Genomic DNA, 56969 nt, shown 5'->3' with positions numbered 1-56969 from the left:
ACGACGGATACCCGTACATCCTCATCGATCTGGACCGGGTGGCACCGGACCAACTGCGCGAATTGCTCGACGCGGCCTGGTGGCTCGCCGCCCCCGCGAGGGTGCGTAAGCAGCGCGAACAGCAATCCCGCTGAACCGCACCGGGTCCCGGCTCAGTCGCGCTGCGACAATTCCCGCAGCCGGGCCAGCGTCTTCGCGAGAATGCGCGAGACGTGCATCTGGGAGATGCCCATCTGCTGCGCGATCTGGGTCTGCGTCATGGACTCGAAGAATCGCATGGTGAGGATGCGCCGTTCCCGTTCCGGCAGCCCGGCCAGGAGGGGCCGGATCGCGACGTATTCCTCGACCCGGTCGAATTGCGACTCCTCCTCGCCGAGGGTGTCCAGCAGTGAGGCCTCGGTATCGCGGCCGAGTGAGGCGGCGTCGATCGAGCTGGGCTGATACGCATTACCCGCGATGACGGCCTGGGTCACTTCGTCCGGGTCGACCTCGAGTTCGGCGGCGATTTCCTTGGCCGTCGGCGATCGGCCCAGCGTCTGGGAGAGTGAATCGATGGCGGCGCCGATGCGCAGGTGAGTCTCCTTGACACGCCGCGGGACTCGCATGGCCCAGGTGTTGTCGCGGAAATACCGGCGCACCTCGCCCATGATGGTCGGCACCGCGAAGGACAGGAAGTTGGAGCCGCGGCTCACATCGAACCGATCGACCGCGTGCACCAGCCCCACCCGGGCGACCTGGGTGAGATCGTCGAAGGGCTCACCGCGTCCGCTGAACTTGCGGGCGATGTGGTCCGCGAGCGGAATGCAGCGGCTGATCAGTTCGGCGCGCAACGCGTTGTGTGCGGCGCTGCCGGGTTTGCTGTCGGCGAGCTGCTCGAATAGGGCGCCGACATCGTCGTAGCCCGTGGCCGCACTGGCCTCCTCGACGGCCTCGGCGTCCTCCGCCTCGTCGGTGGTCTCGGTCTCGGCCTTCTGCTCCCGCTCGGCATCCTCGGATTCCGGTTGGAACACGGTCTCTTCGTCCGCCACTACGCCTTCCCCCGGACCCGACGGAACTCGACCGTCGTCGGATATCCGGAAGCCGCTGAATCATAGGGTGCCTGTGTCGCCTCGATAGCGTCGGTGAGGGTGCGCAGTACATGCCACCCGAAGCTGCGCTGGTCCGGTAACCCTTCGATTGCCGCAATGCCGCTGACGTGTACGTGCAGCTCGCTCTCGCCGATGCTGAACCGGCAGTGCAGGCTGGTCCCCGCTGCCGAGATCGCGATCAGCGTCGAGCACACCTCGTCCACCGCCAGCCGGATGTCGGCCACCTCGTCCAGGGTGAAATCGCTGAGTAGGACGAGAGTTTCGGCGAGCCCGCGCACGATGGGCAGCTGTGTGACCGATGCGGCCACCCGAATCTCCACCGGGGTGCTGTAGAGCCCCTGTTCCGCCGAAATATTGATCACTCTGTGAAGGCTACCCATTCGCGGGCGTGGGCAATCAGTGTTTGTGGCCACGCGCCTGTGTATCGGGGCACATCCGGTCCTCGGTACACTCCCGCGATGTGACGTTCTATCGCCCGGCCGAGCCGATGATCGCCCCCTCCATCCTGTCCGCTGATTTCGCGCATCTCGCGGACGAGGCCCGGGCGGTATCCGGTGCCGACTGGCTGCATGTCGATGTGATGGATGCGCACTTCGTGCCGAATCTGACGCTCGGCCTCCCGGTGGTGCAGAGTCTGTTGAAGGCCACCGATATTCCGCTCGACTGCCACCTGATGATCGAGGATCCGGCTCGTTGGGCGCCGCCCTATGCCGAGGCGGGCGCGTACAACGTGACCTTCCACGCCGAGGCGACCGACGATCCGGTCGCGGTGGCTCGCGATATCCGGGCGGCCGGGGCGAAGGCGGGCCTGTCGGTCAAGCCGAATACGCCCATCGAGCCGTATCTGGAAATCCTGCGGGACTTCGACACGCTGCTGGTGATGAGCGTGGAGCCCGGTTTCGGTGGCCAGTCGTTCATCCCGCATGTGCTGGAGAAGGCACGGGTTGTGCGCAATCTGGTGGACGCGGGGGAGCTACGCCTGATCGTGGAGATCGACGGCGGCATCAACGCCGACACCATCGAGCAGGCCGCCGAGGCGGGGATCGACTGTTTCGTCGCCGGATCCGCGGTCTACAACACGGCCGACCCCGGGGTCACCGTCGAGGACTTGCGTCGCTCGGCTGCCGCGCATCGCGGTTGAGTTCGGTCGAATTCGGTTACAGCGCGCGGGGTTCGAGCTTTCCGAGGGCGCGAGTCGCCTCGATCACCGCGTTGAGCGGTGGCAGCGTCGTCGCGTTCTCCGGCGGTTGGATCCAGGTGCGATAGCCGGTGCGTTCATCGTCCGGTGACGGCAGCACGACCTGGCTGCCGGTGCACGCCACGGTCGCGTACAGCCGGAACAGTTCGGCCGAGATGGCCGTGCTCAGGGTGTCGGGCCGTGCCGGTCCGGTAATGAAGGTCCAGCGTCTGGCCCGAGGATGATGAACGACCGGCGCGGCGATTTGCGCCTGGGTGAGCCGTTGTTGTACCCGTTCGCCGAGTTCGGCGGGCATCGTTATAGCGCCGTAATGGGTACCGATATGGAGGAGGATGCGACGCGACGTCGGATCGATCGAGGCCGGCATATGGAATTCGCGTCGGTACTGGACGCAGCGAACTTCCAGTGTCGAATCGACAAGTGCGGTCACGCAGCACCCCCAGCTGTATCGAACTTGATTTGACCCACTGTGCTGTTCTGACTTCCTCGAGTGGTGGATTTCCCTGGGTCGAACTCCTGGGGCGTGCCCGGCCCCGGGTCGGAGAGTTCCGCACTGAACTGCTCGGATCAGAAGTTGAACGATAGGAATCAGCTACGTAACAATATTGCGTCCGCTCCGGCTGCTGCGCAAGCAATTGGTATATCCGTGTTCCGGATGGGTACTACCAGGGGTTCCATGTTGGTCGCCGCGAGTGAAATTCACCTGCGCGGTATCGAAAATATGGTTGAACAATTATCGCCGGAAGGTAAACGGCGAAAATTCTTCATGTCCGCATGGAATTTCTAGCTGAATCGGTATCGGGCGTTTGTCGAGCCGCCGGTTTCCCGCGCTGTGGTCCGCTTCGGGCTCGCATTGCCGAGCGGCGGTTTCGACCGACCGCTGGACGGAACCGCCGTGGTCACCTACGACTCGGCGTCGTTACGCTGGTGGGGGGGCACCGAGCGCCGCACCCGCCGGGAATAGCGGGCGGGGTGTCAACTGTTCCGCAACCGTACGTACGACGCGACAGGGAGAGTCAGGCATGTTCACAGGCATCGTCGAGGAGCTGGGCGAGATCGTCGCCACCGAACGGTTGGCCGACGCCGCCCGCCTGACGATCAGGGGCAAGCTGGTGACCTCCGATGCCGGACACGGCGATTCGATCGCGGTGAACGGGGTCTGCTTGACCGTCGTCGACGTGCTCGACGGCGCCTTCACCGTCGACGTGATGCAGGAGACGCTCAACCGTTCCAGCATCGGCGGCCTCGACATCGGCTCTCGGGTGAACCTGGAACGCGCCGCAGCGCTCAACAGCCGCCTCGGTGGGCATCTGGTGCAGGGCCACGTCGACGGCACCGGCACCGTACTCTCGCGCACCCCTTCGGAGAACTGGGAGGTGGTGCGGATCTCGCTGCCCGAGACCATTGCCCGCTACGTGGTCGAGAAGGGCTCCATCACCGTCGACGGAATCTCGCTGACCGTCTCCGGACTCGGCCTCGCGGACGACCCCGCGGCGGACGGCAATCGGGACTGGTTCGAGGTTTCGCTGATCCCGACCACATTGTCGATGACCAATCTGGGCACCGCCGTGGTCGGCACCAAGGTCAACCTCGAAGTAGACGTCATCGCCAAGTACGTCGAGCGGTTGCAACAGCGCGGCTGACCCGCCGGGCGCCGGGTGCGCCGCCGGGGGCGCACGGCCTAGGCCTTACTGTAGTGAGGCACCTATTTCGAGATGGAGCACAACAGACGTGACCAGGTTCGACACCATCGAGCGCGCAGTCGCCGACATCGCCGCCGGTAAGGCTGTCGTCGTCGTCGACGACGAGGACCGCGAGAACGAGGGCGACCTCATCTTCGCGGCCGAGAAGGCCACCCCCGAGCTGGTGGCATTCATGATTCGCTACACCTCCGGTTACATCTGTGTGCCACTGACCGGCGACGACTGCGATCGCCTCGGTCTGCCACCGATGTACGCCCAGAATCAGGACAAGCACGGCACCGCCTACACCGTGTCGGTCGACGCCCGCGAAGGCATCACCACCGGCATCTCGGGCGCGGACCGGGCCACCACTATGCGCCTGCTCGCCGATCCGAACGCCAAGGCCGACGATCTGACCCGCCCGGGCCACGTGGTCCCGTTGCGCGCGAAGGACGGTGGCGTGCTGCGCCGCCCCGGCCACACCGAGGCCGCGGTCGACCTGTCCCGAATGGCGGGTCTGCGCCCGGCGGGGGTGATCTGCGAGATCGTCAGCCAGAAGGATGAGGGCCATATGGCCCGCACCGAGGAACTGCGTATCTTCGCCGACGAGCACGACCTGGCGCTGATCTCCATCGCGGATATGATCGCCTGGCGGCGCAAGCACGAAAAGCAGGTCGTCCGTGTCGCCGAGGCCCGGATCCCCACCGCGCACGGCGAGTTCATGGCCGTCGGCTATCAGAGCATCTACGACGAGGTCGAACACGTCGCACTGGTGCGCGGCGATATCACCGACGGCGAGGACGTACTGGTGCGGGTGCACTCGGAATGCCTGACCGGCGATGTGTTCGGCTCGCTGCGCTGCGACTGCGGCCCGCAGCTGGACGCCGCGCTGGAAATGGTGGCGAACGAGGGCCGCGGCGTCGTGCTGTACATGCGCGGGCACGAAGGTCGCGGCATCGGCCTGATGCATAAGCTCCAGGCCTACCAGCTGCAGGATTCCGGTCACGACACCGTCGACGCGAATCTCGAGCTCGGGCTGCCCGCCGACGCGCGCGATTACGGCACCGGCGCCCAGATCCTGGTCGATCTCGGCATCCGCTCGATGCGGTTGCTCACCAACAACCCGGCCAAGCGGGTCGGTCTGGACGGCTACGGCCTGCGCATTACCGAGCGGGTGCCGATGCCGTTGCGCGCCAACGCCGAGAACCTCCGGTACCTGCGGACCAAGCGGGACCGGATGGGCCACGACCTGATCGGGCTGGACGAGCTCGATCTCGGCGAGACCGCACAGTAATGCTGACCGTGGACCGAAAGGGCGGAAACCGATGAGCGGCACCGGCGTACCCAGCTTCGAGCTGTCGGATGCCAAGGACCTCAAGCTCGGCATCGTGGCCTCGCGCTGGCACACGAAGATCTGCGACACCCTGGTGGCGAATGCCGAGCGGGTGGCCAAGGAGGCCGGGGTCGAGAATGTCACCGTCGTGCGCTGCGCGGGTGCGATGGAGCTGCCCGTGGTCGCGCAGGAGCTGGCCCGCACCCATGATGCCGTGGTCGCGCTCGGCGTGGTGATCCGCGGCGGCACACCGCATTTCGAATATGTCTGCGACGCGGTGACCGCCGGGCTGACCCGGGTTTCACTGGACGCTGCGACGCCCGTGGCCAACGGCGTGCTGACCACCAATACCGAGGAGCAGGCGCTGGACCGCGCCGGACTGCCCGGATCCGCCGAGGACAAGGGCGAGCAGGCCTGCGCGGCGGCATTGGATGCCGCATTGACCCTGCGAGCACTGCGACAGTCCCCTTAGCGATGAGCGCATCGGGTAGCGGTTCGATGAAGCGCGGGTTGCCTATCGTCCGTATCTGGCGAAGGGACGTCCCGCAAGGTGGAACCGGTACCTCACCGGATTCCGGTGCGGGCGAGCCGGAGTGGGAACTGGAGGTGCGGCCGCGCCGCGCGGTCAGGACCGCCTGGATCGTCGCGGCCGTACTCGTCATCACCTTCACGATCGGCGGGATCTGGCTGCGCTCCGGCTCGACCGGCGTGAACTTCCGGGTCGCGGACCAGGTCGCGATGATCGGTATCGGTGTGCTCGGCGCGGCCGCCGTGCTCACCCTGACCCGGCCCCGGTTGCGGGTCGGCGCGCGTGGTGTCTCCGTACGGAACATCCTCGGCGACAACGAATTCGCCTGGAAGAACATTCGCGGGGTTTCCTTCCCGGACCGAAAGTCCTGGGCGCGTCTGGAACTCGCCGACGACGATTACGTGCCGCTGCTCGCGATCCGCTCCAACGACAAGCAGTATGCCGCTCGAGCCATGGATCGATTCCGCGAACTCGGCGCGAAGTACACGGCCGCCGACCCTGATTCGAAGCAGGACTGAAGTCAGCGCACCCGAAGCCCTTTCCGTACCCCTACCCGATGCTGCGCGCACATTAGTCGGCCGACCGGTTTGCTAGCGAGTACCTCGACCGTTCGTAATTACCGAAATTGGGTAGTCGAGTACCTATCTGCATCGCGCCCATCGATCGGACAATCAAGAAGTCTGTACGCGGGGATGGGAGGAGACGCGGATGTCGATGTCCGGCTCCTCGCCTGTCCCGAACTCGGGCAGTCCGGGTCTTGCGCGGGCCCGGCTGCTGCGGCGGGTGTCCGAAGCCGATATCGCCGTCGTCATCGCGCCCGCGGGCTCCGGGAAGACGCATCTGTTGCAACAGCACGCCACGGACTACGGGGACGGCGTCGCCTGGTATCGGGCCGATCCGGACGATATCGACGCCACCCGGTTCATGAGACGACTGGAAGGGGTCGCGGCGGCGGCACCGCGCACCCTGATCGTGGACGATTTCCACTTCGTCGTCGGTGGGCCCGCCGAGTCGGCCTTCGAACGGTTCGCACTGCCTGGGCCGACCGGCGGGCCGGACCGGCCGCGGATCGTGCTCGGCACGCGGGTGCGTCCCACCATGAATCTGATGCGCGCCGAAATCGGGCGGGTGGCCCTGCTCTCCGGTGACGATCTGCGCTTCCGCTGCTGGGAGGTCGAGGAACTCTTCGCCGTCGTCTACGGTCGTCCACTGTCGCCCGACGATGCGGCGGCGCTGTCGCGCCACACCGACGGCTGGGCGGCCGGACTGCATCTGTTCCACCTCGGCACCCAGTCGCTAGGGGCCGGTGGGCGGCGTGCGGCAATCCACGCCCTCAGCGGGCGGTCCCGATATTTGCAGGGCTACCTGGCCAAGACGGTGCTCGGCGAATTGCCGCCCGAGCTGTGTGAGTTCCTGCGCCGTACCTATGTTTTCGAGACGGTGACGGCGTCGCGCTGCGACCGGCTGCTCGGTCGCACCGATTCGGCGGTACTGCTGGCCGAACTGGAGAGACGTCAGGCGCTGACGAGTTCCGACGACGACGGGCACAGCTACCGCTATCACGAGGTGCTGCGCCAGCATCTCGCGTCCGCACTGCGCACGGAGCTGGGCGCGGTCGCGGCGGCGCGCTGGTGCGAGCGGGCAGCGGCACAGCTCGAGGCGGAGCAGGCGCATGCGGAGGCGGCCCGGTTGTACGCGCGCGCGGAACGCTGGGGCGAGGTTACCAGGCTGCTGCGCAGCCACGGCGCGCGGGTGGTCGGCGACCCCCAGAGTTCGGTGTGGTGCGAGGGGCTGCCCACCACGGTGGTCGATCAGGATCCGTGGCTGTCCGTCGCCACCGCCCGGCGCGCGGTGGCGGCGGGCGATCCGCGGCGCGGATCCCAGCACTACCGGCATGCCGAGCAGCTGTTCACCGAACCGGACCACCGGGATTCGGTCGCCAGGGAGCGGCGGCTCGTCGATATCTGGCTCGATGCCCCGCCCCGGCCCGAACTCCACTGGCTGGATCGGCTGCGGGCCATGACGATGCGCCGTCCGCTGGACTATGTCGAGGTCGATATCGGCGGTGCCGGAGACTATTTCGTGCGCACCTGTGCGCTGTTGCTGGCCGGCCGGATACGCGACGCCAACCATCCGACCCGATGGCCGGTCGGGGCACCGCCGTCTCCGCTACTCGATCTCTGGGAGCAGTTCGCCGGGGTGCTCGCGGCCCTGGTGTGCGGGGAGGATGTGGGCACCCGGATCGAGCATCTGGCCTGCGATGCGGAGCAGGCGGGAGTGGGCATCCTGGTGCGGCAATGCCGCGCGCTGACGATGCTCGGCACCGTATGCGGCCCCACCGAGGTCGTCGGCGAATCCGACGCGATCGGCGACCGGTGGGGCGCCACCTTCGCGGCCGGGGTCGCGGCATTGCAAGCGTTGCTCGCGGGCGAGCGATCGGCGCCGCTCTGGCGGTCGGTTGTCGAACGGTGCGTCGCACTGCGCGCCGACACCCTCGAGGCGTGGGCGCTGGCTTTCGCGGCGCTCGCGGCGCTGGCCGATGCCGATGCCGGTGCCGACTCCCTGCCCGCCCCGGCGGAAGCCTTCGCCCGGAAGGTAGGTGTGCCGGGAGCTCGCGTCATCGCATTGCTGGCCGGTGCGGGCCGATCCGACTCAGCGGCGGCGGGGCGGCTCGCCGCGGCCCGCGCGCTCGCGGCCGAGATCGGCATGCCATTGCCGCAGCCACTGGTCGACCGGGTTTGCGGTGCGGAACCGTCGGCGACGACGGTGGTTATGGAGATCCCGTCCGGCGACGCCGAATTGCGGGTGCGCTGCCTCGGCGCGTTCTCGGTAGCGGTCGACGGTGCCGCGCTGGACTGGCGCACGCTGCGGCCGCGGGCGGGCATGACCCTGCGGTATCTGTCGATGCGAGCTGGTCGCTGGGTGCACCGGGACGATCTGGTCGCCGCGCTGTGGCCGGATCTGTCGACGGCCCAGGCGCGGCAGAATCTGCAGGTGACGGTGTCGTCGGTGCGGCGATTCCTGCAACCCGGAATCGAACGGGGCAAGTCGACCCTGCTGGTGCGGCAGGGCGAAACGTACTCGATCGTACTGGCCGGCGACAGCGTGGCCGATGTGGTGACCTTCGGCGCCGCGGTCGAGGCGGCCCGGGTCGCCCTGCAGGCCGGGGACGAGGACGGCGTGTATCGGGCCGTCACCGATGCTCTCGCCGAATATCGCGGCGATCTGCTGCCATCGGACGGCCCCGCGGAATGGGTGGTGGCCGAACGGGATCGGCTCCGGATACAGGCGGCGCTGGCCGCGACGACATTGGCCGAACTCGAGTTGCGACGGGGTAACGCCGTCTCCGCGATCGAGGCGCTGCAACGCGGCCTGACGCTCGACCCGTACCTGGATCGCGCATGGCGGCTGCTGATCTCGGCGTATCAGCGGGTCGGTGACCTGGCCGCGGCCGAACACACCCGGCGCGACTACGCGGGCATGCTGCGGGACCTGGGGGTACAACCCGAGCAGCCGGTCACCGTTGCGCCTGGACCAGTTCGAACGGAACGTGGGCCGGGCACATCGCCTCGACCGCGCGCGCGATCCGCGACCGGGTGACCTCATCCCAGCGGTCGGCCGGAACCCGCACCGTCAGTTGCGGGTTCGGATTTCCCGGGGGTGGGGTATCGGGAGTGCGTGACCAGCGTGCGGCGCCGCTTTCGATGACCTCGACCTCGCAGCCGCAGACCCGCCGGATATGTTCGCGCAGCGCGGCGACACCGCCTCGGCGCGCGTGCAACCCCACGGCGGCCGCGACCACCGCGCGCAGCCGCGGCAACGGCCACTGCTCGTCGGTCTCGGCGTCGACCCAACCCGCCAGCCAGCTGAGGAAATCCGCCGGTGCCAGTGCCGGATCGATGTAGGCGTCGAGCGCGTCCAGGGTCAGGAATACCGGGGCCAGGATCTCGTCCATTCCCGCGGTCCAGCGCTGGACGAACGGGTCATCCAGGTAGATGCCCGGCAGCAATTCGCCGAGCGGATGCGCCGACGGCAGGCCGGGGACGGTGCCTCTGGTCATGACGTGACCTTGATCTGATGTTCGAACGAGTACACCAAACCGTTGGGCGGCACGGTAATTCGTTGTGCCGCTTCGCCGCGCGTGCCATTGATCGGATCGGCCGGGAACAGAATCAGGTCATCGATCTGCTCGACACCGTCGACGCCCTGTAGTACTGCGAACAACTCACCCGCCTGCACCGGCCTGCCGAACGGCCACCCGGCACCGCCCGGTCCGTCCGTCACCGGATGCAGGTAGCTGTTGAGCGCGTGGAGCGCGCGGGCGTGCACCCGAGACGGATCACTCGTCGAACGCGCCCGCACGGCGGCGACCACGGTCACGCCGCGATAGCGCGGCGGTTCGACGATCAGCCGGGAACCGATCATGCGCCGCTCGTCCAGGTAGCTCGTAATAGTGTGCAGCAGTTCGTCGGTCGGCTGCAGGCGTTCGAACGGCATCATCGCCGTGGCATCGCTGTCGATCTCGGGCACGATGAGGACCCGCACCACCGCGGCGTCGGGATCATTGCCGGTCAGGCAGTGGGCACGGGCCACTCGCGGTGACGCGGCCCGTGCGAGCAGTTCGTAATCCCTGGCGGTGACCGCGCGTTCGCGGGTGCGCAGCATCATCGGTGCGCGCAGCTTCGCATTCTCCACTGTTTCGCCGTCCACGCCGCCGGAGCCGGGGCGGCGATTCTCGATCCGGGCCACATAGGGCAGCGAAGTGCGCAGCGCCCGAACGGTACCGCGCGCCACATTGCCGCGTCGCCCGCCGCCGGTGCGGTACCTCGGCACCCGGATCGGCGCGCCCTTCGGCGGGACCGCGCCGTATCGGGTGATCGATCCATCCGGCTGCCGCACCGCCGGGCCGAAAGAGACGGTGCCGGAGCATGAATCGAGGGTGAAGTGCCGGTCGTCGGGATTGCTTTCACCGAAATGTTCGACCCGGGTCCAGATCTGCCAGCCGCTGCCGGCCGCGACCTCGACGACGACCTCCTCATCGGCCTCGCGGACGACCGGCCGTTGCTCGAGCATGAACTTCTGCGCCGGAACGCCTTCGGAGATTCCGATGATCTCGTCGCGGATGATTTCGGCGTAGCAGGCGTCGACGGTGCCTCCGATGGTGAAGGCGGAGGCGGCGAAGATCCGCGGTGCGGCGGTGTAGGGCGGCTGGCCCGGCTGCACGGGAATCACCCGGCAGCGCAACCATCCCGCGGTGCGTCGCTGAATCGGCGAGGCCGTATGCGTGGGCGGAATATGAAGCACGACGTCCCCGGGCCGGTTGAGTCCGCCGGTGTCGTCTCGTTCGAGTTCGCAGCCGACCCAGCGACGTCCATCCCAGGCCTCCCAGACCAGCGGCGGCTGGCGTGGATCGACGCCGATGCCCTCGACGCGGCAGTCGAACCGCAGCACCACCGCGCACGACGGCACCGGATTCGACAATCCGATATACATCGTGTCCTCGGGCCGCGGGGCCGGGGAGAAGCAGCCGAATACGGCACCCGTGTTCAGTTCGTCGGTGCGGTCGATCACCGACCGGCCCGCGGTGGCGGTCCCGATCGCGGCCAGCGAGCAGGGCACGATGGGCAGATCGGCGTTCGTCGCGAAGACGACGGGTTCGATGGCCTCGGTACGCCATTGATCGGTCCGATCGATCTCCGTGCGATCGGTGGCGGCCTGGGTGCCGGTCGAGACGAAGACCACCTCCTCACGCGGTGCGGACAGCCAGAAAGTGACCGGCACCGTGGCGGCGGTCGGCGGGAACAATTGGATACCGAGCAGTTCGAGGAATTTGAGATACAGCCGGTCCGGCACCCGATTGAGCCGGTAGAACAGCTGATCGACCACCATCGCATAGGTTTCGATGAGAGTGACACCGGGATCGGAGACGTTGTGGTCGCTCCACTCCGGACAGTGCTGTTGCACATAGCGTTTCGCGTCGTCGACCAGACCCTGGAAGGTGCGGTCGTCGAGGTTGGGCGCGGGTAGCGTCACGGCGCACCTCCTGGATCGTCGGAATCCGCGTGGGGCGGGATGACATAGAACGGGAAGACGAGATTGCGCGGGTCGTTGCGGCCGCGGATGCCGTACCGGACATCGATGTAGAGCGTGCCCGAATCGATATCGTCGAAGCGCACCTGCACGCTGTCGACCTCGATGCGCGGTTCCCACCGCTCCAGTGCGGCCCGCACCTCGTATATGATCTGCCCCGCGGTCGCGGCATCGGCCGGTGCGAAGGCGAATTCTTGGATGGCGCAGCCGAATTCGGGTCGCATCGGACGTTCTCCGGGTGCCGTGCCGAGGATCAGCCGGATGCTCTCCTTGATTTCCTGCTCTGCGCCTACCAGCGCGATCGCCCCGGTGTAATCGGTCCGCAGCGGAAAGAAGCTCCAGCCGGCACCGACGAATTGTTCGGCCATGACGCTCATCCTCCGATCAGCACGGTTGGGCAGCCGAGGATGATCGGCGCGCCGCAGGCCGACATATCGCCGACACGGGCGGCGGGCATGCCGCCGATCAGCACGGTCGGGCAGCCGGGTCCCGCGATGGCCGACGGCGGATGCCCCCCTGGGAACGAGCACACATGCGGCGTGCCCACGGTGGCCGCGGGCATGCCGCCGATCAGAACCGTGGGCACCCCGGGCGGTCCGATGACTCCCGGATGCGCGGTCGCATCCGCGACGCGAGCGGCGGGTGGCATATGCACCACTTCCCTTCTGCCTCAGTTGATCCGGACCAGCCCGGCGCGCACGGTGGCGGTCGCTCCGGCCGTCAGTTCGGCACTGGCGCTGCCGTTCACCGACACCGTCGTACCCTGGAGCTCGACCCGGCCCGTGCTGCTGACCTTCACCTCGCCCGCACCGCCGTCCACGGTCACGCCTGTCTTGGCTCCCAGCGAAATGCTGTTGCCGGTGAGCTTCAACGCGCCGGTACCCGCGTCGATCGTCACGCCATTGCGCGCCTGGACACTCACCGTTCCGTCGCTGTGCACGGTGATGGTGGTCTGCTTCTGGTCCAGATCGACGGTGAGCTTGTCGTCGCCGGTCGCGATGTGCACGCCGGTATCGCCGTTGGCCTGTTCACGGAATTCCACCCGATGTCCGGTCCGGGAAACGAAGGAGCGACGGTTCACCGCGCCGCTGGTGCGGTCGATGAGATCGCCCGCGCCGGTGGGTGGGGTGTCCACGCCGTTGAACAGCCCGCCGAGCACGTAAGGGCGGCGGAAATCGCCGTGCTCGAAGGCGACGAGTACCTCATCGCCGACCTCGGGCAGGATCAGCGTGCCACGCTCGCGGCCCGCGCCCGGCTGCACGGTGCGCGCCCACACGCTGACGAATCCGTCGGCCAGCCAGGGGAAAGTGACCCGCACCCTGGCCATATTGTTCGGATCATTGTTGTCGCTCACCTGCGCGATCACCACTCCCGCGGCACTCGCGCGCACCGGATTGCCCTGGGCCGCACCACTGATCAGCCCGGCCAGGGTGCGGTCGCGCATACCGCTGACGATGACACTGGTGGTGTAGCCGGTCACCGGGTCGAATATGTGCCGTGACGCGGTCACGGTGTACTTGCCTTCGAAGGGTTTTCCGGTGTTGGCCAGCGCCACCGCGGTGCCCGCGCGCACCTTCGGGTTACCGCGCAGCACCGCCTCGAGTTCGGTGAATCCGCCCGCGACCTGTTCGGCCAGTGCCTTGCACGCACTGTCGACCTCACCTTGGGTCCCGTACGGGATATGCGCGCCGACGAGATTCGGCGCCTTGAACAACTGCGCGAGCTCGGCCGGTTTCGCACCGTTCTCGGCCGAGGCCGTCTTCGCCGGAGCCTCGGCGACGACAGCTTTCTTTCGAGTCACATCCCAGCCGCGAACCTGCACGGCGGGCACCTGATCGGCGGAGGTGACGCAGGCCCGCAGCCGCAACACATTCCGTCCCAATTCGAGCACCAGCGGTTCCTCGGTGGCCTTGGCGTCGCTCTTCGGCGCGGTATCCGCCGCGGTCGGCTTGGCGAAATCCAGTTTGCCGTTGGTGACCGCCACCTCTGCCCCGAGATCGGCGGCCAATTGGCGCAACAGTTCCCAGTCGCTGATATTGCCCTGCGAAATCTGGTCCAGCACCGGGCCGCCCGCGTCGATCCGGCCGACGTCGATGCCCGCCGAGCCCGCGATCCGGCGCGCCACATCGGAGGCGGACATATTCTCGAAGCCGGTGACCCGCCGCCCGCGCTGCAGCCGATGCGATTTGTCCAGGCCGCGCACCGTGGTGAAGGTGCCGGTGCCGTCGAACTCCTTCTCGATCGCGGTGACCTCCGCCGACAGCAGCGGTACCGGTGCGTTGGCTTCGTTCGAGGCGACCGCGAGTTCGATCGGCGCGCCGATCGTGATGTTGGCCTTCTCGAGCACGATATTGTTCGGATCGCGAAAACGCAGCACGAAAAGGTCGGGGGCGCTGCGGTTGTCGTCGACCACACCCTGTGCGAGCAGTGCGGCGACATCGGCGGGCAACGGCGTGCCCGCGACGCGGACCAGCAGATGGTTGGTGAAATCTTGGGCGGGCATATGCGGTTACCCCAGTTCCTCGGCGGCCGGGATGAGTAGTTCGGCGCCCGGACGCAGCCGCATCGGGTCGTCGATATCGTTGGCGAGGGCGACGGCCCGCCAGAGCGCCGGATCGCCGTATTCGCGCCAAGCGATCGACGCCAGGGTGTCCCCGGCGATGACGGTGTGCACCTTGCGCGCGGTCAGGCTGCCGGAGGTCGGATTCTGTTTGGGCTGATCGCCCGCGATCTCCTCGATGGTGACCGTCGCGGTACCTCTGATCGGCAGGCCACCCGCGGTGAACAGGGTGTACTTCACCGCCACCGAACTCACGTAGGCGGTGAATCCGGTCAGTCCGCCCCAGTGGAAGATCACCCACGGCGGGCTGGCCTTCTTCTTGTCATGGCTCTCGTCGGTGGGGATGCAGCAGGCGAACAACCGCTCGACGGTGTCCACCACCTTGGTGTCCTGTTTCTCGCTGGCGTCCAGGAACATCTCCAGGGTGAGTTTGGCCGGATCGGCGCCCTTGAATTCGGGGACGCCGCTCTTCTTGCTGCCCTTCTGCGCATCGCGATTCCATTTGGCGGACTTGGTGACCGAGAGTTCCTTGGGGTTGAACTGGAAGTCGATCTGGCCGCGGCGCGGGCCGGGTTGCAGTGACCCCTTGTCCACCGGCGGGTCCCGCACCTCGAGGAAGGCGTGTTGCAGTTTGGGGCGGCTGGTGCCGGATCCGGCGCCGCCCGCGCTACTGGCGACGAAGGCGATGGGGGCGGGCATCTCAGGCCTTTCCCGGCTCGACGAAGCCGTGGTGGGTGATCTCTATGGTCTCCACCGCGACCTTCGGTGACTCGGCGTTCAGCGACGGACCGGTCCAGCGCACCGGCATCACCCCGAGCAGACCCCATTGCGCGACCACGGTGCCGTCGGCGGTCATCGCCTTGATCTGACCGGTCTTGCCGCGCACACCGGTCGCGACGCTGCCGAACCACGCGGCGACCTTCGCGGTATCCGGGGTGACCGGGCGGCTGAGTTTGATACTGGAGAACTTGATCCGGGTCGGCAGCTGCCAGACGTACCCGTTGTTGCCGCCCTCCTCACGCTGCTCCATCACGACCTCGCAGCCGAGGCCCTCACAACTGTTGAAGGCGCCGAGGCTCATATTGTCGATCGTCACGACGAAGCAGACGCTGACGGCGGGATCGAGATCGGTGGGCATGGTGGGCTCCTCGCTTCGTGATCACAGGGTGAGGTCCAGGCCGGTGCCCGCGCGTTCCCGATCGAGCCGCAGCTCGGCCTTGAGCTTGCGGACGATCGGCTCGTACAGGCGGCCGACGAGCGCGTCGACATCGGTGGGTGAGCTGCCCGTGGCGGGGTTTGCCGGGTGCCCCCCGGTCGCGGCGGTGCTCGTGGAGACGGTCGTCGGCTCCGCGGCCGGGGCGGCCTGCGGCGGGGCGGGCTCGGTTTCACGGGCGACGGTGAGCGTCGGTTCGGTGCGTTCGACGGTGATCTCCGATGAAAAGACCTGGCCCAGTGGTGTGAACGCGGCGGGCGCGTCCCCGGGGTGCGGTGTCGCCGCGGGCGGTGTGGCTCGCTGAACCCGCATCGGTGGCCACGCCGGAGCCGTAATGCCGACGGACGGTTGCCCGATCGGATCGCGGTCGGCGATAAGTGTCGCGGCGGCCGGGTTCGCGAAATCCGCAGTGCCGCCGAATGGTTCGACAGCTCGTTGGGCGACCGGCGGATTCGACGTTGCGGCCGTCAGAACCGATGACGGCCGGGGGAGTGGAAGGGCGGCGACGGCGCTCGGTGCGGATATCGTCCGGTCCGCCGGATACTGCCGCTGCACGACCGAAATGCTGTGCAATGCGTTGCGTTGCAGTGCGGTTGGCGCGGCCATGAGGCCGACCGCGCGGGTGAGCTCGACTGATCCCATGCCGGTGATATTCGGCGGTTCAGTGACCGGGGGTGTCGGCTGCGCTGGATTCGATACCCCGGCAGGTGTGGGTGCGAGCCGGTTCACTGCGATCCCCGGCGTATATGTCGAGGCGAGAGGTGAGTTCGATGCGGTGGTGGCGCGCTGCGCGGTGATCTCGCGGGCGGACGGGGGGCTCGCGGGAGCGGCGAACCGGCGTTGCACCGGGGCGGTGGCGGAGAAGGATGAGGGCGCCGGATTCGGTTGGCCGGTGGAAGCCGGTACCGCGGCGGCGATCGGAACCGAGGTGTCGATCGGCCCGAGAGTCGGCACCGACCGTTCGGATTCGGTGGGAAGCTGTCCCGGCTCGTCGAATTCGACGTCGGACACACGCGCGATCTCTTCGGTGGGGTCGGGGTGACCCGAATCCGTGGGAATCGTGACCGATGGTGCGGAATCGGCGTCCCGGCCCCCGGCTTCTCGGTGTGCGAAGTCGTCGGGATATGCGGCGGTGGGCAGGCTCGGCGCGATCGGGGCGGTGACGACATCGGTGCGCTGGACCACCGGTGCCGGAACAGGTGTCGGGATCTGTGCCGGTGTCGGCGATGTGGGGCGAACGTGGTCTGCCGTGGGGTGCACCATCGGTGCGGGTGACGGTATCGGGATCTGTGCCGGTGTCGGCGATGTGGGGCGAACGTTGTCTGCGGAGCGCTGGATCGCCGGTGCGGGTAACGGTGTCGGGAGCTGTGCTGGTGTCGACGGTGTGGAGCGATCCGCTTCGGCGGTGCGCTGGACCATCGGTGCGGGTATCGGTGTCGGGACCATTGTCGGGAGCTGTGCCGGTATCGACGGTGCCGGGCGAACGGATTCGGCGGTGCGCTGGATGAAAGGCGATGACGCAGTGGGTGATTCGGTGCCGCTGTGATCGGGCAGTGGAGCACCCAATCCATACCTGCGCGGCCGCGTCGGCGTGTCGGCGACCGCGCGCTGGACCGAACCGGGCAGGCCGATGGTCGGCGACGACAGCGTCGGTCGGACAGGTTCCTCGGCGGACGGGGCGGTGGTATGGAATTCGTGGTCGGGCCGAGTATCACTCGGAGCCGATTCCGCCGGTGCCTCGGACGCGGTCGGCGGGATGTCGGCGGGGGATTCGTCGACGATACTGCCCCCGTTCGGGTCCGCATCCGTGATATCCCCTGGATCTGTCGCCCTCTGCGCGGTCGGTGTATCGGTGCCCGGTCCCGGCCGCACGGGTTCGGCAGGGACCGGGATCGGCGACGGGTGCGGTGCCGACGCCTGTGTGGTCTGCATCGTCGGCGCGTGCGCTACCGACGCGGACAGCGGCGGCAGCGCGGGAAAGTGGCGCACTTCCGGTTCGAATACCCGTGCGGCCGAGATCATCTCGGTCGCTGCCGCCTCCTGTCGAGCGACGCTGACCAGCGATACCGATGGGGTGGGGGTGTGCGCTTGTTCGTGCGGCGCATCGCCGCCGGGTGTCTCGTCCCGAAATCGCTGCACCGGTCGGGGATCGCGATCGAGACCGGTGACGACGCCCGACGGCGCCGCGGCGCTCACCGCATGCCCGACCGGGCTATGGAACGACGGATCCCGGTGCGAGACCAACTCCTCGGCGAAGCGTGCGGGCGCGGTGACCAAGGTGGGAGCCGCGACAGCACGCTGGACCGGCGGCATCTCGCGCCAATCCTGAGACCGCGCATGAACGTTCGGCCGTGGCGCGTCGGGTGTGCCGCTGCGCCACGGCAGCAGCCGATTCCACCACCCCATTGCCGATCACCTCCCTCGGGCTCGGGTATTGATGCGGTTGATCTCCTCGGCGAAACGGCGCCGATCCGGATGCTCGAGATCGAGGATTTCGGCCAGCGGCCAATGGAAGTGGTAGGCGACGTACGAGACCTCCTCGAGCAGCGGATCGATCCCGTACGTCACGATTCCCCCACGCGGCTACCCGCGAGGTCGATGGTGAACTCGTGTGCGCACTCCGGGCAGCCGACCCTGGCCCTGCTGTGTCCCTCCGCATTGATCCGCTGATACAGATCCTGCAGAAAGGCCAGGTCGGAGGCGAACAAATCCTCGACGATGCCCGCGTGGATATCGGTGATCGTGCCCAGCCTGGTGATCACCCGCGCGATCAGCACGACCGACAGATAGGCCGGATTCTCCCGCACCCGGTCGTCGCGCAACGGCACCAATTCGTCTCGCGCGGTAGCCAATCGCATGACGCCCGCGCGGTGCACGGTGCCCGACGGGTCGAGGTAGCCGCGGGGCAGGACGAACGGGAACTCCGTCCGCATGCCCTGCTCCGGCGCCTCGACCCGGGTATCGACGGCCGCCGCAACCGCGCCGTTCCGGTCGACGGCACTGTGCACGCGGCGCATTATTCGACCTCGAGGTTCTCGTAGGTGATGACCAGCTTCTCCGTCAGCACGCTGGTATCGCCCGCCTTCAGCGAACCGATTTCGAGCGACTTCGGCCAGGCATTGGTCAACTTGTACCGCTTCATGGCCTGACCCTCGTAGTCGTAGACGATGATCGCGCCACCCTTGCGGGCCGCGCCCATCTTGCCGAATCGGCTGTCCTTGACCCACTTCTCGAAGCTGTTGTCGCCGGTGAGGCCGCGCGTGAGGGTGACCTCACCCGCCTTGTACCGGCCCGGCAGCTTCTTGATGACGTACTTGCCGTCCGCGGTGTTCTGTTTGAGCTCGATCACGTCCTGTTCCAGCTTCAAGCCGGATACTTCCGAAATCTGTTTGATGACAACGCCATCGATTTCCAGCCCGAACGAGTGGCCGACCGACGTGTCGAGGTCTGGGAGCGCCATGATGTCCTACTTTCTGTGGGTGGCGGGCGGACGTCATTCGTTGACGAGGCTGGTGCCGCCGGAGATCTGGGCCAGCCGGAAGACCACGAATTCGGCGGGTTTGACCGGTGCGACACCGATTTCGCACACCACCTGGCCCGCATCGATGCCCTCGGCCGGATTCGTCTCGCGGTCGCATTTGACGTAGAACGCCTCGTCGGGGGTCAGGCCGAACAGCGCACCCTTACGCCACTCGTTCACCAGGAAGGCGCTGATGGTGCGCCGGATCCGGGCCCACAGCGCATCGTCGTTGGGCTCGAACACCACCCACTGGGTGCCGTTGAGAATCGACTCCTCCAGATAGTTGAAGAGTCGGCGCACGTTCAGGTACCGCCAGGCCGGATCCGAGGACAGGGTACGCGCACCCCAGACCCGGATACCGCGCCCCGGGAAGGAACGAATGCAGTTGACGCCCACGGGATTCAGCAGATCGTGTTCCGGCTTGGTCAGCTGCACCCCGAGGGTCAGCGCACCACGGACCACCTCGTTGGCAGGTGCCTTGTGCACACCCCGTGACTCGTCGTTGCGCGCCCAGATCCCGGCGATGTGACCGCTGGGCGGGACGAAGCGGCCGGCGCCGACGGACGGGTCGAAAACCTTGATCCACGGGTAGTACAGGGCCGCGTATTTCGAGTCGTACCCCGCCTTTTCGAGCCGCCACTCCTTGACCTGCTGCGGGCTGAGTCCCGGCGGCGAATCCAGAATCGCCACCCGGTTACCCATCAGCTCGCAGTGCGTGATCATCGCCGACTGCACCGCTTGCACCGACTCCAGATCGATCGCGCCGCGCTCATAGGCGCTCATCAGATCCGGCACCACGACCATGGTGACCTCTTCGATCGCCTCCAGACCCGAGAAGCCGGTCCGATCGGCGACATCGCCCACATAGTCGTCACTGCTGACCCGGTCCGGGGTCGGCTTCGGTTTGGGCGGAAGCACCAGGGTGACACTGCCGAACTCCGGCCGGACCGGGGCGCCGCCGGAGGTCAGGTCGTCGATAGTGATGATCTTCGACTGCGCGCGCACCGCCGTGACCACATTGTCCCGACCGCGTTTCACGGTGACCGGGCCGATGGTCTCTTCGACCTTGGAGCCGCGTTTGACCAGGACCCGGAACTGATCCTCGGGCACCGGGTCGCCCTCCGCGGCGGCGATCTCGACGCTGATCTCCGGTTTGCTGTCGCCCGGCTCCAGCGCGGCCACCCGATAGCTACCGAGCATCGCCTGCCGGACCCCGGTCAGCACATCCGTCGGGCCCTTGCCGTTCCCGCTGCCGTCGACGCCGACCCGGATCACGAAGCAGGCCCCGCCGCCATTGGCGAAATACCCGTAGACCGCGTGCGCCAGATAGCTGCCCTCGACGAAATCGCCGAACTGCTGGCTGTACTGGCTCCAATTGGTGATGAGGACCGGCTCGTCGAACGGCCCGCATTCGGCGAACCCGACAAAGGCCGCAACCGCCGTACCGACGCCCTCGATCGGTCGTGAACCGGCCTCCACCTCCTCGACATATACGCCAGGCGACAGATAGGTGGGCATTGCGCCTCCTCTCTCGGGGGTGAACTGTTCCCTCAAGGGTGATCCGAATGCGGGTTTCGCAGTACGGCCGATGGGATGTGCATTCGGGAAACGCGGTTTGCCCCTTCGTGCAAGCGCCATACCCGAGCCGGAACTGCTAGGTCGACTGCAGTTCCTGCTCTTGCTGGGGCTCGACACCCGGTCCCGTCACATTCCATCCCGCGGCTTGGAGCAATGGCACACCGCTGGCCCCGGGATAGGGATCGCTGAACCGGAGCACAAGTGCTGCGCGGTTGGCATAGACCAGAACCGAGTTGAGGTCTACCGCACAGGCTCGGCAGGGACTCCAATCGAACATCTGGATGTCGATCCTGGTAGTGCGACGGAGCAACTGCTGGTTCTCGGGTTTACGCGCCCACTGGGTGAACTGCGGTTCAGCATGGCTCGCGTTGCTGACGAGCCCGGGATCGATCTCACCGGTGTTCCAGGTAACGACCTCGACCTTGTCTGATCCCGGTTCGGTGGGGATCAAGTAGCCCCCGGACTTCCCGCGGGCCTTGGCACGTTTGCCCTCTGTCGTTGTCATGGGTAGTGGTACTGGTTCTCCCGGCCGGGGTTGCGGCGTTACGCCCCCGAGGGGTGGGCCAGTGACAGTCAAAGTGACGATCATGCGGACGGTACGACGCGGCGGTGTCAGCGCCAGGAGGACTTCGGGCGGACTCGCCACGGCAACCACGGGATAAGCGCCGTTCTTATCCTTGGCCCCCAGCTTCAGGCTCTGTAGTCCCTGCGGTCGCAGCTCCGCCAGAATCGTGTCGAGAGTGGTGTCGATGTCCTTGCGTTTGTGCGGGGAGGCGAGTGCGGCTTTCGCTTTCGTCTTCGCGGCTTCCTTCACTCCGGTGGACTTCGGGGTGTCGGTCGTCTTGTCCTTCCGAGTGAATTTGGCGAGGAACTTCTTCCCGTACTTCACCGCGACACCGATGAGTTTGTCCACGACCGCGCCGACCGGCTTCTGTACCGTCTCCAGGATCTTCTTGATCTTGTCGGCGATGCCGCCGAGACCGAGCAGGCTGGCCAGCCCGCTGATCAGCATGGGAATGGTCTTCGCCATGGTGTTTTCGATCAGCTCGGCGACCTTGCCGACGCCGCCGCCGGCGATGGATTCCACCGAGTCGAGGACCGAGTCGACGAATTCCTTCAGGCGCTGCGCGTTGTCGACGAACCACATGACCGCGTCGTAGATCATCTTGCAGGCCTTGATGAATGCGGCCGCGGGGTTGAGCAGCGAGATGAGCCAGGTGATACCGGCGGTAATGACCTTGGTGATCACGAAGTCGCGGATCTGGCCCATCACTTGCTCTTTGAGATCGGTGATCTTCTCGGCGATCCACTTCCAGAGGCCGGGAATGCCTTCGGTGATGATCACTTTCACGAAGTCGACCGCACCTTCGATCTTCCGCATGGCGGGTTCGCCGACGACCTTCACTATCCGGGCGCGAATCGAGTTCCAGGTCAGCCCGAGCAGCGACAGCAGCAGCGAGATGATGCCCTTCAGGTCGAACTTCTCCGGAATCTCGATCCCGGCCTCGGCGAGTGCACCGAACAGCCAGCCCTGCAAACCTTTCTTCAGGTGCGTCACGATATTCGACATGAAGTTGGAGATGCCGGTCTTCACCGCGTTGACGAACTTCTCCAGGAACCCGATCGGATCCTTGATGATCTTCTCGACCGCGTTCGCGGCGCGCGCCAGCACGCCGAGCAGCATGTCCTTCAGCTTGATAATGGTGTCGATCGCGCCGCCGACCGCATCGGCGGCCTTGCCCACCAGGCCCTTGTTCTCGTCCTGGAGTTTCTTGATCTCCTCGTCGACCGCGTTGCGCGCCTCGGTGTACCGGGTCGCGAGGTCATCGACGAGACTCTGCTGCTTCTCGTCGACGGATTTCTCCAATTCGTCGAACTGCGAACCTATTTCGCCTGCCGCCTGGCCCGCGAGCTGCTGGAGATTCGCGGGCTGTTCGGCGACGTATTTCTGCACCTGGGCGCGGCCCTGCGCGATGCGGTCCTTGGCCCGGGCGAGCTCGGTGCCGACGGTGTCGGCGATATCGCTGATGACCGCGGTCATCTTGGTTTCGTAGAGCTTCTTGGATTCGAGGAACAGGTTGTTGGCCTCGGCGGGCATATCGAGGAGTAGATCCTTCACCCACAGCGTCGGCCCGAGCGGTCCGCCGTAGCGGCGCAGCTTGTACTGCCACATCCGCTCCTTGTGGTCGGCGGTGAACGCCTCTTTGGCGTTTCGCTCGCCGTCCTCGAATTTCTTGGCCACCAGACCGTCCAGATCACCGAGGATCTTCTCCACATCGGTTTTGGTGGTGTCGAAGATCTTCTTGATCTCCCCGGTGATGCGCGCGCGTTCGGCCTCGTCCTTGGCTTTGGTGGCGTCCTTACCCGCGCCCGCGGCCCGGAGCGACGCCGCCTTGGACGCACCCATTGTGGTCAGCCCGGCCGTCGCGGTGGCACCGGCCTGATCCTTTGCCGCGGAGAGGGTTTGGGCTTCCTGCTGCCGGAAGGCGGCCGGTGCGGCCGCATCGTGGGCCTGTGCCTCCTTCTTGGCGGCCAGCGCGCCGGTGAATTCGGGTTCGTTCGACTTGGCGAGTTGTTCGTCGGTGACCCCGGCCTCGGCCATTTTGGCGTTGGTCTCGCAACTGCCCGCGCCGAGCCGGACCTGTTCCGCGGGTGCGGCTTTCGGGGCGGCTGCCGCCGGATCCGGGGCGGCCGGCTTGCGCGGCTCGGGTGACGGGGGCATCGGCGTCACCGGTTTGTCCTTGGCGACAGCGGTATCCGGCGTCGCCTTCGCGGTGTCGGCGACATCCTTGGCCGAGGCTTCTTTACCCGCGGTGACCTTGCCCAGCACCTCGTTCTTGACCTGATCGGCCTTGCCCGAGGTCGCGAATTTATCGGCCTCGTCGAGATTCTTGGGCGCCTTGGCCGCGATCGCGGCATTGACCGCGGCAATGAATCCGGCCTTATCGAATCCGGCGGGCTTCGCGGCGGCCATGGTGGCGGTGTGCGCGGCCTTGGCCTGCGCCTCCTTATCGTCGGCGGGCGCGACGGCCGCCTGCTGGGCGGCCTCGATCTCCTTAGCGGGGGTCGGATGTGCCTTCGCCGCAGCCGATTCCGCCGCGACCTTATCGGTCGCGGCCGCGAACGCCGGATCCTGCTGCGGCGTCATCGGCGTGGGTGCGACAGTCTGCGGTGGACAGGCAGACGCACCCGCGCCCTCGCTCAACCGCTGCGCGACCAGCGCGGCCACCGCCCCATTGCCCGCGGTCGCCTGCAACCGCTGCATCGCGTTCGCGGTACCGGCCACCCGAACCGGCCCCACGGAATTCTGCGGGATCCGCGTGGCTTTCGACGGTTGGGCGTGCTCGGGCATGGCTTGCTCCGGTTCGGGTCGTCGGACCTAAGCGGTCTCCTCTTCTTCTTCGCTCTCCGCACGCTGCACATAGGTCTGTGCCGTCGGTTCTTCCTCTTGCTCTTCGGCCGCCTCGATGCGCTGCGCCTCCACCGCGTCGTCGGCGCAGCGCTGGACTGCGGGCGCGGCCGAAACCTGCTGCGGGGCAGCGGACATGACGCGGTCGGCATTGGCGACCGCTTCGCGCTCGAACCGGTCCGACGGATCGCTCACCTTCACCCCGCCACCGGCGTCGGTACCGTCCACCGGTCCATTGCGCTGCTGCACCACATGCGTGAGTTCGTGGGCGAGCGTATGCCGACCGGCGTCGGAGCCAGGATCGTACTTATCGCGCTGGAACACGATATTGGATCCGACGGTATAGGCGTGCGCGTTCACCGATTTCGCCGATTGATGGGCGCGGTCGTCGGTGTGCACACGCACATCCCCGAAGTCCTGACCGAATCGGGATTCCATATCGGTACGAACCTCGGGATCGAGCGCGGCGCCCGAACCGGATCCGATGACCTCGTGCACCGGCGACTGCTCTTCGAACAACGTCGTGGTGCCCGCATTTCCGGCCGCGCGCTGTAAACCGAGCAGGCCGCTCGGCGAGGTCGCTTCCAGCCGTCCGGACAGTGCGGCGCGCATCTGCGCCGCGCCCGGATCCTCGACGCGACTCGACTTGGGCCGCACCGATTCCTCGGCGCTCTCGTGGTCATGTGCTCGCATGATTCCTCACTTGGCGTGTCGATCCTTGTCGGCGGCGTTATCGGCCGCGGCGTCACTGCGGGATTGCGGGGTGACGCAGACGTGGTCGTCCTTGACCGCCTCCCGCCACACATAGCCCTGGATGCAGGTGTCGGGCCCGTAGGTGTGGTCGGTGGTGCTGATCCGGGACGGTCCCTGGGTGTTCTCGGTCTTGGCGCGGTCCGCCCTCGCCTGGGTGACGCAGACGTGGTCCGTCGGAGTGGCCAGCCGGAAGACGAAACCCGGCTTACAGGGTGGGCCCTGGGAGATCATCAGGGTGATCTCGGTATCCTTCGGGGCCTTGGCCTTCGCGGCGGGCGTCGTCGATATGACGGCCCCATCGGCGATCTTGGTGTCGGGCTGTTCGACCACCTTCGTCTTGAACCCGAGCGCGGTGAGCGCGGCGATCGCCTCGGCCTTCGGCTTCTTCGTCACATCGGGCACCTCGATCGGCGGCGGCCCGGTGGAGACGGTCACCTTGACCGCGGATCCCTTGTCCACCTTCGTCTTCGCGGCCGGATCGGTGGAGATCACCTTGCCCGTCGCGATGGTGCCGTGGGACTGCTCGACCACTTCCACGGTCAAACCGGCGGCCGTAATTTTGTCGGTGGCTTCGGCTTTCGACTTTCCGGCGACGTCGGGCACCTCGACCTGCGCGGCACCGCCTTTGTCGCCGCCTCCTCCCCCGCCCCCGCCGCCGTTTTCGCCCCCGCCCCCGCCCGCGACCGGCGGCGTCGTCGGCGTGGTGGTGGGCGCGGGCCCGGTCGAGATCGCGAGGACCACTTCGCTGCCGCGTTCCTTTTTCTCCCCGGCCGCGGGGTTACTGGAGATCACCATGCCTTTGGCGATGGCCGGATTCTGCGCCTCGAAGGTCCGAACCGTGAATTCGGCCGCCTCCAGCGCGACCTGGGCATCGGCCAATTTCAGGCCCTCCACATTCGGCACCTCGACCAGGCATTCGCCGCCCTCGCACGGCCCGAGCGAGATGAACAGCTGCACCGGCTCACCGTCTTTCAACTCGGTGCCACCCGCCGGTTTGGTTTCGATGACCTGACCGACCGGCACATTCGGGTCGGCACGCTGCACCACGACCGGCCGATAGCCCGCGTTCTGCAAGGTCTGCTCGGCTACGAGCTGGATCATGCCGCTGGTGCCCGGCACCGTGTCCTTATGTTTCGGCAGCAGCGCGATCACCGCGAGCGTCAACGCGAGCATGACCGCCACGGCGGTCGGAATCCACCAGGGCAGCACCGGAACTTGGTTCCGCACGCCGTTCAAGCCGATCGGCGGCGCACCATCGGCCGGGTTGGCCTGCGCGGTGAACGCATGGGATTCGGTGCGGCCGAACCACTTACGGGCGCCACCGACCAGCACCGGCGTTTCCACGCTCGCGCCGGGGGCCAGGGTGGTGACAGCCTGCGGCGGTTCGAAGGTGAGGGCGCCCGCCCGGTCGGCGAGCACGATCTGCACGCCGAGCGGCACATTGCCGAGATTGGTGGTCACCACGGTATGCCGCGCCGGCTTACGCCCGCGACTGGCCTCCGGTTGCAGCGCCGCCTTCAACTCGGTGAACGCGCCCACCGTCAGCGTGCCCGACACCCGGTCCTCCACCCGGGCATTCACCCGAGACCGGGCTCCGAGCACGAATGGCGCGCGCCCGGCCCGCACCTGGGCATCGCGGGGCGGTGCGAACCGGACGACGGCGGTGGCTTGCGTATCGGGAAAGACGCGCAGCACGGCGGGTTCCAGATGCGCGTACGGGCGCAGCGGCCCGGCCACGCCGAGTTCGAACTCCTCCACCCGGGTACCGGTGTTGTGCACGGTCACCGTCGCGACCACGGCCGCGCCGGGATCGACGGACAACTCGGTGGGCTCCATCGTCACCCGGACCCCGAACCGCTGCCCGGGCGCCGGACCCGGGCCCGGACCCGGTGGTCCGCTCGGATGTTTGGGCGGGCCGGGACGCACTCCCGCGCTCGCGGTCGGCGGCACATTCGCCGTCGGCGGCCGACTCGGATCCGCCATCGCCGTGGTTGCCCAGCCCAGGTACGTGCGGCACTGCGGATTCACGCAGAACTCGGCGTTCTCCGCGTTGGGCTGACCACAATTCGAGCATTCGCGCACGGCCGATCTCCTTCCGTCACGTGATTCGAGTATGGGTGGCCGCGGCGGCGCGGACAGTCGACCCGCGTGACAACGCGAGGGCATCGGTTATTGCCCTATCGGGCAATAGCGCTACCGGAGTGCCTCGTGATGGGGACCAACTTCGGTTCCCCATCCGGTCGGGATGCCGATCCGGCGGGCTTTGCCGACAGGAAACTCGGTGCACGCGAGGTGTTTTCGGCCGTGCATCGAGGTCGATGCCGCCTTGGCCGGATAGCGCCTGCGCCATGGCTGGACACCGGCTCAACGTCGGTCAGCTTCTCGGGGGCTGACCGGGGCGTTCGGGGTCGGCTGGCATCACGTGGGCAGTCACACAGCGAATCTCGCCGGATTGCGGCAGTAACTGCTTTTATGGTCGGTTCCGATCGTGGCGGCGGCCGGACTCGAACCGGCGACCCTCGGCATATGAAGCCGCTGCGCTACGCCGCGTCGGGGCATGAAAAAACCGCCCTGATCGGTTCCCCGGCACGGGTCGTCAGTAGCGGTTTCGAGTGCCACTGCACAGCAAAGGGCCGATTTGCTGTGCAATCCAGCACGTCTATCTGCGATGTTGTGTCTCCTCGACGTAGATCCGTAGTCCTTCGGAGAGCTTCCCTGCTGCGTGCTCGAGCTCGTCCGGCATGAGTGTCCTGCCGGATGCTGCCGCGTCGGTCAGCTGTCGGCGCACGTCATCGATATACATATAGGCCCAATCAAGGCGGGACAGCTGAGGCATGGCGCGACGATACCTTCCGTCGAACACAGTTGCGATAACAGTTTGGTTGCTAGATGTCCCACTCGACGCGGTGGTCGGTGGGACCGGGCCGAGGCTATGCCTGCCACGCTGGGTCTCGTCGACCTGCACCGAGGGTCGCCGACCGGCTGCCCGTCGCCAGCGAGCTGTTCCCCAGCGCCCTCGCGCTCGAGCGCGGCGACGGCCAGACGGCGCATTGCCTCGACCTGGCGCATTGTGCGCGCCGGGTCGGCGCTATGGGGGCACCGCCACCTGGTCGTCGGCGAGGCGTGCGCCGCGCTATCGCAGGGCCTCGTGATAGCGGCCGAATTCCGTTGCCAGGGTCAGTCTTCCGAGTTTGCGGTACTCGCGGTGCACACCCGCGACGAGATCGGCGGTGCCCAGTTGACGCCCGGCGCCCGCGGCCAGGTAGGCGGCGGTGACGACGGCGGAACGGATATTGCCGCCGGACAATTCGAAGGAGCGGGCGAGGAAATCGAGGTCGAGATCCGCGGCCCGTGGGATCCGGGTTCCCACGCATCGCTCCCACAGGCTGCGCCGGGCACTCTCGTCGGGCAGGGCGTAGTTCACCACCACATCCAGCCGCCGGGTGAACGCGTCGTCGAGATTCGCCCGCAGATTGGTCGCGAGAATGGCGAGGCCGTCGAAGGATTCCATACGTTGCAGCAGATAGGCGCTCTCGATATTCGCGTAGCGGTCATGGGAATCGCGCACCTCGGTGCGGCGGCCGAACAGCGCGTCGGCCTCGTCGAACAGCAGAACGGCGTTCACACCCGCCGCCGCGACGAAGATCCGCTCCAGATTCTTCTCGGTCTCACCGATGTACTTGTCCACCACGGTCGCCAGGTTCACGGTGTAGAGGTCCAGGCCCAGATCTGCCGCGATCACCTCGGCCGACATGGTCTTACCGGTGCCGGAGTCGCCCGCGAACAGCGCCGTGACGCCGCGTCCGCGTCCGCCGCCCGGTCGCATCCGCCATTCGTCGAGCACCCGGGCGCGGTGCCGGGCGCGCAACGCCACCTCATGCAACTGGTCGAGGACGGGCGTCGGCAGCACCAGGTCCGGCCAGCCGACACCGGGTTCGATGCGGCGCGCCAAATGTTCCAGGCCCGCACTGTTCTGCGCGCGGGCGCCGCGGCGCAGATCCGCCGCCGATACCGGCCGCCCGGCCAATTCGGCATGCGTTGCCGCGGCATCGGCGGCCCGCGCGACCTGCTCGGGGGTCAGTACGAATTGCATGGTGGCGGCCGCGGCGTCGAGCCCGTCCGGTAACCGATCGGCGAGCGCGGTGCGCCACATCCGGGTGCGATCCGCGGCATTCGGCGGATCGATATCGAATGGAATCGGTTGCCTGATCGCCCAGGCCGGATCCCAGGCCGCCGTGCCGACCAGCACGACGGCGGTCGGCTCGTCGGCGATCGCGCGGATGGCTTCGGGTCGTTCGGCGAGTGCGTCCACACCGGCCGCGATCAGGACCGCACCGGTCAATCGCGCCTCCAGTACGGCCGCCGTCATCAGATCGGAATGTCCTGCGACGCAATGCATATCAATGATCAGTACGACGCGGCCGTGCTCCCGGGCCGCCGCAACCGCGGCCGCCACCCCACCTCCGCCGGGATGTTCGCGCAGATAGACCAGTGGTGCCGGGCTGCGCAGGGCCGCGACGAGCCGCGGGTCGGTGGTGTCGGGGCACGGCGGCGACGGTGCGATGGCCCGGCGCAATGCGGGCTGCGGCGTGTCATCGCCGAGCAGATAGGCGACGACGCGATCCGGCACCCGCAGCGGCCGCGACAGCAGCGGCCGATCCGGATCGTCGACGACCACGAGACCGCCGCGCACCAGCGCGCCCTCGGCGATGAATCGAGCCCGGCCCGCAGCCGTCGCGGCCGGGACGCCGCACAGCGAAAGTGCCAGGCCCACCGTCGCTCTGCGCTGGGTCACATCGTCGTTCAAATATCCGTACAGCCATTCGAAGCGGGCATCGATATCCGGAATGATTGCGACGAGCAGGATTTCGACATCCAGCTCGTCCAGCCCGAAGGCCTCGGAGACCCGCAGCAATCGCATCGACGCGCCATCGGCACGTGCAACAGCGTCGGCCGCGGCGACCAACTCCAGTTCCGGCTGGTCCGGACCCACCGGCTCGTGCGTGGCCTGCAACAACCGGTCGACCGCGTCCTCGGAGAGATACAGTCCGCGAAAGGGGTCCTCGGGCTGAGGATCTCCCACCCGGCGCTGTGCCACCGCACGGCGCACCCTGGCCTCTACGATCGCCGCGCGGGCCAGCAGATACCGCAGGCTCGCCGTCGTCACATCTGCTCCGTCCGTCGGTTGCGCCGCGGCGCGTCCACCATATCGCCCGCATGATCCTGCAGACCGACGGCGACGCCCTCGGTCGCGGGCGGACCGGCGGGCAGTCGCCGCCCGCCGTCCGCGGGGGCGATGACAACCAGATCCAGCGAGGGTTTCAACTCCCCGCCGAGTGCCGACCACACATCGGCGAACGACCGATCCTCCGGCGGCGGCAACGCGATATTCAAGGCAACCGGCAACCCGATCTCCGCGAGCGTTCCGGTGAGTGACGCGCCGGGGATGGTGTCGTGGCGTAGGAAGCACCACAGCAGCGAGGACAGCAGTCGATGCTCGTCCTCCGGTCGCTGGGTCCACGCGGTGATCAGGTAGGAGAGTTTGAAGTACCGGGGACCCTGGTGCCGGTTCACCACGACGCCGCGGTCGTCGTATTCGTTGATCAGGCCACGGTGCCGCCTGCGCAGATCCTCACGGATGTCGTAGAGAAACATGTTGACCGTGGGGGAGTTCCGGCGCGCCGCCCACTCCTTGGTCGGCGCGTCGAATACCACGTCGACCTCGGCGCGGTCGACGGCGTCGGCCCCCACCAGCGCCCGCAGCGCCTCGTCCACCTCGACGAACATCTCGCCACCCGCCCTAGATCAGACCCTGACGCAGCGCGTAGGCGACCGCGTGCGAGCGGTTGCGCAGTTGCAACCGCGTGGTGATGTCGTGCAATGCGTTCTTGATGGTGCGCTGCGAATAGCACAGCTTCGCGGCGATTTCGGCCGTATCGTCGCCCTCGGCGACCAGCCGCAGAATTTCGATCTCCCGGTGTGTGAGCCCGGTGAGGCTCAGTCCGCGCGGATGCAACACTTGTCGCTGCAGCCGCCCTACCTGATCGAGCAGCCTGCCGAGCAGATCCGGCGGCACGGTGCCCTCACCGCGGGCGGCGGCGCACGCGGCGCGTGCCAACCGCTCGGCCGAGGCGTCCTGCCTGCGCACCAGGCCCGCGATCCCGGCCTCGACCGCCGCGGCCAATCCCTGCTCGTCGAAATCGGCCGCGACGAGTACCGGGCGACAGCTGCCGCGCTGCAACCGGCGCAGCGTCTGCAAGGTGGCCTCGTCGACCACATCGGCGACGACGAGCGCGACAGCGGCGCGTGCGGGATCGTCGGCGACGAGCACCTCCGTTCGGGACCGCAGCTGAGCGATCATGCCCGCGCGCGAAATCGGGTCGCGCGCCTCGACATAAACCGGGATTCTCTCCATCCTGCACCTCGCGGGAAACCGGGGCGCCGGGCCTTTCCGGCGCGTCGATTCCGAGCATGCCCGGCCCGCTCACCGTGCACTAAACAGGTACTAAACGCGCAGGTAGCTGCCCATTCGGGCAGGGTCTGCCGGGCAACGCCGCAGGTTGGAGCCGGTGGCTGCCCGGCGAGCGCCGCGCGGTCGGGCGCGGCGGGTCCATCGGGGCAGATGCGGTGCGAGCGAGTCGGCGCAACCCTGGGTATCCGCCCGTATTCGATCACTCTGGGGAATACCGCATGGGACCGATTCGACGCCACCGAGGGCCGCAACGCCCACCCATACCGACGCTGCTGCTCACTGCGGCGGTCGCGGCGGTCGTCTTCCTGTGCATGGTTCATCCCGCGCTGCTGATCCGCGGGGGCGGATACGCCGACGCCGCGCCGATCAGCACTCCGCTGGAACCGGGTCCGATGACCCAGCCGACCAAAACCGCGGAGCTGCCCCCTGTCCCGTCCACGACCGCCGCGGGTGTCACCCCGCAACCTACCGCCACGACTATCCGCCCCACGACGACGACACCCGCGGGCGCCGACACGACCACGCCTACGGGTTCGCCGACAGCGTCCAAACCGACCACAACCGCTCCCACGACCACAACCGCTCCCACGACCACCACCGCGCCCACGACCACCACCACCACCACGACTACGACCACCACCGCCGAGTTCTGCGCGAGCAACGGCGGAACAGCCACCGCGACAACACCGTCCGGTCAACCCTGCACGTCACGGCCGATCCAGTGCCCGACCGGCGTCACCACCTCCGCCGCCCCGTCGGCCACCACCTGCGTCACCGGCTCCACGACCACGGGTTCCTCGACGACCACCACCGTGCCGTCCCCGACGACCACGACAACCGCCCCGGTGGATCGTCCGGTGGTGATGACGGCCGATCCGCAGGTCCCCCCGATACCCCGTTACCAGCCTGCCCCGGAACGTACAGTGCCACAACAGCTTTCTTCCTCACCGCCGTGTGCGCTGACCACCGGGCCGATGGCCAAGGGCACCTACAAGCTCTCGTCCACCTTCGGACAGCGCGGCGGCGAATTCCACCGTGGCATCGATCTGGCCGCCCCCCGGGGCACGGCGATCTACGCGGCACTCGACGGGAAGGTCGTCGCGGCGGGCGAGGCGTCCGGCTTCGGAAACTGGATCGTCATCGACTCGAATACGGCCAATGGTCTGGTCTCGACCGTGTATGGGCATATGTACAACGACGGCGTATTCGTCAAGACCGGCGATATCGTCAAGGCGGGCCAACACATCGCCGCCGTTGGCAGCAATGGCCAATCCTCCGGACCACACCTGCATTTCGAACTGTGGCAGGGGGGACGGCTGCAGAACGGGAAGTTCGTCGACCCGGCCCCGATGCTGGAACAGGCCGCCCCGACCGCGAGCCAGGATGCGCTCAAGATGGCGCATGCGATCGCCGACTGCGCAGTCAAGCCGGGTGCGGGCCTCGCTGCCGGTAAAGTGCCTGCCGAATTCGTGCCGTGGTTGCTCAAGGGCGCGGCCGACTGCCCGAACAGCGGGATCACCGCACCGCTGCTGGCCGGACAGGTCAAGGCGGAGAGCAACTTCCGCTACGGAGCCGCCCTCGTCACCTCGTCGGCCGGTGCGCTCGGACCCGCGCAGTTCCTGCCCGGCACCTGGGAGACCTGGAAGGTCGACGCCGACAACAACGGGGTCGCCGATGTGCACAGCATTGCCGACGCGGTGGTCGCCCAGGCCCATTTCATGTGCAAGAACTGGCAGGACACATCGGCCGGGATCAAGAGCGGTGCGTTGATCGGTGACGCGGTCGACCTGGCACTGGCCGCCTACAATGCCGGATTCGGTGCGGTGCAGGCCGCGGGCGGCATGCCGTCCGGCGGCGACTACACCACCCAGACCAGGCCCTATGTCCGCAAGATTCGCGACTATGAGCGGGAATTCGCGTCCACTGACTTCGAGGCGCTGAAATCCGCCGGCCAGCAGGTGGATCGGGAGTCCAAGGTTGTACAGGCCGCCAGGGAGTACCTCGGCACCGCCTACTTCTGGGGCGGCGGCAATATCAAGGGCCCGACCCATGGTGGATTCGACGCACCGGGCCTGGCGACATATGTGACCTACACCTCGACGGGCGGTTCCCTGACGCTACCCCGCACCGTCCAGCAGCAGTGGACCAAGGGGACCGAGGTCACCGCGGATCGAGCCAAGCCGGGTGATCTCGTGTTCTCCGAATGGAATCCGAATGGCATACCGCGACACGTGGGCATCGTGATCAGCTCCGGGGTGATGATTCACGCATCGACCGGCGACGGCAAGATCGTCGAGGCCCCTATCCCCGCGGACGCGAAGATACGGAGCATCTCATGATCACCCGGCGCATCCTGCTCGCGCTGCTGCTCATCGCGCTCGGCGTGCTGGTCGGCGGCTGCGGGAACAGCATCCGCGGTATCGCGATACCGGCGCCGCTCGGCGTGGCCGAGACCGCGGATCCCCTCGCGGTGCTGCGCGACGGATTCGTCACGATGTTCGGCTGGCGCCCCGGAACCGACCGATCACCCGACGATGCCTATCTCCGTGCGCGCCCGTACCTCACCGAACAACTCGCCGCGGGCGACCCCGACAGCGGCGGGTCGAAGGCGCAATGGAAGTCGTGGGCCGAGGCCAAGGCCAAGGTCTCGGTCACGGTGCAGATCGCCACCGACGAACATCCGCCGGATCAGTCCACGCGCATCGATCGAGTGGTATTGATCAAGCAGACCATTACCGATGCGGCCGCCAAACCGCTCGACAGCGTCGAACTGACGGTCTGGGCGACTGTCGTGCAGACCGAACAAGGCTGGCGCATCCAGGCGCTGCGCTTCTGAGGAGGTTGTCGTGTCCATCTTGCGTTTCGTCCCCCTGCTGTTCGCTACCGTCCTCGCGGCCGTATGCCTCGCCTGCTCCTCGACGCCGCCCGGCCACGACGTCGAATCGGGAGATGCGGAAGCGATCGAGACCATCAGGACCGGCCTGCAAACCATGTACACCTGGCGCCCCGGAGTCGACAAGGACCGCCAGGACGCCTACCGGCGGGCCAGGCCGTGGCTGACCGACGAGCTCGCGTCGGCTCCGGCCAATACCACCGCGCGCGGACCCGGACTGCAATGGGATGAGTGGGCGCGCCAGGGGTACACGGTCGACGCCACCGTATTGGTCATGGGAACCGAACACGGCGCGGATACGAAGGAACGGATAGACCGGCTCGTCTTGATCACGCAGAACGTGAAGGCGCCGGACGGGGCGGTCAAGGAAACCATCGACCTCACAGCACGGGTGTACGTCGACAAGACCCCCGTCGGGTGGCGTATTGATTCGATCGAATTCAGCTGAGCGGCAATGGAACCGGCGGCGGCCGAGTCGCCGGTTCCATTGCGCGGATCAGCGGGGATCGCCGAGAACTACACCTTCGCGACGTGGATCGGCGCCACCGATCCACCCCGTGCCGTCCCGGTGCAAGGCACTCAGACCGCTGGTCTGGGGTGCGACCGAGACCTGGTGGCCCAGTTCGCGCAACCGTCGCACCAGTGGATCGCGATCACCGTTGTCGGTGGCGTCGATCGCGGGATGTTCACCGCCGACGCCGGTGGAGGGCCCATTGCCCGCGCCGAAGGCCACCGCCGATACCGCCTGCTGCGGGTCCAGTCCCCAATCCAGCATGCCGATCAGGGTTTTCACCACGTACTGGATGATCACCGAACCGCCGGGGGAGCCGGTGACGTAGCTGAGATCGCCACGCGAACCGTCGGCGGCGCGATCGAAGACCAGGGTGGGACTCATCGAGCTGCGCGGGCGCTTATTCGGCTGCAGCCGGTTCGCGACCGGTATCCCATCCGGGCCGAGCGGATCGGCGGAGAAGTCGGTGAGCTGGTTGTTCAGCACGAAACCGTCGACCAGATGGAAGGAACCGAAGGCGGATTCGACGGTGGTGGTCATGGCGGCGGCGTTACCGTACTTGTCGACCACGGAGATGTGGCTGGTGCCGTGTTCGGGCGGCTGCGGGCCGACCCCGAGCGGGACCGGACCGAGATCACCCGGCTGGGCGGTGCCCATGCTGCGGCCGAGATCTATCAGCCCCGATCGCTGCTTCAGATAGTCCTTGTTGACCAGCGACTGCGGCGAATTACCCGGCAGTGGAATGAAATCCGGGTCGGCGACGTACTTGTTCCGGTCGGCGTAGGCGAGCCGTTCCGCCTCGGAGACCAGGTGTACCGCCTCGGCGCGCGGCTTACCGCCGTTGCGGTCGACGTTCTCCGGTCCCAGCGCGGCCATATCGAAGTTCTCCAGAATGCCGAGCGTGGCGGCGACGGTGCTGCCGCCCGAGGAGGGGGCGGGCATCCCGCAGATCTCCGTGCCGCGATATCCGGTACACAGCGCGGTCCGCTTCTTCGGCTGGTATCCGGCGAGATCGGCGGTGGTGATCAGGCCGGGGGTGCGTCCGCCCGTGCTGGATCCGACGGCCGCGACGATGTCCTCGGCGATGGCGCCGGTATAGAAGGCCTGCGCACCCTCGGCGGCGACGGCACTCAATGTCTTCGACATCGCCGGATTGGTCAGCACGGTATCCGCGACCTTGGGGGTGCCGTCGGGATTCAGGAAGTAGGCCTTCGATGCCTCGTCACCGGCCAGATCCTTGGCCGATTCGGCGATCTGGCCCGCCAGCCGGGCGCTGATCGGGAAGCCGCGATCGGCCAGCCCGATGGCCGGATCGAAGAGTTCGCGCCAGGTGACCTTGCCGTGCTCCTGGTGCGCGAGCTCGAGCATGCGCAGCACTCCGGGTACGCCGATCGAGCGGCCGCTGGCGCGCGTATTCGGCTTGGGCTCGGTCCGATCCACATCGCTGACCCAGCGCAGATAGTTCTCGGTCGCTGCCGCCGGGGCGGTTTCGCGCCCGTCGTAGGCCTCGACGCTCTTGCTCGCCGCGTCGTAATAGAGCAGGAATGCCCCGCCACCGATCCCGGAGGCCTGCGGCTCGACCAGACCGAGCACCGTCTGCGCGGCGATCAGCGCATCCGCCGCGGTGCCGCCGTCGCGCAGGACCTCGCAGGCGGCCTTGGTGGAGACCGGGTTGGCCGTCGAGACCGCGTAGGTCTGGGTGCGCACCGCCGTCATCCCGGACCGGTATCCGGAGGCGATCTCCGGATTGGTGCTGATGTTCTTCGACGTGGTCGCGCCGCCGGTGGCAGGCGCCGCCGTTACCGGTGTCCCGTTCGGTGTGGCGACGCACTCGGCCGTCGTGCTGTCGTCGGACGAACAACCACTCAGCAGGCCGATGGCGAGCAGTGTGGTGGCCGCCGCCCCGGTCCAGGCGTGTCGCGCTCGAATCATTCCCGGACTGTAACCCCGATCCCCGGTCACGACATGGCTTTCGGCGCCGATCCGCGCCCCTGACCTCAGGCTTCCCCAATACCGGGAAGGGTTGGTTACCCACACCCCGTGTGGTTGCGAATTGTGTTGCGCTCCGGGATGTTCCGGGTACGGTCGGCGGTGACCTCCGTTCGAGAAGGTTCCGCCGCGATCGTGGTCGGTAGGCTGGCGGCGTGGCGATCGAGGCGGTGCTGTTCGACTTCTCCGGCACGCTGTTCCGACTGGAACCCGATGACTCGTGGGAGGATTTGGTCTGCGTCGACGGTCGCACGTTCGACAGGGTGCGCCAGGCCGAGATCCTGGCCCGGATGACCACACCGGTGGGGGGCAGCGCGGAGTTCGACGCCGTGAGCCGCCGCACCTGGGAGCGACGGGATCTCGATCCGGCGCTGCACCGCGCCGCCTACGCCGAAGTGCTGCGGCAATCCGGATTGCCGACCGCGCATATCGAACGGCTCTACGGTCGGCTGATCGACCCGCTGGCGTGGACCCCGTACTCCGATACCGGTGCGGTCTTGAAAACCCTTTCCGCGCAAAATATCCCGGTCGCGGTGGTGAGCAATATCGCCTTCGACATCCGGCCCGCCTTCGCCGCCAACGGCTGGGATCGGCTCACCGAGTACACATTGTCCTTCGAGATCGGCGCGATGAAGCCGGATGCGCGAATCTTCCAGCATGCCCTGGATCGGCTCGGAGTGGCCGCCGAATCCGCGCTCATGGTCGGCGACAGTGCCGAGGCCGATGGTGGCGCGACGGCACTGGGTTGCCGATTCGCACTGGTAGATCCGTTGCCGACGGCGGATCGGCCGTCGGGATTGCTGACGGCGTTGCGCGACTACGGACTGTCCGAATAATGCAGGGCGCGCACATTTTTGGCTAATTCGTGAGCCGGATCACAGTCTCGAGGACTACGGTATGCAAATAAGGCAAGTGATTTAACGTTCTGGCACCCGCGTCCGGGCCGTGGACGCGGCTCGAGTGGGAGTGTGCCGTGGTTACCTACAGCGATTCGGTCATCGTCGATCCGGCGGTGCCGCAGCGGATGCCCGAGCCGGTGCGAGAGGCTCGCGAAGCGGCACTCGGCCTTGCCGGATTCGGCATCGTCTACCCCGTGATCCTCGGCCTCACCGTCGGTGGTTCCGCGGCCGCCGCGGGTGCGGTGCAGTTCGCTCCCGGCTGGCTGCTCGGACTCGCCGTGCTCGGTTTCGGCACCGGCGCCGTAGTGGTGCGCCGGGCCGCGATCGTTCTGGCCGCACTGCAGATCATCGTCGGTACACGGATCGCGGGCATCACCGATCTCGGCGTGGTCCCGGTGCTCACGGTGTTCTACGCGTGGGGCACCTCGGCGGCGGTGATTCATCTGCTGCGCCAGCCGCACGCGCGCGCGTGGTTCGCCGGGCGCGGCCGGTAGGCGTCGTCGGAGGGGCCGTGCCGCCCGCGCCCGACATCCATGGTCCGGCTCGATCGGCTGGTGGCCGCGCGGGGTGTGTCGTACCGCGTCGATAGGCTGGACTCGTGGCAGATCCAGCGACGTACCGGCCCGCGCCGGGCACGATTCCCGTCGAACCCGGTGTGTACAAGTTCCGGGATGCGCACGGGCGGGTCATCTATGTCGGCAAGGCGAAGAGTCTGCGCAGCAGGCTGAATTCGTACTTCGCCGATGTCGTGTCGCTGCACCCGCGCACCAAGCAGATGGTCACCACCGCGGCGAGCGTCGAGTGGACAGTCGTCTCCACCGAGGTGGAGGCGCTCCAGCTGGAATACAACTGGATCAAGGAGTTCGATCCGCGCTTCAATGTGCGGTATCGGGACGACAAGTCCTACCCGGTGCTCGCGGTGACATTGAACGAGGAGTATCCGCGGCTGTTCGTCTACCGAGGCGCGCGTAAAAAGGGCGTGCGGTATTTCGGGCCGTACGCGCACGCGTGGGCCATCCGGGAGACCCTGGATCTGCTGCTGCGAGTGTTCCCGGCGCGGACCTGCTCCAACGGAGTCTTCAAGCGGCACAACCAGATCGGACGCCCCTGTCTGCTCGGATATATCGATAAATGCTCCGCGCCGTGCATCGAGCGGGTGAGCGCCGCGGAGCACCGCCGCATCGTGGAGGACTTCTGCGACTTCCTGGCCGGGCGCACGGACAAGATGGTGCGCGATCTGGAACGCCGCATGCACGACGCCGCCGAGGAATTGGACTTCGAGACCGCCGCTCGTCTGCGCGATGACGTACAGGCGCTGCGCCGGGCGCTGGAGAAGCAGGCCGTGGTGCTCGGCACCGGCACCGACGCGGACGTGATCGCCTTCGCCACCGACGAACTGGAGGCGGCGGTGCAGATCTTCCACGTCCGCGACGGCCGCGTGCGCGGTCAGCGGGGCTGGGTGGTGGACAAGGCGGGCGACGCGATCGACGCCCCGGGGACGGGTGGGGAGATGGCCGCCCTGGTCGAGCAGTTCCTCACCCAGTTCTACGGCGAGCAGGCCTCCTACGCCGATCAGAGCCCGGACGAGCAGCCGGGCGCGGTGGTGCCGCGCGAGGTCCTGGTGCCGGAGTTGCCCGCCGATGCCGAGCAGATCCAGGAGTGGCTGGGCAGGCTGCGCGGCTCGGCGGTGACATTGCGGGTGCCGCAGCGCGGAGATAAGAAGGCCCTCGCGGAGACCGTGCAGCGCAATGCGCAGGAGGCGCTGGCTCAGCACAAGCTCAAGCGGGCCGGTGACCTGACCTCCCGATCGGCTGCGCTGCAGGACATCCAGGACGCGCTGGAACTGGACAGTGCGCCGCTGCGGATCGAATGCGTGGACATCAGCCATGTCCAGGGCACCGATGTGGTCGCCTCGCTGGTGGTGTTCGAGGACGGACTGTCGCGCAAGTCGGAATACCGTCACTACGCCATCAAGGAGGCGGCGGGGGAGGGCCGCTCCGATGACGTGGGCAGTATCGCGGAGGTGACCCGACGCCGCTTCGCCCGGCTGCGGCGGGAACGCGACGAGGTGGAGCGCGCCGAACTCGACACCGTCGAAACCGCCGAGAGCGCGGCGCGGACGGTCGACAGCAACGGTGGTCCGGTCGTCGCGGCGGTCGAGGAGACCGAAGAGCTCGACTTCCGGCCTGGCATCGACCCACGCACGGGCCGTCCGCGCAAATTCGCCTACCCGCCGAACCTGTACGTCGTCGACGGCGGCGCACCCCAGGTCGCGGCCGCCGCCGAGGTCCTGGATGAGCTCGGTATCACCGACGTCGCGGTGATCGGCCTGGCCAAGCGCCTGGAAGAGGTGTGGGTGCCGGGCGAACCCGATCCGGTCATCATGCCGCGCAACAGCGAGGCGCTGTTCCTGCTGCAGCGGGTCCGCGATGAGGCGCACCGCTTCGCCATCACCTTCCATCGCAGCAAACGCTCACGCAGGATGACCGCGTCCGCATTGGATTCGGTGCGCGGACTCGGTGCGGCGCGCCGGACCGCGCTGGTGACGCATTTCGGGTCGGTGGCCAAACTGAAGGAGGCGACGGTGGAGCAGATCACCGAGGTGCCCGGCATCGGCGTGGCAACCGCGAAGGCCGTGCTGGCCGCGTTGCGGCAGGAGTGAGGAGGTCGAAACGTTCGGCCATGCTCCATCCCGCATATATTCTCGGTATCGTTGCGATTCACATGTTCGGGAGCCATCCCTGTGCAGCACGGATGGCAGTCGCGCATGTGTGTCAGCGCCCGATACCGGAACCGGTGCGGGATGATCGAGAGGCACCCTAGACACAGATCCGGTAGGACATGACACGCGTCGAATCGAACAATAAGGGGACGGCAGCCGACGGCCAGACCCGGCAGCAGGTCGAGGTCGTCATCGTGACCGGTCTGTCCGGTGCGGGCCGCGGTACCGCCGCGCGGGTACTGGAGGATCTCGGCTGGTACGTCACCGATAATCTGCCGCCCGAGTTGATCGGCCGCATGGTCGAACTCGGCGCCTCCGCCGACCCGCCCATCCAACGGTTGGCGCTGGTCATGGACGTACGAAGCAGATTCTTCACCGGCGACCTCTCGGTCGTCACCGAACAGCTGCGCGCCAGTGGGGTACGCACCCGGGTGCTGTTCCTCGAGGCCTCCGACGACGTGCTGATCCGGCGATTCGGCTTCGCCCGCCGCCGCCATCCACTACAGGGCGAGAGTGCGGACGGTACGTTGTCCGCGGGCATCGCCGCGGAACGGATTCGGCTATCATCCGTAAAAACAGCCGCTGACCTGGTCATCGACACCACGGAGCTGTCGATTCACCAGCTGCATCGCAAACTGGAGGAGGCCTACGGGGGCGGTGCGCCCGCCGCATTGCAGCTGACGGTGCAATCCTTCGGCTTCAAGTACGGGGTTCCGTTGGACGCCGACATGGTGTTGGATGTGCGTTTTCTACCCAATCCACATTGGATTCCGGAACTCCGGGAACATTCGGGACAGGAGAGCGTGGTCAGCGAGTATGTGCTTTCGCGCCCCGGCGCGGCCGACTACCTGAGTACCTGCCACCACCTGGTCGACCTGACGACGAATGGTTACCGCCAAGAGGGGAAGCGATACATGACGGTGGCAGTGGGCTGCACCGGAGGCAAGCACCGCAGCGTGGCGATCGCCGAGGCGCTCGGCGAATTGATGAGCGAGGAATCCGACGGTTCCGCCGACGTGGTACGGGTTGTTCATCGGGATCTGGGGCGCGAATGACCGGGTGGGAATCGAATCCCGCCATTGTCGCTCTGGGTGGCGGGCACGGTTTGTATGCGACGCTGACCGCGGTGCGACGATTGACCAGAAAGATCTGTGCCGTGGTCACCGTCGCCGATGACGGCGGCTCCTCGGGGCGGCTACGCGCCGAGCTCGGCGTACTCCCGCCGGGGGATCTGCGGATGGCGCTGGCCGCGCTGGCCGAGGATCAGGACGGGGTGTGGACCAAAACCGTCCAGCACCGGTTCGGCGGTACCGGCGCGTTGGCCGGCCATTCGGTCGGCAATCTCATCGTCGCCGGACTCACCGAGGTACTGGGTGATCCGGTGGCTGCCCTCGATGAGGTCGCCAGGATGTTGCGAATCACCGGTCGAGTCCTCCCGATGTCACCCATCGCACTCGACATCGAGGCGGATGTTTCTGGGCTGGAAGCGGATCCACGCGTCAGTCGCTGCATTCGCGGACAGGTAGCTGTCGCGACGACGCCGGGTAAGGTGCGTCGCGTCCGGCTGATCCCCTCGGATCCGCCCGCGAGCCAGGAGGCGACCTCGGCCATCGAACACGCCGATGTGGTTGTGCTCGGCCCCGGTTCGTGGTTCACCAGCGTGATTCCGCACGTCCTGGTGCCCGAATTGCGCGACGCGCTGGTGTACACCAGGGCGCGGAAAGTCCTGGTGCTCAACCTCGCCGCCGAGCCCGGTGAAACGGCGGGTTTCTCCGCGGAGCGTCATCTCCATGTATTGTCCCAGCACGCACCGGAATTCGTGGTCGACGAGGTTTTGGTCGATTCCGGCTCGGTGCCGGAAGGCCGGGAGCGTGAACATGTGGCCAGGGCTGCCGAACAGTTGCGGGCACGAGTAACCTTCTCCGATGTCGCCGAAGCGGGAACGGACCGGCATCATCCCGGAAAGCTTGCCGCCGCACTGGATCAGCTGATCCGGCAACCTCGGCCGCAAATGGCAGGGCTTCGAGTCGAGGGACGGCACATGGGCGCGGATGTGCGGTCCGGGTTGGGTGGAAAGGAGCGCGTCTCGTGGCGATGACAGCCGAAGTGAAAGACGAGCTGAGCAGGCTCACGGTGTCGCAGGTGAGTTCCCGCAAGGCGGAGCTCTCCGCCCTCTTGAGGTTCGCGGGCGGCCTGCACATCGTCGGTGGGCGGGTGATCGTCGAGGCCGAGGTGGATATGGGTTCCATCGCGCGCCGGCTACGCCGAGAGATCTTCGAGCTGTACGGCTACGGTTCCGATGTTCACGTACTCGGTGCGGGCGGTTTGCGGAAGACCTCGCGGTATGTGGTGCGGGTATCCAAGGAGGGTGAGGCGCTGGCGCGCCAGACCGGTCTGCTCGATGTGCGCGGCCGTCCGGTGCGTGGCCTGCCCGCCCAGGTGGTCGGCGGCAGCATCGCCGACGCCGAAGCCGCTTGGCGCGGTGCGTTTCTCGCGCACGGTTCGCTCACCGAGCCGGGTCGTTCCTCGGCACTCGAGGTGAGCTGCCCCGGTCCGGAGGCGGCGTTGGCCCTGGTCGGCGCGGCGCGGCGGCTGGGCATCACGGCCAAGGCACGCGAGGTGCGCGGCACCGATCGCGTGGTCGTCCGCGACGGTGAGGCGATCGGTGCGCTGCTGACCAGGATGGGCGCCCAGGACACCCGGCTCACCTGGGAGGAACGCCGGATGCGGCGCGAGGTCCGTGCGACGGCGAACCGGTTGGCAAACTTCGACGACGCGAACCTGCGCCGCTCGGCCCGGGCCGCGGTCGCCGCGGCCGCCCGGGTGGAGCGCGCGCTGGAGATCCTCGGCGACGATGTGCCGGATCATCTCGCGGCCGCTGGCAAGCTGCGCGTTCTGCATCGCCAGGCGTCGCTGGAGGAACTCGGCCAGCTGGCCGATCCGCCGATGACGAAAGATGCCGTCGCGGGCCGCATCAGGAGGTTGCTGTCGATGGCCGACCGGCGCGCCAAGGATCTCGGCATCCCGGATACCGAATCCGCCGTCACCGCCGAACTTCTCGACGAGGCGTAGTTGCGCCGAAGTTCCGTCGAATTTCTGCCCACCTCCGGCCGGTGGTGACGCACCCCGAGTGCGTCGCCACCGGCCGGAGATGTGTCGGGTGGGTAGCTCGACGCTGTGCGCCACGCCCGGGCTCGGCCGGATTATTCATGACTCGAATTGCGTTCAGGGGTATTGCGGGATGCTCGGTGCGCGGCCCGTCATGATCGTGCCCGGCCGGACCGGCCCACGGCGCGGTAGCCGACGGGGAGATCGGCAGGTAGCGCGTGTTCATGAATCCCAGGTGCGTGTCGGAGACAGGGCGGGCGGGCATTAGGGTGAATGGGGCATCGGAATGAATCCGCTTGAAAGCTGAGGAGCGATAACGTGACTGTCCGGGTAGGCATCAACGGCTTCGGTCGTATCGGACGTAACTTCTTCCGGGCGGTGGAGGCGCAGAAGGCGCTCGGCACCACCGACATCGAGATCGTCGCAGTCAATGACCTCACCGACAACGCGACTCTCGCCACACTGCTGAAGTACGACTCGATCCTCGGCCGCCTGCCGCAGGACGTGTCGCTGGACGGCGAGGACACCATCGTGGTCGGCGACCAGCGGATCAAGGCGCTGGCCATCAAGGAGGGCCCGGCGGCCCTGCCGTGGGGTGACCTGGGCGTCGACGTGGTCGTCGAGTCGACCGGCATCTTCACCGACGCCACCAAGGCGAAGGGCCACATCGCGGCCGGCGCCAAGAAGGTCATCATCTCCGCGCCCGCCAAGGGTGAGGACCTCACCGTGGTCATGGGTGTCAACGACAGCCAGTACGACGGCAGCCAGAACATCATCTCGAACGCCTCGTGCACCACCAACTGCCTCGGCCCGCTGGCCAAGGTCCTGAACGACGAGTTCGGCATCGAGCGTGGTCTGATGACCACCATCCACGCCTACACCCAGGACCAGAACCTGCAGGACGGCCCGCACAGCGACCTGCGTCGCGCCCGCGCGGCCGCGCTGAACATCGTGCCGACCGGCACCGGCGCCGCGAAGGCCATCGGCCTGGTGCTCCCGGAGCTGAACGGCAAGCTGGACGGCTACGCGCTGCGCGTGCCGGTCCCGACGGGTTCGGTCACCGACCTGACCGCGACCCTGCGCAAGTCGGCCACCGTCGACGAGATCAACGCTGCCTACAAGGCCGCCGCGGAGGGCCCGCTGAAGGGCATCCTGAAGTACAACGTGGACCCGATCGTGTCCAGCGATATCGTCACCGACCCGCACTCGTCGATCTACGACGCGCCGCTGACCAAGGTCATCGACGACCAGGTGAAGGTTGTCTCCTGGTACGACAACGAGTGGGGCTACTCCAACCGTCTCGCCGATCTCATCGGCCTCGTCGGCAAGTCGCTCTGACACATGGCAGTCAAGACGCTCCAGGATCTCCTGGCCGAGGGTGTCGAAGGCCGGGGCGTGCTCGTGCGCTCCGACCTGAACGTCCCTCTCGATGACAATGGTCAGATCACCGACCCGGGCCGCATCATCGCGTCGGTGCCCACCATCGAGACGCTGGTCGAGGCCGGCGCCAAAGTGGTTGTCACCGCGCATCTGGGCCGCCCGAAGGGTGAGCCGGACCCGAAGTTCTCGCTGGCTCCGGTCGCGGTGAAGTTGGCGGAGCTGCTGGGCCGCAATGTCCAGCTGGCCGGAGATGTCGTCGGTTACGACGCGCTGTCCCGGTCCGAGGGCCTCACCGACGGTGATGTCCTGCTGCTGGAGAATGTGCGCTTCGATGCGCGCGAAACCAGCAAGGACGACTCCGAGCGGGCCAAGCTGGCCGCCGCCCTGGTCGAGTTGGTCGGCGACGACGGCGCATTCGTCTCCGACGGCTTCGGTGTGGTGCACCGCAAGCAGGCCTCGGTGTACGACGTCGCCCAGTTGCTGCCGCACTATGCGGGCACACTGGTCGCGGCCGAGGTCGAGGTGCTGGCCAAGCTGACCGAGAACCCTGAGCGCCCGTACGCGGTCGTGCTCGGTGGCTCCAAGGTCTCCGACAAGCTGGCCGTCATCGAGGCGCTCGCCCCCAAGGTCGACACCCTGGTGATCGGCGGCGGCATGTGCTTCACCTTCCTGGCCGCCCAAGGCCTCTCGGTGGGCACCTCGCTGCTGCAGCAGGAGATGGTCGACACCTGCAAGGGTCTGTTGGAGCGCTACGCGGACGTCATCCACCTGCCGCGCGACATCGTGGTGGCGGATAAGTTCGCCGCGGACGCGGAGTCGAAGGTGGTGGACGCCAACGAGATTCCGGACGGCTGGATGGGGCTGGACATCGGCCCCGACTCGGTGGACCGGTTCGCCGCGCTGCTGACCGAGGCGAAGACGGTGTTCTGGAACGGCCCGATGGGCGTCTTCGAATTCGAGCGTTTCGCCGCGGGCACCCGCGGGGTCGCCGAGGCGATCGTGACCGCGACCGGTAAGGGCGCGTTCACCGTGGTCGGCGGCGGCGATTCGGCCGCGGCCGTGCGCACCCTCGGCCTGCCCGAGGACGGCTTCTCGCACATCTCCACCGGCGGCGGCGCATCCCTGGAATACCTCGAGGGCAAGGAACTGCCCGGTATTTCGGTGCTGGAGGACTGAACCATGGCACGTAAACCGCTCATCGCGGGCAACTGGAAGATGAACCTCAATCATCTCGAGGCCATCGCCCTGGTGCAGAAGATCGCCTTCGCGCTGCCGGAGAAGTACTTCGCCAAGGTCGACGTGACGGTCATCCCGCCGTTCACCGACATCCGCAGCGTGCAGACCCTCGTCGAGGGCGACAAGCTGCTGCTCACCTACGGTGCGCAGGATGTTTCGTCGCATGACGAGGGCGCTTACACCGGCGAGATCAGCGGCGGCATGCTCGCCAAGCTGGGTTGCAGCTTCGTCGTGGTCGGCCACTCGGAGCGGCGGCAGTACCACAACGAGGACGACGCCACCGTGTTGGCCAAGGCCAAGCAGGCGCTGAAGTACGGGATCACCCCGATCGTCTGCATCGGCGAGGGCCTGAACGTTCGCGAGGCGGGCACGCACGTCGAGTACAACCTCGAACAGCTGCGCGGTTCGCTGAAAGGCTTGACGGCGGAGGAGATCTCGAAGATCGTCATCGCCTACGAGCCGGTGTGGGCCATCGGCACCGGCAAGGTCGCCACCCCCGCCGACGCCCAGGAAGTCTGCGCCGCGATCCGCAAGGAGTTGGCGGAGCTGTCCTCGGCGGAGGTCGCCGCGGGTGTCCGGGTGCTCTACGGCGGTTCGGTGAACGCCAAGAACGTCGGCGAGTTGGTCGGGCAGACCGATATCGACGGCGCTCTCGTCGGCGGCGCCTCGCTCAAGGGTGACGAGTTCGCCACCCTGTCCGCGATCGCCGCGGGCGGCCCGCTGCCCTGATCCTCGGGGCGGAAGCTCGAATCGGCCCGGTACCACGCCGCACGGCGAGGTGCCGGGCCGATTCGTTTCTCGCGCGCGATCCGGCCACCGATATCACCGGCCGAGGGGAGTTCGTCGGCTCGGACCTCATTCGGCTCGTAACGTCAGACCGTAGCCGTTGTCGTTGCGCAGGGTCAGGAGGTTCGCGTCGACGGTGGCGGTCGCCTTACCGTCCAACGCTTGCAGCACTGTCTGCTCGACCTCCATCACCTCCGGCGGGCAGATCATCTTGGTAGTGCCGATCTGGAAGGTGACCGGCGAGCCCGAAGGATCGACGGTGGCGGTCCCGGTCATCCGGTTGCAGCCCGCGCTGCCGGAGACGGCGCCGTCCTCTGCGATGCGGAGGTTGGGTTTCACCTCCTCGATGGTCTGCGAATGGATCTGCGCGTCCGGTGTGATGAGACCGGTGACCACCCAGGTGGTGTTCTTCAGCGGCTTATCGGGCTGGGCGACCTTCTTATCCGACAGGGTGATGGTCTGGTCGTTGTTCTTCAGCGTCAGCGTGCTGCCGTCGAGCTGCCAGCCGGGAGCGGAGGTCAGCAGGCGGTGCGCCCACTCATCGGCGTCCGCGGTCTCCCCGGAACAGCCGATCAGCGTGCTGGCCAGCTGTTCGACCCGCAGCGTGTGCTCATCGAGGGTCATCGTCCCCGACATGGTGTTGCAGCCCGCGTAGGCGGTGATCCGGTCGGTGGTGAAGGTGAGGGTGAGCGGTCCGCCGCCGGGAATCGGCGCGCCCTCGACACCGGTGGAGATATAGGTGTGCCCGACCGGCGTCGGTGCGGGTGTGGCGGAGTCGGTGCCGGAACCGGAGTCGCTGGAGCATGCGGCGGCCGCGCCCAGCGCGAGCAATAGGATCGAAGCCAATCGCACGAAGTGAGCCGACATATGCGCGATGCTACCGACGCCGTCGCGACCGGGGTGGCGGCTCACAGACGGGCAGGCCGAAGGCCGAGGCCAGGGTCTGACCGATGGCATTGGCGAAGGCGGCCGGCGCGCCCGGGTCCAGCAGCTGACTCGGGACGTCACGGTTGCCGAGGGTGAGTTCGTCGAGCACCGCCCGCATTTCGAGTGCGCGCATCGGATCGCCCCGGGTAGTCGAACAGGCCCTTGATGTTCACGAATGGGAACGCGGCGAATTGCACTGCGACGCACTGGCCTTCGTGCACCACTCGGTTCGTATGCTGCGCACCTACGCCGTCCGGCGGGCAACCGACGGCCGGTCCCGGCAATCACGCGGGCGACGGCGCGGTTCAGCGACGCGCCCGCCGGGCCGGGCGACGCGCCCGGGATATGCTCTCGCGAGTGAGCACCGCCGACGCGACGACCCCGCTATCGACATGGGCGCCGCTGCGGTCCCCGATCTATCGGGCGCTGTGGATCGCGCAACTGGTCTCCAATCTCGGGACTTGGATGCAGACGGTCGGTGCGCAGTGGATCCTGGTCGACGAGCCGAACGCGGCGACGCTGGTGTCCTTCGTGCAGACCGCGATCACGCTGCCGGTGATGCTGCTGTCGATACCCTCCGGGGTACTCGCCGACCTGGTGGATCGACGCAGACTGCTGTTGGGCGCGCAGTCGGCGATGGCCGCACTCGCCGCGGTGCTCGCGATCGCCACCGCCACTGGGCACACCACGCCCGCGGTTCTGCTCACACTGCTGTTCCTGCTCGGCTGCGGGCAGGCGCTGACTGCGCCCGCGTGGCAGGCGATCCAACCCGAACTCGTTGCGCGTGACCAGATCACGGCGGTCGCCGCACTGGGCAGCATGAATATCAATATCGGCCGGGCGGTCGGGCCCGCGCTGGCCGGGGTGCTGATTTCGCTCTCCGGACCGGAGCTGGTCTTCGCGTTGAACGCGCTCTCCTTCGGCGGGATCGTCGCGGTCCTGACGTTCTGGCGGCGGCCCGCGACCGATCGCAAGCTGCCCAGCGAGCGCCCGCTGGCCGCACTACAGGCGGGGACCCGCTTCATCCGGGCCGCCCCCGCGATCCGGCGGGTGCTGTTGCGTTCCATCCTGTTCATCGCGCCCGCCAGCGCGCTGTGGGCGCTGCTGCCGGTGATCGCGCGTGACAAGCTCGGACTCTCGTCCTCAGGCTACGGCTTGATGCTGGGTGCGCTCGGCCTCGGCGCCGTGCTCGGCGCGGTGGGGTTGTCGCGGATTCGGGCGCTGTTGACGCCCACCCAGCGGCTCACCGCCGCCGCGGTGCTCTTCGGCCTCGCCACGGCCGGTACCGCGATGCTGCGTTCGATGCCGCTGGTACTGGTGCTGCTGGTGGGCGCGGGTCTGGCCTGGCTGCTGGCAATGTCGACGATGAATTCGACCATGCAGTTGCTGCTGCCCGCCTGGGTGCGGGCGCGCGGACTGTCGGTCTACTTGCTGGTCTTCATGGGCGGCCAGGCCATCGGCTCGCTCGTGTGGGGCCTGGTCGCGGGCGCGCTCGGTTCGGTGCCCGCCCTGCTGATCGCCGCCGCTTTTCTCGCGGGCAGTGCGCTGAGCAGCGTATGGCTGCCGATCCGGCACAATGCGGAGGAATTGGACCTGACGCCCTCGGCGTTCTGGCCGGAGCCGCAGCTGGTGGTGGAGCCGGATCCGGAGGACGGGCCGGTCATGGTGCTGCGGACCTACGACGTGCCCCCGGAGAGTGTGCCCGAGTTCATGGCGGCGATGGTGTTCGTCGGGCGATCGCGGCAGCGGACCGGCGCGATGGAATGGCGGTTGTACCGGGATGTGGGAGTCCTGGACCGCTATGTGGAAGCCTTCGTGGTGCGGTCCTGGGCCGAGCATATGCACCAGCATCAGGTGCGGCTGACCGCCCAAGATCAACTACGAGAACAGGACGTATCGCGGTTCACCGTCGGTGACGACCGGGTCACCCATCTGGTCGCCGTCGAGCCCCATTAGGTGCTGGGCAAACGCACCCCATAGACTGGTCGCCATGCGGATGTTCCTGGATATCCTCCTGATCATCACCAGCCTGCTGCTGGTGCTGCTGGTGCTGCTGCACCGCGCCAAGGGTGGAGGTCTGTCCAGCCTTTTCGGTGGCGGTGTGCAGTCGAGCCTGTCGGGTTCCACTGTCGTCGAGAAGAACCTCGACCGCGTCACCATCTTCACCGGCATGGTCTGGGTCATCGCCATCCTCGGCATCGGCCTGGAGATCAAGTTCTCCTGATTCGAGCAACCGGTCGGCCATCGAACCGGTCTCGGTAGTTACCGTGTGATTCATTCCCGGTTACTCGACACCGTTACGGTGACGGGCACGGGAAGGAATCGGTATGGAACTCCGGCATCTTGTTTCGTTCCTCGCACTCGCCGAGGAGCTGCATTTCGGGCGCGCCGCGCAGCGGCTGCATCTCACCCAGCCGAGCCTGAGCGCGCAGTTGCAGAAGCTGGAGCGTTCGCTCGGCGTTCAGCTGGTATCCCGCAACTCCCATGAGGTGCGTTTGACCCCGGCCGGGCGGGAGTTCGAGGGACAGGCGCGGCTGATCGTGGCGCAGCTGGATCGGGCAGCCGAGGTCGCCAAGGCCGCGGCGGCGGGGCGATCCGGATCCCTCGCCATCGGATACAACCTGCCCGCCAGCAAGCACGTGCTTCCGGATGCGCTGGCCAGGATGGCCGCCGACCATCCGGATGTGATCGTCTCGCTGTGGGAGAAGCGCACCGGACCGCAACTCGCGGCGCTGCGCGAGGGCGCCCTCGATATCGGACTGGTCTACGGGCACCCGAATACCGCGGAATTCCGCTATCGCCGCCTGCTGCACCGCATTCCACTGGTCGCGGTGGTCGGGCGGACGCATCACTGGGCGGGGCGGTCCGGGGTGCGGTTCGCGGAGCTGGCCGAGCAGCGCTGCGTGCTGTTCGCCCGTGAACAGTGCCCGGCGATGTACGACTCGATCTTCCGTGCCGCGGCCGACAATCGGATCAGCCTCGATGTGGCCCAGACCGCCGACGACCCCGGGGCGACCGCGCATGTGGTGTCGGTGCGCCCGTTCGTGGGATTCGCGTCGCTGCCGCGGGCGCAATCGATGCAGATGGGCGGACCGGACAGTGCCGCCGTCGCGGTGAAATTGCTCGATCCGGTGCCGACGCTGGACCTGTTCGCGGTGTGGCGCGCCGAGGAGACCAATCCCGCGGTCGCACTGTTCCTGGATGCCATTGCCGCACTGCGCGATGAGGTGGTCGCGGTCTGAGGCTCACTTCAACCCGGAGCGGACGAACGCGTTGACGATATGCCGCTGTAACAGCAGGTAGAGCATCAGCACCGGCAGGCACGCGAGGCTCGCGAGGGCCATCATCGGACCCCAGTCGTCGCCCTCGGTGCCCATGAAACTGCGCAGCCCCAATTGCAGGACGCCGTTGGAGCGTCGCAGCACCACGGCGGGCCAGAAGTATTCGTTCCACGCGTTGATGAACAGCAGGATGGCCAGGGCCGCGAGCGCCGGGCGCAGATTCGGCACCACCACCGTCCACAGGATCGACCAGGACGAGCGTCCGTCGATCTTCGCCGCCGCGACAAGCTCTTTCGGGAAGGCCGCCATATGCTGGCGCAGCAGCAGCACGGCCAGTGCGGAACACAGCGTCGGCAGCACCACCCCGATCAACGTGTCGATCAGGCCGAGCCGGTTGAGCAGCACATAGTTCGGCAGCATGGTGACCTGGAACGGCACCAGCCAGGTGCCGACGAACGCCAGGTACAACAGGCGTTGCAACGGAAAGGTGTACATGGCGAAGGCATAGGAGGCGAGCAGCGCGATGAGCAGCTGCGCCGCCGCGGCGAGCAGCGCCACCAGGAAGGTGTTCGCGATCAGCCCCGCCACATCGACCTTGTGCGCGGCATCGGCGTAGTTCGCGACCGACAGCGGCCATGGCACCGGCGACAACGACATGACATCCGACGGCCGGCGCAACGAGGTCGCGAAGAGCCAGTAGATCGGGAAGGCGCAGAGCACCGCGGTCCCCGCGAGCAGCAGATGGCTGCCGATGCCGCGCAGACGCTCAATCATCATGGAAGGACAGCCTTTCCGAGAGCCACACCAGCAGACCGGCGATCACACCGAATCCGGCGAACAGCAGCACCCCCGCCGCGGCGCTGAGCCCGGCGTCGAAGCTGTGGAACGCGTAGTCCCACAGCAGGTAATAGATGTTGGTGGTGGATTGGGCCGGACCACCCTGCGTCATCGAGTCGATGAGCGGGAACGTCAATGTGGGCGTGAGCAATACCGTTGTCAGGACCAGGAACAGCAGCGTCGGCGAGAGCAGCGGCAGGGTGATCCAGCGCCGGATCTGCCCGGGTGACGCGCCATCGACGCGCGCCGCCTCGTCATAGTCCGGGCTGATACCCGCCAACCCGGCCCAGACCACCAGCACCGCGAAACCCAGGAGCTGCCAGCCGGTGATCACGATGATGACCGCCTGCGCGGTGTCGGCGTCGTAGACCCAGTTGTGGTCCGAGCCGAGCACCCGGTCCACCGCTCCACCGCCGGGGTGCAACAGCCAGCGCCAGACCGCCGCGGCGGCGACCGGGGCCACCAGGAAGGGAGTGAAGATGAACGCCTGGTAGATCGTCCGGGCGCGAGGGCGGACCCGGCGGCCCGCCAGCGCTAGGGACAACGGCAGCCCCACCGTGAACGGGAGCAGGCCGGCGATCAGGACGACGGTGCGCCAGAGGGAATCACGAAATGCCGGAAGGTCGAGGAGACGTTCGTAGTTGGCCGTGCCGACCGGGCGCATGGGGGCGCTGGGGAGCAGATTCCATGAATAGGTGGACAGTTCGAACGCCTGAACCAGGGGTCGGTAGGTCCAGATGACCAGGAGGGCAAGGGCCGGAGCCAGATACAGGTAGGGGACAGCCGAACGCCCCGCTCGGCGAGCGAACGAACGATACCGTGCCGTCCGCGTGGGCGCCGATGTGCCGATCGCGACGGAACTCACTGCCCCGGAGGAGGTCTCGTCGTTCCGGCGATCGCCTTCGGACGCGTCCGCTTCGCCGGGACGGTCCTGCCGAGCGGGGGATTCGACCACGAACATCGGATCACCGCCGCTCGGCGAGCGCGGCCAACTGGTCCAGCACCTCCTGCTCGGGGCGGTCGTAGATCGCCGGTGCCGCGGTGGCTTCCACGGCGGTGGCCACCATGCTCGAACCGAGCACGTCGATTCGGGTGAACCCGAATCCGGTGATCCCGCGGTGCCGTCCCGAGGGCGCGAGGGTGTCGATGCGGTAGGACAGGGCCGGGCCGATCCACACCGGGATCCCCGCCAGCGCGGCGGCCCCGGTGAGATGGTTATGACCGCAGACGATCATGCCGACGTCCGAGCCGGTCAGCGCCGACGCCAGCAGCTCCGGGTGTTCCAAGCGCAGGAAGTCGGGCCCGGGGATGGGGGAGCGCACGGGCGGGTGGTGCAGCACGAGCAGGGTGCCGCGCGGTGCCGGGGTGCGCAGTTCGGCGGCGAGCCGGTCGAGCTGCGCCGGAGTGAGGCGACCGTGATGATGGCCGGGAATCGTGCTGTCCAGGGCGATGATCCGCAGGCCCGCGACCTCGACGACGCGGTCGAGCGGGGTATCGCGATCGATATCGCGATCCAGCAGTTCGGCACCGAAGGCGACGCGCTCGTCGTGATTGCCCATGACGTAGACGATTTCGGCACCGAGCTCGTCGGCCGCCGGCTCCACCGCCGCGCGCAGCCGCCGGTATGCCTCGGGCGCACCGTTGTCGGCGAGGTCACCGGACAGCACCAGCGCGTCGATCCGCCGCCCGGAAACGATGAGCCGATCCAGGGCTCGGATCAGGTTGGCGTGGGAGTCGATCGCGCCGTGCACGAGTTCGCCCGTGGGACGCAGATGGGTATCGGTGAGCTGGACTATGGTGATCCCGGCGCCATCGGCACTTCTCGGATCGCCCGTGGTGCCGTTCATGCGGCCGGCACCAGTTTGCGGCCCTGATCCTGCGCGGCGGTCAGGGTGGACTTCGGATCCTTACCCTGGAAGACGACCGCCTCGACCGCATCCATCATGCCGTCGCGGATCTGGAGATAGTTGGTGCCCGGCATGGAGATCCACGGCTCCATGGCGGCCAGCTGCGCGACATTCGGAGCGAGCAGTGGATTGCGGCGCGACCATTCCCGCAGGCCGTTCGGATCGTCGAGCAGGCTGGTGCGCAGCGGGAGGTAGCCGATGCCCTGGGAAATCTTCACATAGGCCTGCTCGCTGGTGAGGAACCGGATCAGTTCCCACGCGGCGCGCTGCTTCGCCGGGTCATCGGACAGGATGTACAGCGAGGCACCGGAATTCGTGGGCACCGTGGTCTTGGCTCCGAAGCTCGGCATCGGCGCCGAACGCAGATCCCACCGGTCCTGCGCGCCCTTGACGAACTGGCCTTGAATCGCACTGGTCTCCAGGATCATGCCGATCTCACCACGGCCGAAGGCCTCGTAGCCCTGTTTCTGGTTCAGTGCGGGCATACCCCCGCTACGCACCAGATCCTGTGCCATCCGGGTGACTTCGACGGCGGCGTCGTCGGCGTAGGTGAGGGTGCGACGGTCCTCGGAGATCACCCGGCCGCCGTTGGAGCGCACCAGCGACTGGAAGCACCAGTCCTTCGCGGCCTTGGTGAGACAATCGATGTATACCCCGCCGCGGCCGGTCTTCTGGATCGCGGCGGCCGCGTCCGCGACCTGTTGCCAGGTGCTCGGCGGATGCGCGGGATCCAGCCCTGCCTCGGCGAATAGCGTTGCGTTGTAGTACAGGACCGGTGTGGAGAAGACGAACGGAACACCGTAGGTGCTGCCGTTCCAGTCGGCCAGGGTGCGGGCGCGCGGCGCGAAACCGTGCCGGGCGCCGTCGAAATTCTGCTGCACCGTCTTCTTACCTACGAGCGCGTCCAGCGATTTCGCCTGCAACTGGTTGACGGTGAAATCCAAGTCGCTGAAGCCGAGCTGCGCCACATCCGGCGGTGTGCCCGCCACCATCTGGTTCTGGATGCTGGAGATGGTGTCGGTGGCCGGATTCGGGCTATTGCCCTGCGGCTTCTGCGCCGTCACGGTGATATTCGGGTGCTGGGTACGGAAGTCGTTCAGCAGGGCGTCGAAGGTGTCGGTCCAGGCGCCCGCCATACCGTAGTTGTAGGACTCGAAGACGATCGAGACTTTCCGGTCCGGTGCGAGTTCCGGGATCGTCGCGGTCGGGGCGGCGGAATCGGTTGCGGTGCCGCCCAATCCGCCGCAAGCGCTGAGCGCGAGGGCGGTGGTCAGCGCCAGACAGGTGGCGGACAGGATGCGTTTCACTGGAAGTGCTCCTCGTGGTGGGCTACGACAGGCTGGGTGCGACGGAGACGTCGGCTTCGGCGTGATCGGGCTCGGCATCTGCTCGGACAGGCTGCGCGCCATGCCATTTCATGCGCAGGCCCGACTCGGGGTGGAAGAGATGGATATCGGCCGGATCGACGCTCAGGCCGATCTCGGTTCCGGCGACGACGCCCGCGGGGCGCGGCACCCGAGCACAGATCTGGCGCATGCCGAGGTCCAGATGTACGAGCTCCTCGCTGCCGAGGTTCTCGACCATGCGGACCCGGCCGCGCAGATCACCCGCGGTCGGATCGATACGCAGCCGCTCCGGACGGATACCCACGGTGACGGCGGTGTCACCGCAGGTATCCGCGATACCGAGCGCGGCGTCGAGTCCCTCCGCGCCCACACGCAGTCGACCGGCGCGCTCGGAAACCGTGGCGGGCAGCAGGTTCATCGGTGGGGCGCCCAGGAATCCCGCGACAAAGGTCGAACGCGGCCGGTCGTAGAGTTCCGTCGGGGTGCCGACCTGCTCGACGTGGCCGTCATTGAGCAGTGCGATCCGGGTCGCCATGGTCATCGCCTCGACTTGGTCGTGGGTGACGTACAGGAATGTGGTGCCGAGGCGGCGGTGCAGCCCGATCAGCTCCGCCCGGGTGGCGCTGCGCAATTTGGCGTCCAAATTCGACAGCGGCTCGTCCATGAGGAACGCTCCCGGATCACGAACCATGGCGCGTGCCAACGCGACCCGTTGCCGTTGCCCTCCCGAGAGTGCCGCGGGCCTGCGGCCGAGTAGCGGCGTCAACTCCAGTGTGGCCGCGACCTGCGCGACGCGTTCGGCGATCCGGGCGCGCGGCAGGCGCCGCGACTTCAGTGGGAAGCCGATATTGCGTTCCACCGTCAAATGCGGGTACAGCGCGTAACTCTGGAAAACCATGGCCAGATCACGTTGCTGCGGTGCGAGTTCGGTGATATCGCGCCCGTCGAGCAGGATCCGGCCGGAGGTCGGCAATTCCAGTCCCGCGATCATCCGGAGCAGTGTCGACTTCCCGCATCCGCTCGGCCCGAGTAACACCATGAACTCGCCGTCGGCGATGTCCAGATCCACGTCGCGCACCGCGTCGGTCGCACCGAACCGCTTCGACACCGCTTCGATCTGCAGCCGTGCCACTGGTCCTCCTTCGCTCGGTTCGCCGTCCTGACCCGGTCAGTGTCGGCGGGCCGGGGCTTCGCACGCGGGTGCGATAGGCAACGCCGATCGCACGAATCGAGGCGGTCGCGTGGGCGCGCCGAGGTCGGCGGCCTCGGGGACTGTGTTGTCGCTGACGCCCATCGGTACAGCGATGAGGACTCCGAGAGATGAGGAACAATTCATGAGAACGAAGCTGACCGCGACCGCCGCGCTATTGATCGCCGCGCTGAGCGCGGGCGCCGGAAGCGCCGGTGCCGCCCCGGAACCCGCCGCCGTCGGGTTCGCCACCACGGCCGGGGAGAAGTCGGTCTCGATCACCACCGACGCCGGTTCGATGGCCGTCGAGGACGGGGTATTCAAGATCGTGGCCGCCGACGGGACACTTGTCGCGGGTGCCGAATTGGCCTTCCACGTCGATGATTTCGTCTTCCCGATCGCCGCCGACATCAGTGGCCGCACCGCCACCCTGACCCCGCAATACGACCTCGCCCACGCCACCTACCGCCCTGTCGCCCTGCCCTTCGAAGATCAGGCCCCCTGGAAGACCGAATACGAACGCGAACAGGCCG

Annotated in this window: 55 protein-coding genes (2 of these 55 cut by a window edge); 23 read left to right on the top strand and 32 right to left on the bottom strand. The window is 67.4% G+C overall.

Annotated features, from left to right (window positions below):
- Positions 1–134, top strand: partial view of an MmcQ/YjbR family DNA-binding protein gene (locus tag AB0H61_RS02350; protein WP_357298193.1) — the end only. It extends 217 nt beyond the left edge of the window; only the last 134 of its 351 coding nucleotides appear in the window; its start codon lies off the left edge, out of view; it ends in the stop codon at positions 132–134.
- Between the two features lie 18 nt (positions 135–152).
- On the opposite strand, the gene AB0H61_RS02345 is transcribed toward AB0H61_RS02350, so the two are convergent.
- Positions 153–1028: an RNA polymerase sigma factor SigF gene (locus AB0H61_RS02345; protein ID WP_357298191.1), complete on the bottom strand. Its 876-nt coding sequence runs from the start codon at positions 1026–1028 to the stop codon at positions 153–155.
- Positions 1028–1450, bottom strand: a complete 423-nt coding sequence (locus AB0H61_RS02340) for an anti-sigma factor (protein ID WP_357298189.1) — start codon at positions 1448–1450, stop codon at positions 1028–1030. Before AB0H61_RS02340 ends, AB0H61_RS02345 begins: the two co-directional genes overlap by 1 nt.
- 125 nt (positions 1451–1575) lie before the next feature.
- Between AB0H61_RS02340 and rpe the strand changes: the two genes are divergently transcribed.
- A complete protein-coding gene (gene rpe / locus AB0H61_RS02335; protein ID WP_357299816.1) occupies positions 1576–2229 on the top strand; it encodes a ribulose-phosphate 3-epimerase in 654 nt (217 codons plus the stop codon).
- Positions 2230–2245: 16 nt separating this feature from the next.
- Here the strand turns inward: rpe and AB0H61_RS02330 are convergent, their stop codons facing one another.
- Positions 2246–2716 carry a hypothetical protein gene (locus AB0H61_RS02330; RefSeq protein ID WP_357298186.1) on the bottom strand — a complete coding sequence of 157 codons (471 nt, stop codon included), beginning with the start codon at positions 2714–2716 and terminating at the stop codon, positions 2246–2248.
- Positions 2717–3308: 592 nt separating this feature from the next.
- On the opposite strand from AB0H61_RS02330, the gene AB0H61_RS02325 reads away from it, so the two are divergent.
- The 5 genes from AB0H61_RS02325 (at position 3309) to AB0H61_RS02305 (ending at position 9430) form a co-directional block, all read left to right on the top strand.
- Positions 3309–3929 (top strand): riboflavin synthase, encoded by a 621-nt coding sequence (locus AB0H61_RS02325; RefSeq protein WP_357298184.1) that lies wholly within the window; start codon positions 3309–3311, stop codon positions 3927–3929.
- Positions 3930–4017: 88 nt separating this feature from the next.
- Entirely contained in the window at positions 4018–5262 is a 1245-nt protein-coding gene (locus AB0H61_RS02320) for a bifunctional 3,4-dihydroxy-2-butanone-4-phosphate synthase/GTP cyclohydrolase II (protein ID WP_357298182.1), read from the top strand.
- A gap of 31 nt (positions 5263–5293) precedes the next feature.
- Positions 5294–5773: a 6,7-dimethyl-8-ribityllumazine synthase gene (gene ribH / locus AB0H61_RS02315; protein ID WP_357298180.1), complete on the top strand. Its 480-nt coding sequence runs from the start codon at positions 5294–5296 to the stop codon at positions 5771–5773.
- 2 nt (positions 5774–5775) lie between these two features.
- Positions 5776–6348: a PH domain-containing protein gene (locus AB0H61_RS02310; protein ID WP_357298177.1), complete on the top strand. Its 573-nt coding sequence runs from the start codon at positions 5776–5778 to the stop codon at positions 6346–6348.
- Positions 6349–6538: 190 nt separating this feature from the next.
- Positions 6539–9430 carry a BTAD domain-containing putative transcriptional regulator gene (locus AB0H61_RS02305; protein WP_357298175.1) on the top strand — a complete coding sequence of 964 codons (2892 nt, stop codon included), beginning with the start codon at positions 6539–6541 and terminating at the stop codon, positions 9428–9430.
- Here the strand turns inward: AB0H61_RS02305 and AB0H61_RS02300 are convergent.
- From AB0H61_RS02300 to AB0H61_RS02200, 21 genes are all read right to left on the bottom strand, one after another.
- Entirely contained in the window at positions 9348–9890 is a 543-nt protein-coding gene (locus AB0H61_RS02300; protein ID WP_357298172.1) for a phage tail protein, read from the bottom strand. The two genes, AB0H61_RS02305 and AB0H61_RS02300, sit on opposite strands and share 83 nt — an antisense overlap.
- A complete protein-coding gene (locus tag AB0H61_RS02295) occupies positions 9887–11863 on the bottom strand; it encodes a putative baseplate assembly protein (protein ID WP_357298170.1) in 1977 nt (658 codons plus the stop codon). The genes AB0H61_RS02300 and AB0H61_RS02295 overlap by 4 nt, the downstream gene beginning before the upstream one ends.
- The gene (locus AB0H61_RS02290) at positions 11860–12288 is read right to left on the bottom strand and encodes a GPW/gp25 family protein (protein ID WP_357298168.1); all 429 of its coding nucleotides are present in this window, start codon (positions 12286–12288) and stop codon (positions 11860–11862) included. The genes AB0H61_RS02295 and AB0H61_RS02290 overlap by 4 nt, the downstream gene beginning before the upstream one ends.
- A 5-nt stretch (positions 12289–12293) precedes the next feature.
- Positions 12294–12569 carry a PAAR domain-containing protein gene (locus AB0H61_RS02285; protein ID WP_357298166.1) on the bottom strand — a complete coding sequence of 92 codons (276 nt, stop codon included), beginning with the start codon at positions 12567–12569 and terminating at the stop codon, positions 12294–12296.
- Positions 12570–12590: 21 nt separating this feature from the next.
- Positions 12591–14423: a VgrG-related protein gene (locus AB0H61_RS02280; RefSeq protein ID WP_357298164.1), complete on the bottom strand. Its 1833-nt coding sequence runs from the start codon at positions 14421–14423 to the stop codon at positions 12591–12593.
- A gap of 6 nt (positions 14424–14429) precedes the next feature.
- Entirely contained in the window at positions 14430–15179 is a 750-nt protein-coding gene (locus tag AB0H61_RS02275) for a LysM peptidoglycan-binding domain-containing protein (RefSeq protein WP_357298162.1), read from the bottom strand.
- Between the two features lies 1 nt (position 15180).
- Entirely contained in the window at positions 15181–15618 is a 438-nt protein-coding gene (locus tag AB0H61_RS02270) for a phage tail protein (RefSeq protein WP_357298160.1), read from the bottom strand.
- Positions 15619–15639: 21 nt separating this feature from the next.
- On the bottom strand, positions 15640–18099 hold the full coding sequence (locus tag AB0H61_RS02265) for a hypothetical protein (RefSeq protein ID WP_357298158.1): 2460 nt from the start codon (positions 18097–18099) through the stop codon (positions 15640–15642).
- Positions 18100–18105: 6 nt separating this feature from the next.
- A complete protein-coding gene (locus AB0H61_RS02260) occupies positions 18106–18261 on the bottom strand; it encodes a DUF6760 family protein (protein ID WP_357298156.1) in 156 nt (51 codons plus the stop codon).
- A complete protein-coding gene (locus tag AB0H61_RS02255; RefSeq protein ID WP_357298153.1) occupies positions 18258–18701 on the bottom strand; it encodes a hypothetical protein in 444 nt (147 codons plus the stop codon). Before AB0H61_RS02255 ends, AB0H61_RS02260 begins: the two co-directional genes overlap by 4 nt.
- Positions 18702–18709: 8 nt before the next feature.
- Positions 18710–19153 (bottom strand): phage tail protein, encoded by a 444-nt coding sequence (locus tag AB0H61_RS02250; RefSeq protein ID WP_040699500.1) that lies wholly within the window; start codon positions 19151–19153, stop codon positions 18710–18712.
- A gap of 33 nt (positions 19154–19186) precedes the next feature.
- Positions 19187–20731 (bottom strand): phage tail sheath family protein, encoded by a 1545-nt coding sequence (locus AB0H61_RS02245; protein ID WP_357298150.1) that lies wholly within the window; start codon positions 20729–20731, stop codon positions 19187–19189.
- A 136-nt stretch (positions 20732–20867) separates the two neighbouring features.
- A complete protein-coding gene (locus AB0H61_RS02240; RefSeq protein WP_357298148.1) occupies positions 20868–24143 on the bottom strand; it encodes a hypothetical protein in 3276 nt (1091 codons plus the stop codon).
- A 27-nt stretch (positions 24144–24170) separates the two neighbouring features.
- Positions 24171–24893 carry a DUF4157 domain-containing protein gene (locus AB0H61_RS02235; RefSeq protein ID WP_357298146.1) on the bottom strand — a complete coding sequence of 241 codons (723 nt, stop codon included), beginning with the start codon at positions 24891–24893 and terminating at the stop codon, positions 24171–24173.
- 6 nt (positions 24894–24899) lie between these two features.
- On the bottom strand, positions 24900–27035 hold the full coding sequence (locus AB0H61_RS02230) for a PASTA domain-containing protein (RefSeq protein ID WP_357298144.1): 2136 nt from the start codon (positions 27033–27035) through the stop codon (positions 24900–24902).
- Between the two features lie 577 nt (positions 27036–27612).
- Complete coding sequence (locus AB0H61_RS02225) at positions 27613–27789, bottom strand: DUF6374 family protein (protein ID WP_357298141.1); 177 nt, start codon at positions 27787–27789, stop codon at positions 27613–27615.
- A 297-nt stretch (positions 27790–28086) separates the two neighbouring features.
- Positions 28087–30120 (bottom strand): ATP-binding protein, encoded by a 2034-nt coding sequence (locus AB0H61_RS02220; protein ID WP_357298138.1) that lies wholly within the window; start codon positions 30118–30120, stop codon positions 28087–28089.
- Positions 30117–30740: a DUF4255 domain-containing protein gene (locus AB0H61_RS02215; RefSeq protein ID WP_357298136.1), complete on the bottom strand. Its 624-nt coding sequence runs from the start codon at positions 30738–30740 to the stop codon at positions 30117–30119. The genes AB0H61_RS02220 and AB0H61_RS02215 overlap by 4 nt, the downstream gene beginning before the upstream one ends.
- A gap of 13 nt (positions 30741–30753) precedes the next feature.
- The gene (locus tag AB0H61_RS02210; protein ID WP_357298133.1) at positions 30754–31368 is read right to left on the bottom strand and encodes a LuxR C-terminal-related transcriptional regulator; all 615 of its coding nucleotides are present in this window, start codon (positions 31366–31368) and stop codon (positions 30754–30756) included.
- A gap of 373 nt (positions 31369–31741) precedes the next feature.
- Positions 31742–32101, bottom strand: a complete 360-nt coding sequence (locus AB0H61_RS02205) for a hypothetical protein (RefSeq protein WP_357298131.1) — start codon at positions 32099–32101, stop codon at positions 31742–31744.
- Between the two features lie 18 nt (positions 32102–32119).
- A complete protein-coding gene (locus AB0H61_RS02200; RefSeq protein WP_357298129.1) occupies positions 32120–32257 on the bottom strand; it encodes a hypothetical protein in 138 nt (45 codons plus the stop codon).
- A gap of 91 nt (positions 32258–32348) precedes the next feature.
- Here AB0H61_RS02200 and AB0H61_RS02195 point away from each other — a divergent pair, with 91 nt between their 5' ends.
- The 3 genes from AB0H61_RS02195 to AB0H61_RS02185 are packed head-to-tail and all read left to right on the top strand — an operon-like array spanning position 32349 to position 34766.
- Entirely contained in the window at positions 32349–33764 is a 1416-nt protein-coding gene (locus AB0H61_RS02195; RefSeq protein WP_357298126.1) for a peptidoglycan DD-metalloendopeptidase family protein, read from the top strand.
- Positions 33761–34261, top strand: a complete 501-nt coding sequence (locus tag AB0H61_RS02190) for a hypothetical protein (RefSeq protein WP_357298124.1) — start codon at positions 33761–33763, stop codon at positions 34259–34261. The genes AB0H61_RS02195 and AB0H61_RS02190 overlap by 4 nt, the downstream gene beginning before the upstream one ends.
- A 10-nt stretch (positions 34262–34271) precedes the next feature.
- Positions 34272–34766 carry a hypothetical protein gene (locus AB0H61_RS02185; RefSeq protein WP_357298121.1) on the top strand — a complete coding sequence of 165 codons (495 nt, stop codon included), beginning with the start codon at positions 34272–34274 and terminating at the stop codon, positions 34764–34766.
- A gap of 48 nt (positions 34767–34814) precedes the next feature.
- On the opposite strand, the gene AB0H61_RS02180 is transcribed toward AB0H61_RS02185, so the two are convergent.
- Positions 34815–36761 carry a gamma-glutamyltransferase family protein gene (locus AB0H61_RS02180; RefSeq protein WP_357298118.1) on the bottom strand — a complete coding sequence of 649 codons (1947 nt, stop codon included), beginning with the start codon at positions 36759–36761 and terminating at the stop codon, positions 34815–34817.
- A gap of 212 nt (positions 36762–36973) precedes the next feature.
- Between AB0H61_RS02180 and AB0H61_RS02175 the strand changes: the two genes are divergently transcribed.
- The 9 genes from AB0H61_RS02175 to tpiA all read left to right on the top strand — a co-directional run bounded on the left by AB0H61_RS02175 (position 36974) and on the right by tpiA (position 46892).
- Positions 36974–37654, top strand: coding sequence for an HAD-IA family hydrolase (locus AB0H61_RS02175; RefSeq protein WP_357298115.1), 681 nt, complete (start codon positions 36974–36976; stop codon positions 37652–37654).
- 137 nt (positions 37655–37791) lie between these two features.
- Positions 37792–38211 (top strand): hypothetical protein, encoded by a 420-nt coding sequence (locus AB0H61_RS02170; protein ID WP_357298112.1) that lies wholly within the window; start codon positions 37792–37794, stop codon positions 38209–38211.
- A gap of 104 nt (positions 38212–38315) precedes the next feature.
- Positions 38316–40379 (top strand): excinuclease ABC subunit UvrC, encoded by a 2064-nt coding sequence (gene uvrC, locus AB0H61_RS02165; RefSeq protein WP_357298110.1) that lies wholly within the window; start codon positions 38316–38318, stop codon positions 40377–40379.
- A gap of 179 nt (positions 40380–40558) precedes the next feature.
- Positions 40559–41494, top strand: coding sequence for an RNase adapter RapZ (gene rapZ, locus AB0H61_RS02160; RefSeq protein WP_357298108.1), 936 nt, complete (start codon positions 40559–40561; stop codon positions 41492–41494).
- A complete protein-coding gene (gene yvcK / locus AB0H61_RS02155; RefSeq protein WP_357298107.1) occupies positions 41491–42537 on the top strand; it encodes a uridine diphosphate-N-acetylglucosamine-binding protein YvcK in 1047 nt (348 codons plus the stop codon). The genes rapZ and yvcK overlap by 4 nt, the downstream gene beginning before the upstream one ends.
- On the top strand, positions 42534–43511 hold the full coding sequence (whiA, locus tag AB0H61_RS02150; RefSeq protein WP_357298104.1) for a DNA-binding protein WhiA: 978 nt from the start codon (positions 42534–42536) through the stop codon (positions 43509–43511). Before yvcK ends, whiA begins: the two co-directional genes overlap by 4 nt.
- Positions 43512–43865: 354 nt before the next feature.
- Positions 43866–44885, top strand: coding sequence for a type I glyceraldehyde-3-phosphate dehydrogenase (gene gap / locus AB0H61_RS02145; RefSeq protein ID WP_357298102.1), 1020 nt, complete (start codon positions 43866–43868; stop codon positions 44883–44885).
- Between the two features lie 3 nt (positions 44886–44888).
- Entirely contained in the window at positions 44889–46103 is a 1215-nt protein-coding gene (locus AB0H61_RS02140) for a phosphoglycerate kinase (RefSeq protein ID WP_357298099.1), read from the top strand.
- A 3-nt stretch (positions 46104–46106) separates the two neighbouring features.
- Positions 46107–46892, top strand: coding sequence for a triose-phosphate isomerase (gene tpiA, locus AB0H61_RS02135; protein WP_357298096.1), 786 nt, complete (start codon positions 46107–46109; stop codon positions 46890–46892).
- A gap of 126 nt (positions 46893–47018) precedes the next feature.
- Here the strand turns inward: tpiA and AB0H61_RS02130 are convergent, their stop codons facing one another.
- Together AB0H61_RS02130 and AB0H61_RS02125 are read right to left on the bottom strand one after the other, a co-directional pair.
- A complete protein-coding gene (locus tag AB0H61_RS02130) occupies positions 47019–47816 on the bottom strand; it encodes an META domain-containing protein (protein ID WP_357298093.1) in 798 nt (265 codons plus the stop codon).
- A 10-nt stretch (positions 47817–47826) separates the two neighbouring features.
- Positions 47827–48009, bottom strand: a complete 183-nt coding sequence (locus tag AB0H61_RS02125) for a hypothetical protein (RefSeq protein ID WP_357298090.1) — start codon at positions 48007–48009, stop codon at positions 47827–47829.
- 212 nt (positions 48010–48221) lie between these two features.
- On the opposite strand from AB0H61_RS02125, the gene AB0H61_RS02120 reads away from it, so the two are divergent.
- The 3 genes from AB0H61_RS02120 (at position 48222) to AB0H61_RS02110 (ending at position 51118) form a co-directional block, all read left to right on the top strand.
- Positions 48222–49832, top strand: coding sequence for an MFS transporter (locus AB0H61_RS02120; protein ID WP_357298087.1), 1611 nt, complete (start codon positions 48222–48224; stop codon positions 49830–49832).
- Positions 49833–49866: 34 nt separating this feature from the next.
- Positions 49867–50100: a preprotein translocase subunit SecG gene (secG, locus tag AB0H61_RS02115; RefSeq protein ID WP_357298085.1), complete on the top strand. Its 234-nt coding sequence runs from the start codon at positions 49867–49869 to the stop codon at positions 50098–50100.
- A gap of 103 nt (positions 50101–50203) precedes the next feature.
- Entirely contained in the window at positions 50204–51118 is a 915-nt protein-coding gene (locus tag AB0H61_RS02110; RefSeq protein WP_357298082.1) for a LysR substrate-binding domain-containing protein, read from the top strand.
- Between the two features lie 3 nt (positions 51119–51121).
- Here the strand turns inward: AB0H61_RS02110 and AB0H61_RS02105 are convergent, their stop codons facing one another.
- Genes AB0H61_RS02105 through AB0H61_RS02085 form a run of 5 tightly spaced genes read right to left on the bottom strand, consistent with a single transcriptional unit; the run spans position 51122 to position 56379 of the window.
- Complete coding sequence (locus tag AB0H61_RS02105) at positions 51122–51934, bottom strand: carbohydrate ABC transporter permease (protein ID WP_357298079.1); 813 nt, start codon at positions 51932–51934, stop codon at positions 51122–51124.
- Positions 51924–52955: a sugar ABC transporter permease gene (locus tag AB0H61_RS02100; RefSeq protein WP_357298077.1), complete on the bottom strand. Its 1032-nt coding sequence runs from the start codon at positions 52953–52955 to the stop codon at positions 51924–51926. Before AB0H61_RS02100 ends, AB0H61_RS02105 begins: the two co-directional genes overlap by 11 nt.
- A gap of 4 nt (positions 52956–52959) precedes the next feature.
- Positions 52960–53841, bottom strand: coding sequence for a metallophosphoesterase (locus AB0H61_RS02095; protein WP_357298075.1), 882 nt, complete (start codon positions 53839–53841; stop codon positions 52960–52962).
- The gene (locus AB0H61_RS02090; RefSeq protein WP_357298073.1) at positions 53838–55208 is read right to left on the bottom strand and encodes an ABC transporter substrate-binding protein; all 1371 of its coding nucleotides are present in this window, start codon (positions 55206–55208) and stop codon (positions 53838–53840) included. Before AB0H61_RS02090 ends, AB0H61_RS02095 begins: the two co-directional genes overlap by 4 nt.
- Before the next feature lie 22 nt (positions 55209–55230).
- Positions 55231–56379: an ABC transporter ATP-binding protein gene (locus AB0H61_RS02085; protein ID WP_357298072.1), complete on the bottom strand. Its 1149-nt coding sequence runs from the start codon at positions 56377–56379 to the stop codon at positions 55231–55233.
- A 202-nt stretch (positions 56380–56581) separates the two neighbouring features.
- Between AB0H61_RS02085 and AB0H61_RS02080 the strand changes: the two genes are divergently transcribed.
- Positions 56582–56969 carry the 5' portion of a hypothetical protein gene (locus tag AB0H61_RS02080; protein WP_357298069.1) on the top strand. 311 nt of this gene lie beyond the right edge of the window, so 388 of the gene's 699 nt are visible here — the first part of the coding sequence; it begins with the start codon at positions 56582–56584; its stop codon lies off the right edge, out of view.

It is taken from the genome of Nocardia sp. NPDC050710 (assembly GCF_040654375.1).
Lineage (GTDB): Bacteria > Actinomycetota > Actinomycetes > Mycobacteriales > Mycobacteriaceae > Nocardia.
The sequence above is the reverse complement of the archived record's forward strand: the minus strand, read 5'-3'. Positions and strand labels throughout refer to the sequence as shown.

What these genes read in the sequence shown, in the direction of transcription:
- rpe (WP_357299816.1), top strand. Translation starts at nt 1,576, where the DNA reads ATGATCGCCCCCTCCATCCTGTCCGCTGATTTCGCGCATCTCGCGGAC.
- AB0H61_RS02325 (WP_357298184.1), top strand. Translation starts at nt 3,309, where the DNA reads ATGTTCACAGGCATCGTCGAGGAGCTGGGCGAGATCGTCGCCACCGAA.
- ribH (WP_357298180.1), top strand. Translation starts at nt 5,294, where the DNA reads ATGAGCGGCACCGGCGTACCCAGCTTCGAGCTGTCGGATGCCAAGGAC.
- AB0H61_RS02310 (WP_357298177.1), top strand. Translation starts at nt 5,776, where the DNA reads ATGAGCGCATCGGGTAGCGGTTCGATGAAGCGCGGGTTGCCTATCGTC.
- AB0H61_RS02305 (WP_357298175.1), top strand. Translation starts at nt 6,539, where the DNA reads ATGTCGATGTCCGGCTCCTCGCCTGTCCCGAACTCGGGCAGTCCGGGT.
- AB0H61_RS02300 (WP_357298172.1), bottom strand. Translation starts at nt 9,890, where the DNA reads ATGACCAGAGGCACCGTCCCCGGCCTGCCGTCGGCGCATCCGCTCGGC.
- AB0H61_RS02290 (WP_357298168.1), bottom strand. Translation starts at nt 12,288, where the DNA reads ATGGCCGAACAATTCGTCGGTGCCGGCTGGAGCTTCTTTCCGCTGCGG.
- AB0H61_RS02285 (WP_357298166.1), bottom strand. Translation starts at nt 12,569, where the DNA reads ATGCCACCCGCCGCTCGCGTCGCGGATGCGACCGCGCATCCGGGAGTC.
- AB0H61_RS02280 (WP_357298164.1), bottom strand. Translation starts at nt 14,423, where the DNA reads ATGCCCGCCCAAGATTTCACCAACCATCTGCTGGTCCGCGTCGCGGGC.
- AB0H61_RS02275 (WP_357298162.1), bottom strand. Translation starts at nt 15,179, where the DNA reads ATGCCCGCCCCCATCGCCTTCGTCGCCAGTAGCGCGGGCGGCGCCGGA.
- AB0H61_RS02270 (WP_357298160.1), bottom strand. Translation starts at nt 15,618, where the DNA reads ATGCCCACCGATCTCGATCCCGCCGTCAGCGTCTGCTTCGTCGTGACG.
- AB0H61_RS02265 (WP_357298158.1), bottom strand. Translation starts at nt 18,099, where the DNA reads ATGGGGTGGTGGAATCGGCTGCTGCCGTGGCGCAGCGGCACACCCGAC.
- AB0H61_RS02250 (WP_040699500.1), bottom strand. Translation starts at nt 19,153, where the DNA reads ATGGCGCTCCCAGACCTCGACACGTCGGTCGGCCACTCGTTCGGGCTG.
- AB0H61_RS02245 (WP_357298150.1), bottom strand. Translation starts at nt 20,731, where the DNA reads ATGCCCACCTATCTGTCGCCTGGCGTATATGTCGAGGAGGTGGAGGCC.
- AB0H61_RS02240 (WP_357298148.1), bottom strand. Translation starts at nt 24,143, where the DNA reads ATGCCCGAGCACGCCCAACCGTCGAAAGCCACGCGGATCCCGCAGAAT.
- AB0H61_RS02235 (WP_357298146.1), bottom strand. Translation starts at nt 24,893, where the DNA reads ATGCGAGCACATGACCACGAGAGCGCCGAGGAATCGGTGCGGCCCAAG.
- AB0H61_RS02225 (WP_357298141.1), bottom strand. Translation starts at nt 27,789, where the DNA reads ATGCCTCAGCTGTCCCGCCTTGATTGGGCCTATATGTATATCGATGAC.
- AB0H61_RS02215 (WP_357298136.1), bottom strand. Translation starts at nt 30,740, where the DNA reads ATGTTCGTCGAGGTGGACGAGGCGCTGCGGGCGCTGGTGGGGGCCGAC.
- AB0H61_RS02210 (WP_357298133.1), bottom strand. Translation starts at nt 31,368, where the DNA reads ATGGAGAGAATCCCGGTTTATGTCGAGGCGCGCGACCCGATTTCGCGC.
- AB0H61_RS02190 (WP_357298124.1), top strand. Translation starts at nt 33,761, where the DNA reads ATGATCACCCGGCGCATCCTGCTCGCGCTGCTGCTCATCGCGCTCGGC.
- AB0H61_RS02180 (WP_357298118.1), bottom strand. Translation starts at nt 36,761, where the DNA reads ATGATTCGAGCGCGACACGCCTGGACCGGGGCGGCGGCCACCACACTG.
- rapZ (WP_357298108.1), top strand. Translation starts at nt 40,559, where the DNA reads ATGACACGCGTCGAATCGAACAATAAGGGGACGGCAGCCGACGGCCAG.
- yvcK (WP_357298107.1), top strand. Translation starts at nt 41,491, where the DNA reads ATGACCGGGTGGGAATCGAATCCCGCCATTGTCGCTCTGGGTGGCGGG.
- whiA (WP_357298104.1), top strand. Translation starts at nt 42,534, where the DNA reads ATGACAGCCGAAGTGAAAGACGAGCTGAGCAGGCTCACGGTGTCGCAG.
- AB0H61_RS02140 (WP_357298099.1), top strand. Translation starts at nt 44,889, where the DNA reads ATGGCAGTCAAGACGCTCCAGGATCTCCTGGCCGAGGGTGTCGAAGGC.
- tpiA (WP_357298096.1), top strand. Translation starts at nt 46,107, where the DNA reads ATGGCACGTAAACCGCTCATCGCGGGCAACTGGAAGATGAACCTCAAT.
- AB0H61_RS02130 (WP_357298093.1), bottom strand. Translation starts at nt 47,816, where the DNA reads ATGTCGGCTCACTTCGTGCGATTGGCTTCGATCCTATTGCTCGCGCTG.
- AB0H61_RS02125 (WP_357298090.1), bottom strand. Translation starts at nt 48,009, where the DNA reads ATGCGCGCACTCGAAATGCGGGCGGTGCTCGACGAACTCACCCTCGGC.
- AB0H61_RS02120 (WP_357298087.1), top strand. Translation starts at nt 48,222, where the DNA reads ATGCTCTCGCGAGTGAGCACCGCCGACGCGACGACCCCGCTATCGACA.
- secG (WP_357298085.1), top strand. Translation starts at nt 49,867, where the DNA reads ATGCGGATGTTCCTGGATATCCTCCTGATCATCACCAGCCTGCTGCTG.
- AB0H61_RS02110 (WP_357298082.1), top strand. Translation starts at nt 50,204, where the DNA reads ATGGAACTCCGGCATCTTGTTTCGTTCCTCGCACTCGCCGAGGAGCTG.
- AB0H61_RS02105 (WP_357298079.1), bottom strand. Translation starts at nt 51,934, where the DNA reads ATGATGATTGAGCGTCTGCGCGGCATCGGCAGCCATCTGCTGCTCGCG.
- AB0H61_RS02100 (WP_357298077.1), bottom strand. Translation starts at nt 52,955, where the DNA reads ATGTTCGTGGTCGAATCCCCCGCTCGGCAGGACCGTCCCGGCGAAGCG.
- AB0H61_RS02095 (WP_357298075.1), bottom strand. Translation starts at nt 53,841, where the DNA reads ATGAACGGCACCACGGGCGATCCGAGAAGTGCCGATGGCGCCGGGATC.